The sequence below is a fragment of the Ruminococcus sp. MCC718 genome (assembly GCF_018783905.1).
GTDB lineage: Bacteria > Bacillota > Clostridia > Lachnospirales > Lachnospiraceae > Hominisplanchenecus > Hominisplanchenecus faecis.
In genome coordinates, this window is sequence record NZ_WQNP01000171.1 from 56,890 (window position 1) to 114,560 (window position 57,671).

General features: G+C 45.0%; 52 protein-coding genes and 2 other annotated features (2 of these 54 only partly in view). Of the genes, 4 read left to right on the plus strand and 48 right to left on the minus strand.

Features of this window, described 5'->3' with window-relative positions:
- The 13 genes from GPK60_RS14020 to proB all read right to left on the minus strand — a co-directional run.
- Nucleotides 1-156, minus strand: partial view of an FAD-dependent protein gene (locus GPK60_RS14020; protein ID WP_215660795.1) — the beginning only. The gene continues 1,434 nt to the left of window position 1, outside the view; the window shows 156 of its 1,590 coding nt (coding positions 1-156); its start codon is at nucleotides 154-156; the stop codon falls past the left edge of the window.
- Complete coding sequence (locus GPK60_RS14025; protein ID WP_215660797.1) at nucleotides 149-1,381, minus strand: NAD(P)/FAD-dependent oxidoreductase; 1,233 nt, start codon at nucleotides 1,379-1,381, stop codon at nucleotides 149-151. The genes GPK60_RS14020 and GPK60_RS14025 overlap by 8 nt, the downstream gene beginning before the upstream one ends.
- A gap of 28 nt (nucleotides 1,382-1,409) precedes the next feature.
- A complete protein-coding gene (locus GPK60_RS14030; RefSeq protein ID WP_215660806.1) occupies nucleotides 1,410-2,699 on the minus strand; it encodes a methionine gamma-lyase family protein in 1,290 nt (429 codons plus the stop codon).
- Entirely contained in the window at nucleotides 2,687-3,640 is a 954-nt protein-coding gene (gene miaA, locus GPK60_RS14035; protein WP_022119788.1) for a tRNA (adenosine(37)-N6)-dimethylallyltransferase MiaA, read from the minus strand. The genes GPK60_RS14030 and miaA overlap by 13 nt, the downstream gene beginning before the upstream one ends.
- A 19-nt stretch (nucleotides 3,641-3,659) precedes the next feature.
- Nucleotides 3,660-5,708, minus strand: coding sequence for a DNA mismatch repair endonuclease MutL (gene mutL, locus GPK60_RS14040; protein ID WP_215660808.1), 2,049 nt, complete (start codon nucleotides 5,706-5,708; stop codon nucleotides 3,660-3,662).
- A gap of 4 nt (nucleotides 5,709-5,712) precedes the next feature.
- Complete coding sequence (gene mutS, locus GPK60_RS14045; protein ID WP_173897131.1) at nucleotides 5,713-8,385, minus strand: DNA mismatch repair protein MutS; 2,673 nt, start codon at nucleotides 8,383-8,385, stop codon at nucleotides 5,713-5,715.
- Nucleotides 8,386-8,502: 117 nt separating this feature from the next.
- Nucleotides 8,503-9,558 carry a 16S rRNA (cytosine(1402)-N(4))-methyltransferase RsmH gene (rsmH, locus tag GPK60_RS14050; RefSeq protein ID WP_147631472.1) on the minus strand — a complete coding sequence of 352 codons (1,056 nt, stop codon included), beginning with the start codon at nucleotides 9,556-9,558 and terminating at the stop codon, nucleotides 8,503-8,505.
- A 96-nt stretch (nucleotides 9,559-9,654) separates the two neighbouring features.
- A complete protein-coding gene (miaB, locus tag GPK60_RS14055; RefSeq protein WP_215660889.1) occupies nucleotides 9,655-11,025 on the minus strand; it encodes a tRNA (N6-isopentenyl adenosine(37)-C2)-methylthiotransferase MiaB in 1,371 nt (456 codons plus the stop codon).
- A gap of 92 nt (nucleotides 11,026-11,117) precedes the next feature.
- A complete protein-coding gene (locus tag GPK60_RS14060) occupies nucleotides 11,118-11,330 on the minus strand; it encodes a hypothetical protein (protein WP_022118622.1) in 213 nt (70 codons plus the stop codon).
- Nucleotides 11,331-11,634: 304 nt separating this feature from the next.
- Nucleotides 11,635-12,882 carry a glutamate-5-semialdehyde dehydrogenase gene (locus GPK60_RS14065; protein WP_173895360.1) on the minus strand — a complete coding sequence of 416 codons (1,248 nt, stop codon included), beginning with the start codon at nucleotides 12,880-12,882 and terminating at the stop codon, nucleotides 11,635-11,637.
- A gap of 16 nt (nucleotides 12,883-12,898) precedes the next feature.
- Nucleotides 12,899-13,456 (minus strand): 5-formyltetrahydrofolate cyclo-ligase, encoded by a 558-nt coding sequence (locus tag GPK60_RS14070; RefSeq protein WP_173897242.1) that lies wholly within the window; start codon nucleotides 13,454-13,456, stop codon nucleotides 12,899-12,901.
- A complete protein-coding gene (locus tag GPK60_RS14075; protein WP_179963772.1) occupies nucleotides 13,437-13,658 on the minus strand; it encodes a DUF896 domain-containing protein in 222 nt (73 codons plus the stop codon). The genes GPK60_RS14070 and GPK60_RS14075 overlap by 20 nt, the downstream gene beginning before the upstream one ends.
- 81 nt (nucleotides 13,659-13,739) lie before the next feature.
- The gene (gene proB, locus GPK60_RS14080; protein ID WP_022118626.1) at nucleotides 13,740-14,591 is read right to left on the minus strand and encodes a glutamate 5-kinase; all 852 of its coding nucleotides are present in this window, start codon (nucleotides 14,589-14,591) and stop codon (nucleotides 13,740-13,742) included.
- Nucleotides 14,592-14,743: 152 nt separating this feature from the next.
- On the opposite strand from proB, the gene GPK60_RS14085 reads away from it, so the two are divergent.
- Nucleotides 14,744-15,112 (plus strand): hypothetical protein, encoded by a 369-nt coding sequence (locus GPK60_RS14085; protein WP_173865598.1) that lies wholly within the window; start codon nucleotides 14,744-14,746, stop codon nucleotides 15,110-15,112.
- Between the two features lie 53 nt (nucleotides 15,113-15,165).
- On the opposite strand, the gene GPK60_RS14090 is transcribed toward GPK60_RS14085, so the two are convergent.
- The 10 genes from GPK60_RS14090 to GPK60_RS14135 all read right to left on the minus strand — a co-directional run bounded on the left by GPK60_RS14090 (nucleotide 15,166) and on the right by GPK60_RS14135 (nucleotide 24,760).
- Nucleotides 15,166-16,821 (minus strand): polysaccharide biosynthesis protein, encoded by a 1,656-nt coding sequence (locus GPK60_RS14090; protein ID WP_215660810.1) that lies wholly within the window; start codon nucleotides 16,819-16,821, stop codon nucleotides 15,166-15,168.
- Between the two features lie 79 nt (nucleotides 16,822-16,900).
- Entirely contained in the window at nucleotides 16,901-18,028 is a 1,128-nt protein-coding gene (locus GPK60_RS14095) for a DUF3048 domain-containing protein (protein ID WP_022118629.1), read from the minus strand.
- 12 nt (nucleotides 18,029-18,040) lie between these two features.
- Nucleotides 18,041-18,538, minus strand: a complete 498-nt coding sequence (gene ybeY / locus GPK60_RS14100; RefSeq protein WP_022118630.1) for an rRNA maturation RNase YbeY — start codon at nucleotides 18,536-18,538, stop codon at nucleotides 18,041-18,043.
- On the minus strand, nucleotides 18,535-19,566 hold the full coding sequence (locus tag GPK60_RS14105) for a PhoH family protein (RefSeq protein ID WP_022118631.1): 1,032 nt from the start codon (nucleotides 19,564-19,566) through the stop codon (nucleotides 18,535-18,537). Before GPK60_RS14105 ends, ybeY begins: the two co-directional genes overlap by 4 nt.
- Nucleotides 19,563-20,798, minus strand: coding sequence for a sporulation protein YqfD (yqfD, locus tag GPK60_RS14110; protein WP_215660812.1), 1,236 nt, complete (start codon nucleotides 20,796-20,798; stop codon nucleotides 19,563-19,565). The genes GPK60_RS14105 and yqfD overlap by 4 nt, the downstream gene beginning before the upstream one ends.
- 12 nt (nucleotides 20,799-20,810) lie before the next feature.
- Complete coding sequence (locus GPK60_RS14115) at nucleotides 20,811-21,086, minus strand: YabP/YqfC family sporulation protein (RefSeq protein ID WP_022119797.1); 276 nt, start codon at nucleotides 21,084-21,086, stop codon at nucleotides 20,811-20,813.
- Between the two features lie 112 nt (nucleotides 21,087-21,198).
- Nucleotides 21,199-21,765 carry a DUF2284 domain-containing protein gene (locus tag GPK60_RS14120; RefSeq protein WP_147631411.1) on the minus strand — a complete coding sequence of 189 codons (567 nt, stop codon included), beginning with the start codon at nucleotides 21,763-21,765 and terminating at the stop codon, nucleotides 21,199-21,201.
- Nucleotides 21,752-23,122 (minus strand): hemolysin family protein, encoded by a 1,371-nt coding sequence (locus GPK60_RS14125; RefSeq protein ID WP_252191417.1) that lies wholly within the window; start codon nucleotides 23,120-23,122, stop codon nucleotides 21,752-21,754. Before GPK60_RS14125 ends, GPK60_RS14120 begins: the two co-directional genes overlap by 14 nt.
- Nucleotides 23,123-23,132: 10 nt before the next feature.
- Complete coding sequence (locus GPK60_RS14130; protein ID WP_215660814.1) at nucleotides 23,133-24,104, minus strand: tRNA-dihydrouridine synthase family protein; 972 nt, start codon at nucleotides 24,102-24,104, stop codon at nucleotides 23,133-23,135.
- A complete protein-coding gene (locus GPK60_RS14135) occupies nucleotides 24,101-24,760 on the minus strand; it encodes a YkgJ family cysteine cluster protein (protein ID WP_022119612.1) in 660 nt (219 codons plus the stop codon). The genes GPK60_RS14130 and GPK60_RS14135 overlap by 4 nt, the downstream gene beginning before the upstream one ends.
- Before the next feature lie 94 nt (nucleotides 24,761-24,854).
- On the opposite strand from GPK60_RS14135, the gene GPK60_RS14140 reads away from it, so the two are divergent.
- Both GPK60_RS14140 and GPK60_RS14145 read left to right on the plus strand, forming a co-directional pair.
- Complete coding sequence (locus GPK60_RS14140; RefSeq protein WP_215660815.1) at nucleotides 24,855-25,448, plus strand: DUF3783 domain-containing protein; 594 nt, start codon at nucleotides 24,855-24,857, stop codon at nucleotides 25,446-25,448.
- An 83-nt stretch (nucleotides 25,449-25,531) separates the two neighbouring features.
- Nucleotides 25,532-26,350: a polysaccharide deacetylase family protein gene (locus GPK60_RS14145; protein ID WP_215660816.1), complete on the plus strand. Its 819-nt coding sequence runs from the start codon at nucleotides 25,532-25,534 to the stop codon at nucleotides 26,348-26,350.
- A gap of 40 nt (nucleotides 26,351-26,390) precedes the next feature.
- Here GPK60_RS14145 and queA read toward each other — a convergent pair whose 3' ends face one another.
- From queA to GPK60_RS14265, 24 genes are all read right to left on the minus strand, one after another.
- The gene (queA, locus tag GPK60_RS14150; RefSeq protein ID WP_215660819.1) at nucleotides 26,391-27,416 is read right to left on the minus strand and encodes a tRNA preQ1(34) S-adenosylmethionine ribosyltransferase-isomerase QueA; all 1,026 of its coding nucleotides are present in this window, start codon (nucleotides 27,414-27,416) and stop codon (nucleotides 26,391-26,393) included.
- A gap of 11 nt (nucleotides 27,417-27,427) precedes the next feature.
- Nucleotides 27,428-28,042, minus strand: a complete 615-nt coding sequence (locus GPK60_RS14155) for a histidine phosphatase family protein (RefSeq protein WP_215660822.1) — start codon at nucleotides 28,040-28,042, stop codon at nucleotides 27,428-27,430.
- 15 nt (nucleotides 28,043-28,057) lie between these two features.
- Nucleotides 28,058-30,475: a phenylalanine--tRNA ligase subunit beta gene (pheT, locus tag GPK60_RS14160; RefSeq protein WP_173865592.1), complete on the minus strand. Its 2,418-nt coding sequence runs from the start codon at nucleotides 30,473-30,475 to the stop codon at nucleotides 28,058-28,060.
- Between the two features lie 55 nt (nucleotides 30,476-30,530).
- On the minus strand, nucleotides 30,531-31,568 hold the full coding sequence (gene pheS, locus GPK60_RS14165; protein WP_022119606.1) for a phenylalanine--tRNA ligase subunit alpha: 1,038 nt from the start codon (nucleotides 31,566-31,568) through the stop codon (nucleotides 30,531-30,533).
- A 44-nt stretch (nucleotides 31,569-31,612) separates the two neighbouring features.
- Nucleotides 31,613-31,834 (minus strand) — a binding site (T-box leader).
- A 38-nt stretch (nucleotides 31,835-31,872) separates the two neighbouring features.
- Complete coding sequence (locus GPK60_RS14170) at nucleotides 31,873-32,778, minus strand: YihY/virulence factor BrkB family protein (protein ID WP_346727799.1); 906 nt, start codon at nucleotides 32,776-32,778, stop codon at nucleotides 31,873-31,875.
- Nucleotides 32,712-34,145, minus strand: a complete 1,434-nt coding sequence (locus GPK60_RS14175) for a SpoIID/LytB domain-containing protein (protein ID WP_215660826.1) — start codon at nucleotides 34,143-34,145, stop codon at nucleotides 32,712-32,714. The genes GPK60_RS14170 and GPK60_RS14175 overlap by 67 nt, the downstream gene beginning before the upstream one ends.
- 81 nt (nucleotides 34,146-34,226) lie before the next feature.
- Nucleotides 34,227-35,282 carry an aldose epimerase family protein gene (locus GPK60_RS14180; protein ID WP_173895578.1) on the minus strand — a complete coding sequence of 352 codons (1,056 nt, stop codon included), beginning with the start codon at nucleotides 35,280-35,282 and terminating at the stop codon, nucleotides 34,227-34,229.
- A 171-nt stretch (nucleotides 35,283-35,453) separates the two neighbouring features.
- On the minus strand, nucleotides 35,454-36,302 hold the full coding sequence (locus tag GPK60_RS14185) for a MerR family transcriptional regulator (protein ID WP_173897232.1): 849 nt from the start codon (nucleotides 36,300-36,302) through the stop codon (nucleotides 35,454-35,456).
- Nucleotides 36,303-36,487: 185 nt separating this feature from the next.
- Nucleotides 36,488-38,152 carry a 2-isopropylmalate synthase gene (locus GPK60_RS14190; protein ID WP_215660893.1) on the minus strand — a complete coding sequence of 555 codons (1,665 nt, stop codon included), beginning with the start codon at nucleotides 38,150-38,152 and terminating at the stop codon, nucleotides 36,488-36,490.
- 102 nt (nucleotides 38,153-38,254) lie between these two features.
- Nucleotides 38,255-38,503, minus strand: a binding site (T-box leader).
- Between the two features lie 209 nt (nucleotides 38,504-38,712).
- Nucleotides 38,713-39,588 (minus strand): YitT family protein, encoded by an 876-nt coding sequence (locus GPK60_RS14195; RefSeq protein WP_215660829.1) that lies wholly within the window; start codon nucleotides 39,586-39,588, stop codon nucleotides 38,713-38,715.
- A gap of 242 nt (nucleotides 39,589-39,830) precedes the next feature.
- The gene (gene ilvC, locus GPK60_RS14200) at nucleotides 39,831-40,850 is read right to left on the minus strand and encodes a ketol-acid reductoisomerase (protein ID WP_022119599.1); all 1,020 of its coding nucleotides are present in this window, start codon (nucleotides 40,848-40,850) and stop codon (nucleotides 39,831-39,833) included.
- Nucleotides 40,851-40,913: 63 nt separating this feature from the next.
- On the minus strand, nucleotides 40,914-41,411 hold the full coding sequence (gene ilvN, locus GPK60_RS14205) for an acetolactate synthase small subunit (protein ID WP_022119598.1): 498 nt from the start codon (nucleotides 41,409-41,411) through the stop codon (nucleotides 40,914-40,916).
- Nucleotides 41,412-41,544: 133 nt separating this feature from the next.
- Nucleotides 41,545-41,970, minus strand: a complete 426-nt coding sequence (locus tag GPK60_RS14210) for a CBS domain-containing protein (RefSeq protein WP_147631401.1) — start codon at nucleotides 41,968-41,970, stop codon at nucleotides 41,545-41,547.
- A gap of 114 nt (nucleotides 41,971-42,084) precedes the next feature.
- Nucleotides 42,085-42,822 carry a Sir2 family NAD-dependent protein deacetylase gene (locus GPK60_RS14215; RefSeq protein ID WP_252191418.1) on the minus strand — a complete coding sequence of 246 codons (738 nt, stop codon included), beginning with the start codon at nucleotides 42,820-42,822 and terminating at the stop codon, nucleotides 42,085-42,087.
- Between the two features lie 55 nt (nucleotides 42,823-42,877).
- A complete protein-coding gene (locus GPK60_RS14220) occupies nucleotides 42,878-43,735 on the minus strand; it encodes a C39 family peptidase (protein ID WP_215660834.1) in 858 nt (285 codons plus the stop codon).
- Between the two features lie 52 nt (nucleotides 43,736-43,787).
- A complete protein-coding gene (locus GPK60_RS14225) occupies nucleotides 43,788-45,452 on the minus strand; it encodes an ATP-binding protein (protein WP_173897230.1) in 1,665 nt (554 codons plus the stop codon).
- 3 nt (nucleotides 45,453-45,455) lie between these two features.
- Nucleotides 45,456-46,139, minus strand: coding sequence for a response regulator transcription factor (locus GPK60_RS14230; protein WP_022119593.1), 684 nt, complete (start codon nucleotides 46,137-46,139; stop codon nucleotides 45,456-45,458).
- Between the two features lie 22 nt (nucleotides 46,140-46,161).
- On the minus strand, nucleotides 46,162-47,838 hold the full coding sequence (locus tag GPK60_RS14235; RefSeq protein WP_147631397.1) for a Na/Pi cotransporter family protein: 1,677 nt from the start codon (nucleotides 47,836-47,838) through the stop codon (nucleotides 46,162-46,164).
- On the minus strand, nucleotides 47,835-48,227 hold the full coding sequence (locus GPK60_RS14240) for a methylglyoxal synthase (protein WP_022119591.1): 393 nt from the start codon (nucleotides 48,225-48,227) through the stop codon (nucleotides 47,835-47,837). Before GPK60_RS14240 ends, GPK60_RS14235 begins: the two co-directional genes overlap by 4 nt.
- A gap of 192 nt (nucleotides 48,228-48,419) precedes the next feature.
- Nucleotides 48,420-48,665, minus strand: a complete 246-nt coding sequence (locus GPK60_RS14245; RefSeq protein ID WP_022119590.1) for an alpha/beta-type small acid-soluble spore protein — start codon at nucleotides 48,663-48,665, stop codon at nucleotides 48,420-48,422.
- A gap of 142 nt (nucleotides 48,666-48,807) precedes the next feature.
- Complete coding sequence (locus GPK60_RS14250; protein WP_147631396.1) at nucleotides 48,808-49,281, minus strand: DUF6465 family protein; 474 nt, start codon at nucleotides 49,279-49,281, stop codon at nucleotides 48,808-48,810.
- 99 nt (nucleotides 49,282-49,380) lie between these two features.
- Entirely contained in the window at nucleotides 49,381-51,438 is a 2,058-nt protein-coding gene (gene recG / locus GPK60_RS14255; protein ID WP_147631395.1) for an ATP-dependent DNA helicase RecG, read from the minus strand.
- A 2-nt stretch (nucleotides 51,439-51,440) separates the two neighbouring features.
- On the minus strand, nucleotides 51,441-53,120 hold the full coding sequence (locus GPK60_RS14260) for a DAK2 domain-containing protein (protein WP_215660836.1): 1,680 nt from the start codon (nucleotides 53,118-53,120) through the stop codon (nucleotides 51,441-51,443).
- A 13-nt stretch (nucleotides 53,121-53,133) separates the two neighbouring features.
- Complete coding sequence (locus GPK60_RS14265; RefSeq protein ID WP_022119586.1) at nucleotides 53,134-53,490, minus strand: Asp23/Gls24 family envelope stress response protein; 357 nt, start codon at nucleotides 53,488-53,490, stop codon at nucleotides 53,134-53,136.
- 198 nt (nucleotides 53,491-53,688) lie between these two features.
- Between GPK60_RS14265 and rpmB the strand changes: the two genes are divergently transcribed.
- On the plus strand, nucleotides 53,689-53,874 hold the full coding sequence (rpmB, locus tag GPK60_RS14270) for a 50S ribosomal protein L28 (RefSeq protein WP_022119585.1): 186 nt from the start codon (nucleotides 53,689-53,691) through the stop codon (nucleotides 53,872-53,874).
- Nucleotides 53,875-54,125: 251 nt separating this feature from the next.
- Here the strand turns inward: rpmB and GPK60_RS14275 are convergent, their stop codons facing one another.
- On the minus strand, nucleotides 54,126-57,671 hold the 3' portion of the coding sequence (locus tag GPK60_RS14275; protein WP_215660839.1) for a beta-N-acetylglucosaminidase domain-containing protein. Its footprint extends 1,305 nt past the window's final position; 3,546 of the gene's 4,851 nt are visible here — the last part of the coding sequence; the start codon falls outside the window, past its right edge; it ends in the stop codon at nucleotides 54,126-54,128.

Consider the following 57,671-nt stretch of genomic DNA (forward strand, 5'->3'; position numbering starts at 1 on the left):
ATACAGTTCCGGTTTCTTTCTCGCATCCAGAGAACGTTTGCAGATCCGAAGATTCTGAATTTCTTCCTCCCGGATGCGAAGTTCTTTTGCTGCGGCGTGTTTCAATCCCTGTTCTCCTTTTTCCGCATTTCTCTTTATCTGTGAAATTCTAAGCATTCTGTTCTACCTGTCCTTTCTGATCGTTTGCTGCATGATATCCTGCCAGGTAACCGCTGCTCCAGGCCCATTGCAGATTATAGCCGCCGCAGGCACCATCTACATCCAGAATCTCCCCGGCAAAATAAAGTCCCGGCACCTTTTTCGATTCCATGGTCTTTGCATTTACAAAAGCAGTGTCAATACCACCGGCACAGACCTGTGCATACTCAAACGAACGTGTACCGGTTACTGTAAGACGCAGATCAGATACCAGAGAAAGAATCTTAAGAAACGATTCTTCCTGCAAAATTTCACCCGCTTTATATCCAGTCTGTTTCAGCAGCAGAGCGGCCAGTTTCTGTGGAAAGATCCCGGACAGAAGATGCTCTGCCTTTTTATTTGTCTGTTTTTGGTATATTGCAAGAAGATGCTGTCTGTTCACCTGCGGAAGCAGATTGAGAGAAATCTGCACGTTTTTCTTTTCTAAAAGTCCAAGTGCTGCAAAACGGCTGACCTGAAAAACCACAATCCCGGAAATTCCATACGATGTCCACTGCAGTTCTCCTTCCGATTCAGCCGCCTTTTTTCCATCAAGAAAAAGCCTTACTTTCGCCGGGCTTCGAAGTCCGGCAAGTGCATGGAAAGCAGCTTCTTTTGTCTTTAACGGAACCAGTGCCGGAACGATCTCCGTAACCGGATGGCCAAGTTTTTCTGCCAGATGATAGCCGTCCTCACACCCGCCAAGTGTCTGTGCTGCCTTTGATCCGCAGGCAAGAATCACAACATCTGCCTCGTATTGCCATCCTTCTGTTTTCACAAAAAAACCTCCCTTTTTTTGTGGCAGAATATCAATAATGCGTTCCCGTGTTTTTATTTTCACACCACGCTCACGCAATACATCCAAAAAAAGCGTCTGCACCGTCTGTGCCTGATCCGTATAGGGATAAACTCCGCCGTTTTTTTCATGCATCAACATGCCAAGTTCTTCAAAAAACTGCACGGTCCGTTCCTGATCAAATGTTTGCAAGGCAGCTTCTGTAAAATCCTGCCCTGTTCCCCGATAGGAAAGCAACGGTTCTCTGGATGCATAAGTCAGGTTGCATTTTCCGTTTCCGGTTGCCAGAAGCTTTTTCCCCGGTTTTTCCTGTGCCTCCAGAACGGTCACTTCTGTATCCGGCCGTTTTGCATGAAAAGCACTCATAAATCCTGCTGCCCCTCCGCCTGCGACTATAATTCGTTTCATCTGTTTTCTCCCTGTCATCATATTCCTTTTAAAGAGGCAGTCTCACCAGATCGGCATCATAAAGTTTCTGAAGAGACATCAAAATGCCAAGTTTTGCATGCTGCCAGGTAAGTCCGCCCTGGAAATACACGGCATACGGCGGTTTGATCGGTCCGTCTGCACTCAGCTCAATGGAAGATCCCTGAACAAAAGCTCCCGCTGCCATGATCACATCGCTGTCATAGCCTGGCATTGCCCACGGCTCCGGTGTCACGTAGCTGTCTACCGGTGCTGCTGCCTGGATACCGCGGCAGAATGCGATCACACCTTCTGCTGTTCCAAGCTCCACAGCCTGAATGATATCATGACGGCTTTCAGAACCATTCGGGACTACCGGAAATCCACATGCTTCGTAAATGTTTGCTGCAAAAATGGCACCCTTTAAAGCTCCGGCTGTAACGGTCGGTGCCAGAAAAAATCCCTGATAAAAAGAATTTAAAATACCAAGGGAGGCTCCGACCTCTTTGGCAAGTCCCGGAGACGTCAGACGGCAGGCTGCATTCTCCACACATTCTTTCTTTCCGACGATATAACCGCCGACTGGTGCCAGTCCGCCGCCCGGATTCTTTATCAGAGAGCCGGCCATCATATCCACACCGACATCCGTTGGCTCACTCAGCTCCGTAAATTCACCGTAACAGTTGTCAACCATACATATGATATTTTTTCTTATATTTTTTACAAAAGCAACCGCCTCCCCGATTTTTGCAACCGAAAGCGTCGGTCTGGTCTGATAGCCTTTCGAACGCTGAATCGTCACCACTTTCGTTCGTTCATTGATTGCATTTCTGATCCCGTCAAAATCAAAAGAACCATCCTCCTTTAAATCCACCTGTGCGTAAGAGACTCCATATTCGGCAAGAGAGCCTCTCGACGGGCGGATACCGATCACTTCTTCGAGCGTATCATACGGCTTCCCGGCGATCGATAAAAGTTCATCTCCCGGTCTTAAATTAGAGAACAGTGCCAGAGCGATCGCATGGGTTCCGCATGTGATCTGCGGTCTTACCAGTGCATCTTCCGTGTGGAATGTATCCGCATATACCTTTTCCAGCGTATCCCTTCCGTCATCGTTGTAGCCATATCCGGTACTTCCGGAAAAATGTTCTGCACAGACACGGTTTTTCTGCATGGCATGCAGTACTTTCAACTGATTGTACTCTGCATTTTTATCGATCGCATCAAAACGTGCCTTTAATTTTTCCTCCGTTTTCTGTCCAAACTCATAAATCGCATCACAGATGCCAAATTCTTCGTACATATTTTTTAATGATTCCATACATGTCTCTCCTGTAAAACTGCAAGCATATACTGCAGAATTTTTTCTTCGTCATATTCAAAAGCATCTTTGTCAACCCAGATCACATCGCGTTCCCGCTTAAACCAGGTGATCTGACGCTTGGCAAAATGTCTCGTATCTCGCTTTAATTTATAAACTGCTTCCTCAAGGGTACATTCTCCGTCCAGATACTCCAGGATCTCTTTATAGCCAAGTCCCTGCATCGAAACCATACCGCGGTGGCACCCCTTTTCCTTCAGCTTTTCTACTTCCGCCACCAGACCTTCTAAAAGCATCTCATCAATGCGGGCATCAATACGCTGGTAAAGACGATCCCGTTTGTCATTCAATACAAAATAGGCAAAGGCATAAGGAGATTCCTTCTGCCGTTCCTGCTCATTGTGCCTGGAAATTGGCTCCCCGGTCTGTTTATAATATTCCAGTGCCCGGATCACACGCTTAACATTATTTGCATGGATCTTCTCGGCGGAAATTGGATCGACTTCCTTTAATTTCTCATGCAGCTTTTCTGCCCCCTGCTCTTTTGCGTAAGTCTCCAACTCTCTTCGATAAGAATCGTCCTCTCCGCTTTCCGTAAAATCAATATCATAAAGCATGGCCTGTATGTAAAATCCAGTCCCCCCTGTGAGGATCGGTACTTTTCCCCTGCTCCGGATATCTTCCATCGCTTCTTTTGCCATCTGTACAAACCGGACAACATGAAATTCCTCATCCGGATCTAACACATCGATCAGATGATGCGGAATTCCTTTTTGTTCTTCCGGCATGATTTTTGCTGAGCCAATATCCATGCCGCGGTAAACCTGCATGGAATCTGCTGAGATGATCTCCCCGTTCACACGCTCTGCAAGAGACAGAGAAAGTGCCGTTTTCCCGACCGCCGTCGGTCCGGTCAGAATGATCAGTGGTTCCTTTGTCATAATATAACTCCCCCCGTTTCTATACAATTCTCTTAAATTTCTTCTCCAGCTCGTATTTCGACATGGAAATGATCGTCGGCCGCCCATGTGGGCAGTTGTATGGATTATCCAGTGTCAGCAGCTCATCAATCAGAGCATGTGCTTCTTTTGTACTCATACGGTGATTTCCCTTGACTGCTGCCTTGCAGGACATGGAAGCCACCTTTTCCAAAACACTCTGCGGCGTGCCCCTGACCGACTGGTCTACCAGGTCATCTAAAATCTCCAGAAACAGAGAACGCTCCGTAATGCCGAACAGATTGTCCGGAATTGCACTGAGGGCATATTCCATGCCGCCGAACGGTTCTATCTCAAAGCCAAGCTTTTCAAAAACATCCATGTGCATTTTTAAAGCTTCCTCCTCTTTGAGACTCAGCGTCAGAATGACCGGCGGACTGATCCGCTGCGACGTAAACGTATGATCTTTTAATCGTTTCATTGTCTGCTCATATAAAACCTTTTCATGAGCCGCATGCTGGTCGATCAGATACATCTTATCCTGAAACTGCACGATCCAGTAAGTATCGAACACTTGTCCGATGACCGTATGCTGCTTCACGTTCTGCTGCGATAAAAGCCTATCATCAAAAAGCTCCATCTGTTCTGCTTTCTGAATCTCTCTGGTGATTTCCTGTTCGAACGGTTTCTCTGGTTTTTCTGCTGTTTCAGACACTTCTCCTTTTTCGGTTTCTGGTACGCTCTTTGATGCCGGCTCTGTATTTTGTTTCTGGAACATCTGCGGCAGCGGACGTGGAGCTTTTTCTGTTTTTGGCAGCTCTGCCTTTGTCTGATCCTGCGTAGAAACTGGATTCTGCATAGAAACTGCCATCTGCTTGGAAGCATGTACAACAGCCGGATCAGATGTGGCTGTATGCAGATTTCCGTACGAAGGTGCACTCTCCCGTATCACACGTGTCGTAAAAGAGGACTGTGGTTTTGCCTTTGGGATCTGAAATGGCTCCGGAACCTGTGCCGGCTTCTTATATTTTGGCAGTTCTGCCTTTTTCGGCTCCCTCTCCACACCAACATCCGGGATCAGTTCTCTGGATGAGAGTGCCTGCCGTACAGTATCATATACGATCTGGTAAATTTCTTCCTGATTGGAAAAACGCAGTTCCAGTTTGGTCGGATGAACGTTGACATCCAGAAGGTCCCCCGGTATCGTAAAGTGCAGTGCCGTGAACGGATATTTATGCTGCATCATAAATGTTTTATAGGCATCCTCAATCGCCTTTGTGATGATCTTGCTTTTTACATATCTTCCATTAACAAAATAGTTTTCAAAATTGCGGTTGCCTCTGGAGATCACCGGCTTTCCGACAAATCCCTCCAGCCTGCCAAATGCTCCTTCTGCTTTTACCGGAAGCAGATTGGCCGCAATATCCCTTCCATAAATACCATAAATAATATCCTTCAGGTTATGATTGCCTGATGTGTGCAGCCTGGTCTGTCGGTTATTAATAAATTTGAATGCGATTTCCGGATGCGAAAGAGCCATGCGTTCCATCAGTTCGCTGATGTATCCAGCCTCTGTCATCGCAGATTTTAAAAACTTTTTTCTTGCCGGTGTATTATAAAAAATATTATTGACCAGAAAGGTCGTTCCATCCGGTGCTCCAATCTCTTCTGTTAAAATCTCCTGTCCGCCCTCAATGCGGTATCTGGTCCCGAGCAGTGTGCCGGCCGTCTTGGTGATCACTTCCACCTGGCAGACTGCGGCAATGCTCGATAACGCCTCACCGCGAAATCCAAGCGAAGATACAGAAAGCAGATCCTCCACTTTCGTGATCTTGCTGGTCGCATGACGCAGAAAAGCGGTTGAAATCTGATCCTTTGCAATGCCCTCGCCGTTATCGGTGATCCGGATCAGTGAGATCCCGCCGTCTTTGATTTCAGCCGTCACAGCAGTCGCTCCGGCATCGATGGCATTTTCTACCAGCTCTTTGACCACAGAAGAAGGTCGCTCGATTACCTCTCCTGCTGCAATTTTATCAATGGTACTTTCATCTAATACTGCAATATTCTTCATACTATCATCCCTGTACGCCTGTTACACTCCAACGGTTTTTCAGTTTGCTCTGCAGACGGTTCAATGTATTTAATGCTTCCAGCGGTGTCATGGAAGCAATCTCCATCTCACTTAATTCTTTTAAAATATCCTCATCTTTTGCAGTGTCAAACAGTGCCATCTGCCCCATATCAACCTGATCGTAGGTTTTGGGACGGTTGCGGACTTTTGTCGCTGTTTTTGCCTGCGGTGCACTGCCTGCTGCCTCAATTTCTTTTGCACGCTCTGTGATATCCGCATCACTTAATTCTTCTACCAGCTCTTTGGCACGTTCGATCACGGAATCCGGAACACCGGCAAGTTTTGCGACCTGGATACCATAACTCTTATCCGCACCGCCTTTTACAATCTTTCGAAGAAATACAATATCATCGCCCTTTTCTTTTACAGCAATGCAGTAATTATTCACACCCGATAATTTGCCCTGCAATTCGGTCAGTTCATGGTAATGCGTTGCGAAAAGCGTTTTTGCCCCGAGAAGTCTTGTATTTGCGATATGCTCAACCACCGCCCAGGCAATCGAAAGCCCGTCAAAAGTGCTCGTTCCGCGTCCGATCTCATCCAGGATCAGAAGACTGTTCGAAGTTGCATTTCGAAGAATATTGGCAACCTCTGTCATTTCCACCATAAAAGTGCTTTGTCCGCTTGCCAGGTCATCGGAAGCTCCGACCCTTGTAAAAATACGGTCCACAATGCCGATCTTCGCAGAAGATGCCGGAACAAAGCTACCGATCTGAGCCATCAAAACAATCAGGGCACTCTGACGCATGTATGTTGATTTACCTGCCATGTTTGGACCGGTAATGATAGAAATACGATTTTTGCTGTTGTCAAGGTAAGTATCGTTTGCAATGAACATATCGTTTTCGATCATCTGTTCAACTACCGGATGACGGCCGTTCTTGATATCGATCACGCCTTTTTCATTCATTTTCGGGCAGACATAGTTATTACGTTCCGCAACCAGTGCCAAAGAAGCGAAGACATCGATCGCCGCTACTGCTTTTGCGGTCTTCTGAATGCGTTCTACCTCTTTTGCGATCTGTTCCCTTACATCGGAAAACAGATTGTATTCCAAAGAAAAGAGCTTGTCCTCCGCTCCGAGAATGATGTCCTCCAGCTCTTTTAATTCCGGCGTGATATAACGTTCAGCATTTGTGAGTGTCTGTTTTCTTGTATAGTAATCCGGAACCATATCTTTAAAAGAGTTTGTCACTTCCAGATAATAGCCAAACACCTTGTTGTATTTAATCTTCAGGTTTTTGATGCCGGTATTTTCACGTTCTTTGGCTTCCAGCTGTGCCAGCCAGGTCTTGCCTTCTGTCTTTGCGGCACGCAGACGGTCGATTTCTTCGTTATAGCCTTCTTTGATGATACCGCCGTCTTTAATCTGGATCGGCGGCTCCTCCATAATTGCCCGGTCGATCAGATCACACACATCCTGAAGTTCATCCATCTGCTCACATACTTCCACAAGAAGCGGAGATTTCATCGTAGATAAAATGTATTTGATATGCGGCAGCATGGACAGAGATGTGCCGAATGCGATCAGATCTCTTGGATTTGCAGTCTTGTAGCTGATCTTACTGATCAGACGCTCGAGGTCATAGACCGGAGAAAGATATTCTCGCAGCTCTTCCCTGCAGATCGCATTGTCTTTTAATTCTCCGACGGCTTCCAGTCTGTTTGATATTTCTTCCTTGTCGATCAGCGGCTGCTCAATAAAGGAACGCAGAAGTCTTGCCCCCATCGCAGTCTTTGTCTTATCGAGAACCCACAGAAGGGAACCTCTTTTCTGCTTTTCACGTAAAGTTTCGCAAAGCTCCAGATTTCTTCTGGTCGAGCTGTCGATCACCATGTATTTTCCGGCAAAATAAGTATTTAACGAAGTCAGGTTTGCGATCGCTGTTTTCTGTGTTTCCATCAGATACTGAAGCAGTGCACCGGCTGCGATGATCCCGCAGTTCAGCTCACCAAGTCCGAGTCCTGCCAGGCTGGAGACATGAAAGTGGTCCAGCAGTGTCTTCTTACAGCGTTCATCACCAAAATACCAGTTTTCCAGGGCATTAACGGCAATTCCAAGACGGTTTTTCAGATCTTCTACATCCACACCGCTGACAAAAAAGGAATCGTTGCAGATGATCTCGGTCGGTGCAAACTTTGTGATCTCATCTAACAGTTTTCTGCATCCATCCACTTCCGTCACCAGATAATCACCGGTGGAAATATCGGCAATGGAGACGCCAAAACGATCCGCCATGCACACGATCGCCATCAGATAATTGTGCTTTGTCTCATCCATGGCGTTGGTATCCAGATTCGTTCCCGGCGTGACAATGCGGATAACTTCCCGCTTAACCAGTCCCTTCGCCTGCTTTGGATCTTCTACCTGTTCACAGATTGCAACCTTATATCCTTTTGCCACCAGACGGTTCAGATATGTATCTGCAGCATGATAAGGAATGCCGCACATCGGAGCACGCTCTTCAAGTCCGCAGTCTTTTCCTGTCAGTGTGATCTCCAGTGCTTTGGATGCCGTCAGGGCATCGTCAAAAAACATTTCATAGAAATCACCCAGGCGATAAAAAAGAATACAGTCCTTGTACTGTTCCTTTGTCTCCAGATATTTTGCCATCATCGGCGTTACGGAATTTTTTTTATTATTTTTTGCTGTTGTACTCAACGGTCAGACCTCTTTCATCTCATTTCTATTGTTTGTGCCTGTTCTGCACAAAACATGCTTGTACCTCTGTTCTTACTCTGCTTTTACCGCCCAACGCATTTTCGTTGACCTGGCTCTGCCATTCTGTGCACACTCCTGCATGGACGGACGTATCACATCTTTGGCATAGTCCGAATAAATACCTGCTTTGTATCCGGCCTTCAGTGCTTTTTTGACCAGTTTGTCCTCCCCGGAATGGAACGTCAGGATTGCCACACGTCCGCCCGGCTTTAAGGCATCCGGCAGTTTTTCCATAAATTCATACAGAACTTCAAATTCCTGGTTGACATCAATGCGAAGTGCCTGGAACACACGCTGGCAGGTCTTTCGGATCGTATCTTTTTTCTCTTTTTCCGGAAGAAAATCCAGCGTATTTTCGATAACAGTCCGCAGTTTTGTTGTGCTATCGATGCGATTCCCTTTGCGGATCTCATCTGTGATCGCTTTTGCGATCTCTTCGCAGTACGGTTCATCCGAATTTTCATATAACATCCCGGCAAGCTCCTCTCTGCTGATCTGATCCAGTCTTTCTGCCGCACTGATTCCTTTTTGCTGATTCAGTCTAAGATCCAAAGGTCCGTCCGCACGGAAAGAAAATCCCCGTTTCGGATTGTCGATCTGCATGGAAGATACACCAAGATCCGCCAAAATAAAATCAAATCCTCCCGCTTCTTTTGCAATCTCATCGATCGTACAGAAATTCTGAAGCTTTATGGTCAGAATCCTTTCCCCAAATCCCTGTTCTTCCAGACGCTTTTTTGTCTTTGCCGACTCTTCCGGATCCACATCCGTAGCATACATATGGCCTTCTCCATGAAGACATTCCATCATTGCCTTTGTATGGCCGCCGTATCCAAGCGTGGCATCAAATCCGGTTTCTCCCGGCTGGATTTTCAGAAAATCCAGGATTTCCTTCACCATAATGGAAATGTGCATACCTGCCGGTGTATTCCCTTTTCGGATCACATGTTCAACCGTATCCTGATATTTTTCCGGATTCAGCTCTTTGTACTTTTCTTCAAATTTTTTCGGATATTTTCCTTTATATCTTACACGCCGTTTGTGCGGCTTTGGTGTCTCCTGCTGCATAAACCTCTCCTTATGTTCATGAATACAGACGTACCCCGCCTTTTCTGACTGAAAAAGCAAAATACGCCTGTTTTCTTCGATCTGTTTCTTTTGGCTTTATTTTGAAATCATCGTTCCCATATAATAAAATCCGCGGCACTCATCCAGATGCACATCGACGATTTTTCCGATCAAGTCTTCTGTACCCTTAAAATGTACCAGCAGGTTGTTGGTCAGTCTTCCGGTGACAAGGGACGGATCATGGTCATTGACATCTTCCACCAGAACATCCATCGTCTGTCCCTCAAATCTTGCACAGCGTTCTCTCGAAATTTCCTGTACTTCTGCAAGCAGACGGTCAAAACGGTCTTTCACTACATCATCCGGAATCTGATTTTCCATAACAGCTGCAGGGGTTCCGGTACGCTTGGAATAGATAAAGGTAAACGCACTGTCATACTGCACTTCTTTTACCACTTCCATCGTCTCCAGAAAATCTTCTTCTGTTTCACCCGGGAAGCCGACAATAATATCCGTTGTCAGAGAAATATCAGGAAGTGCCGCCCGAAGTTTTCGAACCAGTTCCAGATAACGTTCTTTTGTATAATGGCGGTTCATTTTCTTTAAAATAGCACTGCTGCCGGACTGCAGCGGCAGATGAAAATGCGGACAGATTTTCTTTGATTCTTTCATAACCTCAATCAGTTCATCCGACAGATCCTTTGGATGAGAGGTCATAAAACGGATCCGCTTCAGGCCTTCTACCTTTTCTGCTTCTCTTAAAAGAGCTGCAAAAGTCATCGGCTGCTCCAGATTTTTGCCGTAAGAATTGACATTCTGTCCAAGAAGCATCACTTCCACAACGCCATCTGCAACCAGCCTTTCAATCTCACGAAGGATATCCTTCGGCTCACGGCTTCTCTCACGTCCTCTGACATATGGAACGATACAGTAACTGCAGAAATTGTTGCAGCCAAACATAATATTGACACCGGATTTGAACGGATATTTTCGCTCCACCGGAAGCTCCTCTACAATCTGCGTGGTATCTTTCCAGATATCGATCACCATACGTTCAGAGATCAGTCTGGTGTAGATCAGCTCTGCAAACTTAAAAATATTGTGTGTTCCAAAAATCAGATCCACGAAACGGTAGCTCTTTTTCAGTTTTTCTACAACTTCCGGCTCCTGCATCATACAGCCGCACAGACCGATCAGCATATGCGGATTTTTCTTTTTCATGCTGTTTAAAGCTCCGAGTCGTCCGTAAACTCGCTGATTTGCATTCTCACGGACCGTACAGGTATTGTAGATCACAAAATCTGCATGTTCGTCTTCTGTCATTACATAACCGATCTTCTCCAGAATACCGATCAGCTTTTCACTGTCCCTCGCATTCATCTGACAGCCAAAGGTCACCGTGCACGCAGTCAGCGGACGTCCCAGTTCTTCTGCTTTCTGTTTCAGGATGGCACGGGCTTTTTTCATAAAATAATACTGTCTCTGCGGTTCTTCCTGTGGCTCCTGACCATTCTCGTCAATGTTCTCTAATATCTTTTCGAATTCTTCGTTGTTTGTCACTAATTTTCTTCCCTTCTATAATTGCAATAACTTTTTCTAATATAACATACGATATTGCAAAAAGCAACGGAAAGGTCTGCTATACTCTTCTGATTTGCCGTGCTCCAGTCTGCCAGCTTCTGAAAGAAGTACATCGGCAGAAAAATGATTGCTGCTGCCAGAACCAATCTTCCAATATCAAGATCCATATTACAAATCATATACCTGATCATCTCATCTACTCCAATGCAAACATTTTAATTTCTTAAAAATATCTCCCGTCAATTCAACTGCTTTTTCCGTTAAATTTTCTCAGCGTATAACAAACGAACATCTGTTAAACAGATGCCCGTTTGTTATATTATTCTTTACTTTTATCTGATTACTGCTCAGTATATTTTCTGTCTTTCCAGATAAGATACCATGCGATTTTTGCCAATCCAATGGCAAGGAAAAATATACCTAATTTTCCTAACATATCTTTCTATTCCTCCGCTCTTGCTTCCAGGTATTGGCATTATCTATTCCCGTTATCTTTTAACGCACCTGACCGTTTCCATAGATAATGTACTTCGTGGTCGTCAGTGCCGTAAGCCCCATCGGTCCTCTTGCATGGAGTTTCTGTGTACTGATCCCGATCTCAGCCCCAAAGCCAAATTCAAAGCCATCGGTAAATCTTGTGGAGGCATTGACATAGACAGCTGCTGCATCCACTTCTTCAAGAAATTTCTGAGCATTTGCATAATCTCTTGTGATGATCGCCTCGGAATGTCCGGTGTTATAGCGGTTGATATGTGCGATTGCTTCGTCGATGGAAGAAACGGTCTTAACGGAGAGGATATAATCGAGATATTCTTTTCCCCAGTCACTCTCCACAGCCGGAACGATGCCGGAAACGCTTTCCTGTACCTGTTCATCGCCACGGATCTCAACTGATTTTTCATCCAGTTTTGCCTTTAACAGCGGCATCAGTGCTTTTTCCACTTTTTCATGTACCACCAGTGATTCACAGGCATTGCAGACCCCGATCCGCTGTGTCTTTGCATTGAAGATGATATTGACGGCCATGTCAAGATCTGCACTTTCATCGACATAAATATGGCAGTTCCCTGTTCCGGTCTCGATCACCGGAACGGTACTGTTCTCCACAACAGCACGGATCAGTCCCGCACCGCCTCTTGGGATCAGAACATCCAGAAAATCTTTCCGCTTCATCAATGCCGTTGTGACGGCACGGTCGGTATCCTCGATCAGCTGGATCGCATCCTCATCCACTTTGCACGCTCTTAAAGCTTCACGGATCACTTTTACAATGGCAATGTTGGAATGCATCGCATCGCTTCCGCCTTTCAACACGACCACATTTCCTGTTTTAAAGCAGAGTCCGAAGGCATCTGCCGTCACATTCGGTCTGGATTCGTAAATAATGCCAACCACGCCAAGCGGAACACGTTTCTGACCGATCAGCAGTCCGTTCGGGCGTTTTTTCATAGAAAGCACTTCCCCGATCGGGTCTTCCAGCCCTGCGATCTGTATGAGTCCTTCTGCCATCTGGGCAATGCGGTCTTTGGTCAGCAGAAGACGGTCCAGAAGTCCCTGATGCATCCCGGCTTCTTTTCCGGCCTGCATATCTTTTTCATTTTCTGCGATCAGATAATCTGCTTTCTCATTCAATGCATTTGCAACTGCTTCCAGTGCCTGATTCTTTTTTGTTGTCCCAAGCAACTGCATATGCGGCTTCGCAGCCATCGCATACATTCCAATCTCGTCCAGTGTTCGCTTCATTGACAAATCCTCCTTTTTATTTTCCATAAATCATCGTTGGTGTGATCAGCATCTGCGGGCAGATATCATACACATCTGACGGAACCGTTTCTACGATCTGAAAATCCAGTGCCATGGCAACGGTAGCATGCTGTGTATGTCTGCTTAAATAGCGGTCATAAAATCCCTTTCCATATCCGCAGCGGTGGCGATCTTTATCAAACGCCACACCCGGCACCAGAAGCAGTGCCGTCTCATCTGCCGCTTCTTCCAGATTTCTCGTCTCATCCGGTTCCGGTATATTAAAATATCCCGGAGCCACATCATCATAAGAATGAATGTAAAAATATCGCATATCCTCACCGAAAACTTTTGGTGCTGCCACTTTTTTTCCAAGTCTCCATGCTTCTTCAATGATCGGTCTGGTTGATGCTTCTTTGTTGTAATCCATATACACATAAATACAGGAAGCATCCTGAAACTGCGGCAGTGCAAAAATTTTCCCGGCAATCAGAGAACTCTGCTGCTGCACAAATGCTTCACTTGTTTTTGCCCGCTGTGCAAAAACCTGTTTTCTAATGTCCTTTTTTTCCATATTTTTCACCAAGATTTGTAATGCTTCCATCCAGTTCCTGAATATTGATATTGTTCAGCTGTCCGCGAAGGTTTGCCCGGACTGCTTCAATATATTCTCTTCTCAGCACATCGCGTTCTTTTGTCTCGGCACTTGTCAGTCCTTCTGCTTTTGCTTTTCTGGCAAGTTCATTGATTCTTGCTAATTTTTCATCCGTTATCATACTATATTTCTCCTTGTTTTATGATGTGGGTATCAAAAGTCCCCAACTATGATGCCAGAGTCAACTTGCACATTCCCGGCATTATAACATTTTTTCCAGATAATCCATCAAATAAAACTCATCTTTTTTGTGAGAAAGAAAAAGGGTACCGCAGTCCTGTCCTTCGATCACACGATGGATATTTCGGAAATCTTCTCCATTTGCAATGACCATATCCGTGCCTGCTGCGGAAGCGAGCTTTGCCGCTGTCAATTTCGATGCCATACCGCCGGTGCCGACATCGCTTGTAGATGTGCTCTTTCCCATTTTCAGCAAATGGTCATCCAGTTTTTCTACTACATGGATTAATTCCGCATTTGGATTGCTGTTCGGATCATCCGTAAACAGACCGTCAATATCCGACAGCAGGAGCAGCAGATCTGCATCGATCAATGCCGCTACGATCGCAGAAAGCGTATCATTATCACCAAACTGCATCTCATACGTGGAAACCGTATCGTTTTCATTTACAATCGGAATCGCCCCTAATTTTAACAGTTCCTGAAAGGTATTCAGTGCATTAAAACGACTCAGATTGTCCATAACGGTACGTTTGGTCATCAGGATCTGTGCTGCCAGCTGATTGTATTCCGAAAAAAGCTTCTGATAGATCATCATCAGTCTGGCCTGTCCGATTGCAGCACATGCCTGTTTTTCTTTTGTCTCACTTGGTCGGTGTCCGAGACCTGCAGCTCTTCTTCCGACCGCAATCGCCCCCGATGATACCACAATCACATCTTTGCCCATATTATGGAGATCACTGATCTCACGCACCAGAACTTCCAGTTTCGTAAGGTTCAACGCCCCTGTCTCCGGATGAGTCAGGGACGAAGAACCAATCTTTATCACAATTCGCTTTTTATCTTTTAATATTTCTCTGATACTGCTGTTCATGTTTTCCTCCTGAAGTATCATCCATCTGCTGCTCGTCTGCAGATCATTTTCCATGCTATCTTACACCATTTTGTCAGGTACGTCCAGAGGTCAATTGCCCGGATAAAACAGGAAAAAGCGGAAATACTGAAAAAAAGGAGATGAAAAAGATCATGAAACATCGGCCTATTTATTTTGCGGCAGCATTTCTCTTACTTCTTCTGATTTGCACCGCCTACAATTTAAGCTATCACTATATCACCGGAAATCCGCCTTCCGCCGAAAAATCTGCTGATCATGAAAGTGAAACCATACGCTCTGCTCCGGCAAATGCCGGGAATCCGCATCCGGTATATCAATATTATCTTACAGAAGAACAGGGCTGCGTCTCAATTTATCTGGATGATAAAGAAACGTTGTACGAAAACACCAGCATCCGCTTAAGCAGCCTGCCGGACGCTCTGAAAACAGAAATCCAAAACGGAAAATATATCCGGACCGAAAAAGAACTTTATGATTTTCTGGAAAATTACAGCAGTTAGAAAACAGGTCGTGAACATCAAAGCTCACGGCCTGTTTTTACACATGACTGCTATTACAGTATATTCAGCCGAATCAGAAGATCTGCCAGCAGATCACCTTTTGGAAGTCTGCGGATCTCACGCTCCAGGATACCGCCAAGTTTTACAAGACAGATACCATAGACAACAGCTCCCACGCATACCGCCAGGATCGTTGAGATCGTATTTCCGGCAAACAGATTTAACACTCTGTGTACCAGATATGCGGCAATGCCCATCACACCGGCCGCGATCACCGGAACCAGGAAGGTCTTTTTAATCTCCTGGCGATAGTGCAGTTTTTTGCGGATGGAACGTGCATTGAGCAGACAGATGATCAGTCCGAAAATAATGTTTGCATAGACTACTCCATAAATGTTCCATTTAAACTTTACAACAAACAGAACTAAAAATCCAAGATGGATCGCCACGGCTGTCGCTGCATGCACAAGCGGTGCCTGCATCTCACCAAGTCCCTGTAAAATACCGGTGGTAAGCGTAGACAGTGCCAGAAGGACGGTCAGAAGTGCTCCGCTTTGCATAATGCCTGCCGCAAGGGCCAGACTGTCGTTGTTTCCGTAGAGCATCATCATGATTGGTCTTGCCAGTGCCGCCATACCGACTGCACACGGGATTGTAAATACCATGGTATAGCGGATCGTATCGCGGGTCCGAAGTCCGGCTTCCCGTAAATCATTGTTCGCCATCGCCTCTGTCAGAGCCGGTACAACCGAAGGTGCCAGACAGGATGCGATCGACAGCGGGACGTTCATCAACACGCGGAATTTACCGCTGTAGATGCCCCAGACGGTTGCATACTGTTTCTGGGTAAATCCCATGCCTGCCAGAATGTGGTTGAACACGCCCTGGTCGATGATCGTGCTGATATTATATACCAGCGTACTGAGCACGATTGGAAGAATAGTGTAAGTAATCGCACGGTAAATGGCACGGTCAGATTCTCTTCTTCTTGTTTTGTCCTTTTTCATGCGGCGTTTGAAACCGTTACGATAGCCAAGATAGATCACTATCATAAACAGCAGTGCCACACCGACGCTGGCGACCGTTCCAAATGTACCTCCTGCTGCTGCAAGTGCGGTTCCAAGCTCCGCATCGCCTTTTTTCTCACCAAGCTTCAGGCCGTACTGCAGCATCACATAAGCACCGGCTACCGAAACGATGGCATTGATGATCTGCTCAATGATCTGCGACACCGCTGTCGGGACCATCGTACCGTGTCCCTGGAAGAATCCACGCAGTACACCGGTCAGTGCAAAAAGAAAGATCGCCGGTGCAAGGACACGAAGTGCATAGCTTGCAAGCTCCACCCCCATCACATACTTGGTGATCACACCGCCAAGCAGGAAAGTCAGAATGGAAAGAATACCGCCTGTCACGGCCGCAAAACGCAAGGAACAGATCAGAACCTTGTAGGAATTTTTCACTTCTCCTGCATACTCCCGCTCTGCTACCAGCCTGGATACAGCAAGCGGAAGGCTGAAAGAAGAAATCATCAGGATAATAGTATAAATCTCATTTGCGGTAGAATAATAACCGTTTCCGTCATCCCCCAAAATGTGAGTGAGCGGAATACGGTAGATCATACCGATTGCTTTTGCGACAAAGGAGGCGATTACAAGAATCGTCCCCTGTGCCAGAAAATTTGTTTTGCTTGAACTCTTTTTACTCATATTTTATCATACCTCTTTGTTCCCGCGGGCAGCGAACCAGGCAGACGCACCTGCGACGGGGTATATTTTCTGTATTTTTTTATTCGATCACGATCTGGTCTTCTTTTGTATCATAAACAACACATACCCAGGTCTTTCCCTGATTGATGGTGATCTCATTTCCATCTTCATCAAAATAACGTGCCGGACTCTCAATATCATCCTTGGTCCAGGTACATTTTTCGTAAGTTCCCTTTGTGAAGACATACGCGGTACCGCCTTTTTCTGCCTCGATGGCAAGGTATCCGTGATCATCCAGCGGATAACATTCGCAAAGCTGGAAAATGACATTATCGTATTTCAGCTGATCTCCGGTCAGCTGATCGATCTGTGCGTCGCCATACTGATAACGATAGTATACACCTTCATCTGCATTATAGTCAAACCACGGTTCATTTACTTCATATCCCGGTTCAATATGGGTTGCCGGATCTGTAAAGGTGACGGTCTGATCATCGCCCGCAAACTGATAATGACCATCGTAATCCTTATCATACTCTCGGCTGTAACACAGTTTTTTTGTCGCTTCGATCAGACGGTCGGCACTGGTATAACAGTTGTGCGGAGACGGTCTGTCATCCGTGCGGTAAAACGTCTCTTCTCCGGCATATCCATAAAGCTGTCCAAATCCCTCCTGTGAAGAAAGTCCGCTGATGTTGTCAATGTTGCTGTTCAGAATCTCACACGCATAAACAGCCTGTCCGTAATGTACATACAATGCATCAAATTCTTTTGCAAAATGCACATAATACTCACGGCAGCTTCGAACAGAACCAATCTTCTCCATCCCGTCATAGTCTTCAAAAATACCCATCAGTCTTGTGATCGCACCTTCTACCGGAGCTTCGTATACCACATCGGCACGTTCGATACCGGCCTGCGGAATGGCACCGTAAATGTTATTGAGCATGATCGCATACGGTCTTTTCCGACCGATCTTTTTATCAACGATCTTTCCGGTCAGGTAGCTGCGTACTTTTCCTTTCGGCAGTGCCTCTCCCTGATCAAACGTTCCCGCTTCGGTTGCAACCGTTTCGGTTTCCGTTTCAGTCTGCGTTTCCGTCTGCGTCTGTGTCTGTGTCTCGGTTTCCGGTGCTTTCTGTGCACAGCCTCCAAGTACGGCACTTGCCATCAGTACAGCCGCCAGAACTGCTAATTTCTTTTTCATTCTTTCTTCCCCCTATCTTGTAATTCCCATGGATTCCAGGACATCTGCCTGTTTCTTTTCCATACGTTTTGCTTCCTGCTCTTCCATATGATCGTATCCGACCAGATGCAGAAGACTGTGTACGATCAAAAAAGCATACTCCCTAAGCGGAGAATGGCCGTAGCTTTCTGCCTGCTGCAACACCTTGTCACCGGATATCACGATATCGCCAAGCAATAGTTCTCCCGTTTCCGGATGAAAACAGTCTGCCCCTTCCTCCTCCAGAAATGCAAAATCACCTTCTGTGACATAGTCTGTCATCGGAAAAGACAGCACATCAGTGGCACGGTCAATATCACGCTGTTCTTTGTTGATCTGGTGGATGGTCTCATCATCGGTCAGCAGAAGGCTTACTTCTGCCTCATAAGGACAGCCAAGATAATCCATCGTAAATGTAAATACCTTTTCCGCCACTTCCCTGGCATCAAACGGCAGCTCTTTTTCGTACTCGCTCTCAAAATTCAGTGTCATGATTTTCTCCTTGTTGTACCCGTCGAAGTCTTCGTTTTGCTCTTCACCGTTCTGTCTGTCTTTTTCTGTACAGCTTTCTTTTCGTATTCCTCATAGGCCTGCACAATCTTCTGCACCAGCGGATGACGTACAACGTCTTTGCTGGTCAGTTCACAGAACGAAATCCCATCTACTTTTTTCAGGACTTTCATGGCTACATCCAGTCCGGAAGCGGCACTGGATGGAAGGTCTTTCTGCGTTTTGTCACCAGTGATGATAACTTTTGAGCCAAAACCGATTCTTGTTAAGAACATTTTCATCTGTGCCGGCGTCGTATTCTGTGCCTCATCCAGAATGATAAAGGCATTGTCCAGAGTCCTTCCCCGCATATAGGCAAGCGGTGCTACTTCAATCAATCCTTTTTCCATGTTTTTGGCAAAACTTTCCGGTCCCATGATCTGATACAGTGCATCATAGAGCGGACGCAGATACGGATCGATCTTGCTCTGCAGATCCCCCGGCAGAAATCCAAGCTTTTCTCCTGCCTCGATCGCGGGCCTGGTCAGAATGATCCTGCCGACCTCATCGTTTTTAAATGCCTGGATCGCCATCGCCATGGCCAGATAAGTCTTTCCGGTTCCGGCAGGACCGATCCCGAAAACAATCATCTTTTTGCGGATTGCATCAACATACTGCTTCTGTCCAAGCGTCTTTGGTTTAATCGGCTTTCCGTTGATCGTATGGCAGATCGTATCCTGGTCGATCGCAGAAAGTGCTTCTTCTTTATCCTCATAAGAAAGTGCGATCGCATAGTCAACATTCTGTTCCTGAATAATATTTCCATGCTTTGACAGTTCGATCAGCTGTTCAAAAATCTTCCTGGCTTTGTTCACTGCCGTCTCCCCGCCGATGATCTTTAAAACGCCATCACGGTTCACAACGGTGATATTCAGTGCCCGCTCCATCTTTTTTATATGCTGGTCAAATTGTCCGAAAACATTTGTTTCATGCTCCGCCGGAACAGAAATACTTGCTTCTACAATACTCATTCCGTTGTTATCCTTTCTACACTTTTTCCGGCCTTCTCTATCAAAATAACAGACCCTTTTGCGATGCAATAGTTTGTATCAAACTCTATTTTAACATTATTTTCAAATATTTGAACCCCTTTTTCCTGAATTTTATTCAGAAAATCATACAGATCTTTTTCAGCCATGGCAGATGCTTCTTCTTCTGTCAATGTCACCGTTTCGTATGTATACTCGAAAAACTGCTGCTTTTCAAAAGAAACCGGAAGATAAAAATTCTGAAAAATGCATAGTGGATGCATCTCTGTCACCGTATCAAACGTCTGCATTTTTTTGCCGGCACCCGGCAGATACATCTGCCATTTTCCGACTCGAAGTCCGATCTTTTGTTTCTCTTTTCCGCTGTAATGCTTCTCTTTTCTCTTTAATCGTATCTTTTCCCGATATTCATAAGAAGTTTTAAGAAAAATATCTGCATCCGAAGCACAGTACTGATAACCGGATACTTCCCCGGAATCATCCAGGATCTCCAACTCTCCTTTCACAAGCAAGTCACCCTTTTTCACCGTGTCACCGACTGACACCATTGGTACTCCTTTTCTTGTGATCATGGATGTTATGACACCGTTTTTATCTGCGATCAGATCCGTGGGCAGATTTGCAGAATTTATTCCTTCTGTTTCTTTTTTTTCATTATTTTTCACATTTGCCTCAGGATCTGTGCTCTCTTTTACCTGGATCAGCAGTCTGGTTCCTTCCTGTTTTACGGAAACCCAGGTAAAAGCATCAAACTGTTTTCGCAGCATCGCCGCCAGTTCTTTGCAGTCGATCACGGAAATACGAGTGCCGTTTTCAATATGCACGGTTTCCAGATAGCGACAGATCTGTCCTCTTGTAATCTGCTGATTTCCCTCAATATCGATCCGCCACAAAAAGCAGGACATGAAATACAGAAGCAGGATACCGCACAGCAGTCCGGCAAACAGCATCTTTTTCTTCCGGCAGCGATATAAAAAAAACGGCAGTCCCTGCCGCCGTATGATCCTCACTCTGGTTCTGCTCTTTTTCACAAGCGGACGCAGCATGCGAAATCCCTGAACCGAAATATCCATCTCATAGGCATTTCCATGATACTCCAGATTCCACAGTGCAATTCCATGATTTGCACAGAGATTTAAAAAACGGTCATAACTTTCACCTGTTACGCTTATCCTCAGCATCCCTTTTCGGTATAAAAGAAGCTTCAAAACCAAGCTTTTGCCTCCTTATAAATAGCGGATCTGGTCGATCTGTCCGGTAATTTTCATCTCTTCTGAGGTATAAAACGGAATCTGAAGGTATCTGCCTTCGATCAAAATCCTTCCCTGCTTCCCGAGGATCAAAATACCGCAGTCTGTATATTCTAAAATCCCCCTGAAATTCTCTATGTATACCTCTTCTCTTCCGGTTATCTGAAGAAGAACGGCTCCTCTGGAGAGATCCTCCGGTATCTGGGCAGATTCTAAAATACGCTGCCGGATCGCTTTCTTTTTCGAACTCATACCGCTGTCATCACCTTTTATTATGCAGTTTATGTGATGCGTTTCCAAAAAATACCTGCCCTTTGCTTTCTTAGTTTCTCCTGCTGATCTGTTTTACGATCCTTTTTGGAAATCAGCAGCTCTTTTGATCATGATGAAAAAAAATAATGCCGTACCAGGTAACGGTATGACGGTCATAAAAATATTCGATGCCGCATTTTTCTGCCGCATCCGTCACTAAAATCCCCTGACTCTCAATACATGGGATCATATGTTCCGGATGGCGGCAACTTTCAGGGTATGCACACTGGCTGCAGATTGCACAGGATTCGGAAGAAAGAGCAAAGTATGCTTCGGATAACTGCTCCAGTTCCTGACAGATCGCGTGGACAACCTCTTCATGCTCCGGCCTGGTTGCAAGCGTCTCTTCCATATCGTCAATATCTTCCACTTCCGAGAGCGTCGTAAACACCAGTGCATACTGATAAGAAATGCAGTGTTTTTTACAGTCCGCAACCTCTCCCACAGCTGGCGGGCAGGACCAGGACTTTCCATACCTTGGACACTCCTTTTCGCAGATATACCGCACTTTATCCGAGAACAGAATATCCTCACTTTTCAGAAATCCATACTGACAAATTGGATAATCTGCAAGAAATGCTTCGATCTTTTCAAACAGATCCGCTTCACTTATCTTCATTTTTTTCACTTCTTTCTTGTTCTGCCGCATTTTCTGAACCTGTCATTTTACAGACGACCGCCGACTCCAGACGATGTTCTTTAATGGAAAGAATCTTGATATGCAGTCCGCATGCATCGACCTCAAACTGTGTTCCATCAGATGGGATCGTTCCGTATATGCCAAAGACAAAACCGCCAAAGGTATCATAATCCTCCACCGGAAGTTCCACTTCCAGTGCCTCCGCAGCATCTTCCAGATCTACACCTCCGTCAATCTTCCAGGTATCCTTTGAAATCCGGGAGATTTTCGGTTCTTCGGCAAGCTCTGCCAAATCATCTTCCAGATCCCCGACCAGCTGCTCTAACAGATCGTTCATCGTGACAATACCGACCATGCCGCCATACTCATCCAGAACCACCGCAAAATGGTTATGTGAGACTTTCATCCGCCGGAACAGAACATCTGCTTTTACCGATTTCGGGATAAACTGAGCCGGTTTCACGGCATGCTTCATAATGAAATCCTTTGTCCGCCCGCGGAACCGGAAGAAATCCTTGATATTCAATACGCCGACCACATGATCAACCGTCTCTTCGCAGACCGGATAAACGGTGTGGCGGCTGTCGTGAATGGTCTCCTCCCACTGTTGCAGCGTCTCATCCGTCCACAGAAGCCTGATGTCTGTCCGATGCGTGGCAAACTCATCCACTGCCATGTCATCAAATTCAAACAGATTTTGGATGATCTCATTTTCCTCCAGATCGATCACACCTTTTTTGCTTCCGGCATCTGCCATTTTCCGTATCTCTTCCTCGCTGACTTCCACCGCCTCCGCATTTGGATCGATCCCGAAAAGACGTAACAGAAGATTTGTAGTCGCATTTAAAAGAGCCGTAAACGGCGAAAAAACGATCCAGAACACTTCCAGAAGCCCGCTCATCCGAAATGCCAGCTTCTGCCCCCGTTTTGCCGCAAGACGCTTTGGCAGCAGGATACCAAAGACCAGCACCACATAGGAAAGCAAAAACGTGATCAGCACCAGAAAGATATTATGCCAGACTTTTGCCGAAACCAGGTGTGCAAATTGCTCCATCACAAGACCGGTCATCCACAGTGCAAGCAGATCTGCCGTAAAGGCACTGATCAGAAATCCGCACAGTGTGATCATCGCCTGGATCATGGTCAGAAATTTCGCCGGCTGTCTTAAAAATTTCAAAAGTCTTTCTGCTTTTTTGTTTTTTTCTTCCGCCATTTTCTCCAGTTCCGATGCATCCAGTGAGATCACTGCGATCTCCGCACAGGAACAGAACGCATCAATGGCGATCAGAACCAAGATCAAAATTATTTTTCCTATCAAAGGACTGTCTGCAATCATAAATGCTCCCTCACTCTGTCTTTTTTGAGAATCCCGCCCCCGCGATCAGCTCCTGTTCATCAAACAGCTGTGCCACCGTTTCCTCGTACGTCGAGACACTCTTCGTCTTTTTGATCTTCTTTGCATATTTCGAAGAAGCGGTAAACATATCTGCCGCATAGTACCAGAATTCTTTCATTTTAAACATGGCATTTTTATCATCCTGAAATGCTTCCCGGTATGCTTCAAAAATGCAGTCATGGAATACACGAAACCTCATCTTGTCCATGGCATTTTTGCCTTTTATTTCACCGATCAGTTCCGGATTGGCAAGCACTCCGCGTCCAAACATTACTGCCGGAACTTTTGGATACTGCTCCCTGAATCTTTCAAAATCTGCTTTTCGGAACAGATCTCCATTGTAACAGAGACTGTTTTTGCTGTTTTGGCAGGCATATGCAAACGTTTCCATATCCGGCGTTCCATTATAATACATGCACTGTAGACGTGGATGTATGATCAGTTCTTCAAACGGGAACTGATTGTATACCGAAAGCAGATCCTGAAATTCCTCTGCATGTTCCAGACCGATCCTCGTTTTCACTGAAATTTTGATCTTTATTTCCCGAAAAACTTCATCAAAAAAAAATTGCAGTGTCTCAGGATCTGAAAGAAACCCGGCTCCTCTGCCTTTGGTGACAACCGTTCTGGACGGACAACCCAGATTTAAATTGACTTCCTGATAACCATATTCTTCCAGAGCCTTTGTCATGGCAATAAAATCTGCTGCTTTGTTTGTCATGATCTGTGGGACAAGATGGATGTTCTGATTATGCTCGGGAAGGATATCGGCCTTTTCTTTTGCACTGAACTGTTTTCCGCTGTTTGGTTTCGGAACCAGAAACGGGGAAAAATATTTATCGGCCGGTGTAAAAAGCCTGGTATGTGCATTGCGGAAAATATATCCCGTGATCCCCTCAAGCGGTGCAAGATAATATCTCATAATACTGCTTCCGTCTCCTCTAATCTTTCGTAAAACTGTTCATAGAAATCCCTTGTCCTGTCATAGTTTCGCACATAAAACGTATTCAAAATTCCCATGGATACCGCTTTTCTGCTTTCATCCGACGAATCGTTTTCCAGAATCTCCTCCTGCTTTTTCAGATAAGCATGCCAGTCAGAAATAAATTTATCATGGCGTGCAGGATCTGGAATATCGATCCATTTTTTCACCTTCACCTTGAGCCGGTCTTTCTTTTCACACTCGTAGACTTGCAGAAAATAGCGAAATCCTTTTTCCTCATAGATTCTGCCAAGCGGAAAGAGACGACAGATATCCGGTCTTGCCCCATGGATCGTGCATCGCCCGGAATCATTCAAAAAAGCACAGGCTTCCTTTTCACCACGCATGGCCAGGTTCGGCAGGATCACACCGTCCGCCAGATTCAGTTCCACACCTTTTGTCATCAGTTCTCCAAAAGAAGCGTTCAGCTCCTTTTCAAGCCGGTAAATATCAAGCGGTGTCAGCACGATCGAAGTGCCCATCCCATGACAGCAGGCAGAACATCCCTCACATCCCCTGCAGTCTGCTTTTACCATATCATTTGGCCCATACAGCTTTCCGTCTGAAATTTCTTTTATATCGATATTACGTTTCACCTTTCTCCCTCCTCATATTGACATCTGCTCCTGTTAAGAGTACTATAAATTTCAAGAATATTCAACAAAAATCAACCAAACAAGGAGTAGATCTATGAACCCTGTACAGGAAACCGTTTTATTATATTACCCGAAGAAGCCCAAATACCTGCCGAAGATCAAATCCATCTTCGTTCAGCTCGGTATCCAGTTTCGTATTCTGGATGCCGCATCTACTGCTCAGAAGATCGGCTATCTCACCGGCCGTACAGGCTTCGAAAAAAGCACTTCCGATGTCCCTTTTTCAAAAATTCCACAATCTGTGATGGTGATGGATCATTTTTCTGGTGTGCGGATGGATGTGCTGTTTTCTTATTTGAAAAAAGCCGGCATTCCTTCCATCGACCTGAAGGCGATCGTGACCGATACCAACGCAGACTGGACATTTTTCGCACTCTATCAGGAGATTGCAAAAGAACATGCACGGATGCATGCAAGAAGAGCAATCGTCACACGTATCGAAGAGTCGGATTTTGGATGTGAAGGACGACCGGATGGGGTGATTGCAATGGATCATGTTTACCTGCGTTATGAGCAGGAATCCGAAGAATTCTGCCTGATGGCAGAAGATGATCAGCTCTATGCAGATCATATCGATGAAAACAGTACGGTTCTCGTAACCGCAGATGGGAAAATTCTGCCGCTGTAAATACAGCCGTTAAAATGAATCCCCTGGTATATCTCTGGTTGTTTTTTCATATAAATAACCAATTTCATACCAGGGGGTTTTTTATGTCTGTTTTTCCGTTCAAAAAAGCAGCTGTCACACTCTTGCTTCTGACAGCCGCCTACTTTTCCGGATTCGGGATCCATTATCTGTTTTCACAGCCGACCACGGTACTTCCTGCCTCATCTTCTTCAGAAGGCAACTGGGGACTCAGTTTTCAGGAAGAAGGTGTGCGGCCTGTCGGCAACGCCACGCCTTCTGAGCTTGCAAAATATCAGGCAGCCTACGCAGATGAAACAGACGAAAAAGTCATTTACCTCACCTTTGATGCCGGATATGAAAACGGCAATCTGCCTGCTATTCTGGATGCCCTGAAAAACCATCAGGCGGTTGGCACTTTCTTTGTCGTCGGAAATTTTCTGGAAACCAGTCCGGAACTTACCAAACGCATGGTAGCGGAAGGTCACATCGTCGGCAACCACACTTATCATCATCCGGATATGTCTAAAATCTCCACAAAGGAAGCTTTTGAAAAAGAGTTGAATGACGTGAAAACACTTTTTCAGTCGATCACCGGAAGCGAAATGGCTCACTACTACCGCCCACCTCAGGGAAAATACAGCACCTCCAACCTTGAAATGGCAAAAGAACTTGGCTACAAAACCTTCTTCTGGAGTCTCGCCTACGTGGACTGGATCCAGGATGAGCAGCCAACAAAAGAGCAGGCTTTTTCCAAACTTTTAAGCCGCATCCATCCGGGAGCCGTAGTTTTGCTTCACAGCACCTCTTCTACGAATGCAGCCATTCTCGATGAACTTCTGACAAAATGGGAAGAAATGGGGTATCATTTCGCTCCGTTATCTGAACTTGCTGACAAACTGTAGATCAGAGGTGCACAGAAGAATGCCGAGGCATTCTTAAGCACTACATAATAAACATCGCATCCCCAAAGGAGAAGAAACGATAACGCTCTTTTACCGCTTCCTCGTAAGCAGCCATGATCTTATCTTTTCCGGCCAGTGCAGAAACCAGCATCATCAGTGTGGACTCCGGCAGGTGGAAGTTTGTGATCAGACGGTCGATCATTTTAAACGGATAACCAGGATAAATAAAGATGTCCGTCCATCCGCTTCCTGCTTTTAAAATACCGTTTTCATCGGTTGCCGACTCCAGCGTACGGCAGCTTGTCGTTCCGACTGCCACAATCTTCCCGCCTGCTTTTTTCACACGGTTGATCAGCTCCGCCTGCTCCGGCTCCACAATGTAAAACTCTGAGTGCATGTGATGATCTGTCACATCTTCTACCTTGACCGGACGAAAGGTTCCAAGTCCGACATGTAAAGTCACATGTGCAATGTGAACGCCTTTCTTTTTGATTTCTTCCAACAGTTCTGGTGTAAAATGCAGTCCGGCTGTCGGTGCTGCGGCAGATCCATCGTGCTTTGCATACACCGTCTGATAACGGTTTTTGTCCTTGAGCTGGTGATGGATGTACGGCGGCAGCGGCATCTGTCCCAGTTTATCCAGGATTTCCTCAAAAATCCCCTCATACTCAAAACGGATCAGACGGTTTCCTTCGTCAACCACATCGATCACCTCACCGATCAGCAGCCCTTCGCCAAAACTGATTCTTGCACCGACACGACATTTCTTCCCCGGTTTTACCAGCGTTTCCCAGACATTATTCTCTCTTCTTTTTAGAAGCAGTACTTCAATCTTTGCATCCGTTCCGATCTTGCTTCCATAGAGTCTTGCCGGGATTACTTTCGTATTGTTGACTACCAGACAGTCTCCCGGGTTCAGATATTCAATGATATCACGGAAAACGCGATGCTGCGTCTTTCCGCTTTCTCTGTCAAGTACCAGCAGTCTGGAAGAGGAACGGTCTTCCAGTGGATCCTGTGCGATCAGTTCCTGCGGCAGATCAAAATAAAAATCCGATGTTTTCATATATATACTCCTTAATAATAAATATGATTTTCTTCAACTAAAACCGGCTTCTCGCCTCTGTTACAGGTTACAATCGACACGGCACAGTTTTTTGATACGCCGCCATGCCAGTAATCTTCCCGGTTGCTTTCTCTTATGCTGTTGAGCAGTCCGCGAAGTGCACAGCCATGCGTCGACACGAGGATCGTCTTATCTTGAAGTTCTTTTCGACTGCAGATATCTTCCATAAAATTCCGAGTACGCTTTTCCACATCATCCAGACTTTCCCCGCCCGGTGCTGCCACATAATCCTGCGGGGCATGGAAGAAGTTTTCAATCCACTGCTGCGGCACCTGCCGGTTTTCTTCTGCATAACAGCAGCCCTCATAGATTCCAAAGCTGATCTCGATCAGACGCTCATCCTCTATGATCGGGACCTCTCTTCCGGCAAGGATACACTGTGCCGTGTGTTTTGCACGGATCAGTGGACTGGTAAAAGCCATGTCAAACGTTACATCACGAAGTGCCTTTCCGGTCAACTCTGCCAGATAGATCCCATTTTCATTTAAATCAACGTCAGAACGCCCCTGGAGGCACTTACGTGCATTCCAGGGGGTCTGACCATGACGTATGATATACATTTTCATGTGTTATTCTCCAGATTACTGACGAAGTTCGATACCCATGCTTTCCAGCCCATTGAGGATCTTCTTCATCACCGTAGTGATCTCTGCTTCTTCCATGGTCTTGTCTTTTGCACGGAATACCACAGAATAAGCCATAGATTTATAGCCTTCTTTGATCTGAGTTCCTTCATAAATATCAAACAGTTTGAAGCTTTCCAGATGTTTGCCTCCACGCTGAACGATCATCTCTTCGATTTCACCGGCAAGTACATGTTTCGGAACCACCATACTGAGGTCACGTGTCACAGCCGGGAATTTCGGAATACCTTCGTATTTGCGGTCGAAGGAAGCTTTTTCCACGATCTTCGGCATGTCCAGAACGGCAACATATGCCTTTTCACCGATTCCGTAATTATCCAGAACCTGTGGATGAACTTCGCCCAGGAATCCAATCACTTCTCCGTCGTAGAGGATGTTTGCCTGTCTGCCCGGATGTAAAGATGGCTGTCCTGCGTTCGGATCGTACTGCGGAATCTTATGCATGCCTGCTTTTTCCAGGAACTCTTCTACAACACCTTTCATGACAAAGAAATCTCCACTGCCGTACATACCAAGCGTGAACTGCATACGCTCATCCGGAAGCTCGGTAAGCGGCAGTGCTTTCGGCAGATAAATGTTTGCCAGTTCATAGAGACGAACGTCTTTGTTTCTGTGGCTGTAGTTATAGCCAAGAGAAGAGAGCATACCATTTAAGGAAGTCGTTCTCATGATGCTGAAATCATCGCCGAGCGGGTTGGAGATCCTGATGGCCTGACGCAGTACAGAATCTTCAGGGATCAGCAGTTTGTCGAATACCTTCGGGCTTTCGAAGGAATAATTCATGCCCTGGGAGAATCCGCAGAATTCTGCGATATCTTTTGCAACATTTTCTACTCTGTGATGGAACTGAAGTTTACCTGTAGTAGCTTCTCCTTTTGGCAGCGTCGTCGGGATATTATCATATCCATAGAAACGTGCCACTTCTTCTGCGATATCTGCGGTGCGGAAAATGTCATGACGGAAGGTCGGTGCAATGATTTCATTGCTCTCTTCGTCATAGGCAAGTTCTACATTTGCAAGATAATCCAACATCTGTTCGCTGGACAGATTGGTTCCAAGCAGTGCATTGATGCGTTCCGGCTCAAATTTCACGCGAACCGGCTCTTTGCGTTTGGAGTATACATCTGCCATGCCACCGACTACTTCACCGGCACCCAGTTCTTCGATCAGCTGGCATGCACGATTGATCGCTGCCTGTGCATTGTTCGGATCCAGACCTTTTTCGAACTTGCCGGAAGCATCAGTTCTAAGACCGATTTTCTTTGCAGAAAGGCGGATGTTGGTGCCATCAAAACATGCAGCCTCAAACATCATCGTCTTTACATTGTCAGTGATCATGGAATTCTCACCGCCCATGATGCCGGCAATGCCAACAGCTTTCTCACCGTCACAGATCATCAGAACAGAATCATCCATCGTACGTTCCTGACCGTCCAGTGTGGTAAATTTTTCGCCGTTTTCGGCTCTGCGGACCACGATCTTATGACCTGCAAGGGTGTCATAATCATAGGCATGCATCGGCTGGCCGTATTCTTCCATTACATAGTTTGTGATATCGACAATGTTGTTGATCGGACGGATTCCGTTTGATGCCAGTCTTCTCTGCATCCATTTCGGTGACGGAGCGATCTTGATATTTTTTACGACACGTGCACAGTATCTCGGGCAGAGATCCTTGTCTGCCACTTCAACGGTCACATAATCGTTTGCATTTTCATCATTTCCGGTCTCTTTTACAACAGGAGGCACAAATTTTTTTCCGAAAGTTGCTGCCACTTCTCTTGCAATACCGATCACGCTGTAGCAGTCTACACGGTTGGATGTGATCTCGTATTCAAATACAACGTCATCCAGTCCCAGTGCTTTGATGGCACTTTCACCTACCACTGCATCTTCCGGGAAGATATAAATGCCATATTCCGGTGCTTCCGGATACATATCTCTGGTAGAACCAAGTTCTTCAATGGAGCACATCATACCATCTGACTCAATGCCGCGAAGTTTTCCTTTTTTGATCTTGATACCACCCGGTGTTTTTTTGCCGTCATGTCCGCCTGCAACGCGTCCGCCATCTAAAACAACCGGAACCTTGTCTCCTTCTTTTACATTCGGAGCACCGGTTACAATCTGGATCGTCTTCTCGCCGATATCGACCTGACAGATGATCAGTTTGTCTGCATCCGGATGTTTTTCAATTTTATCGATCTGACCGATGACGATCTTGTCCAGATCTGCATCCAGTCGCTCAAATCCTTCTACTTTTGTTCCGGATAATGTCATGGCATCTGTGTACTGCTGTGCCGTAACATCCAGCTCTGGAACATATGCTTTAATCCAAGATAATGATGTATTCATGGTTATATTTCCTTTCCTGTACTTTCCATTGATTTTCTGTTTCGCATCCGCATTTTTAGAACTGCTTCAGGAAGCGGATATCGTTCTTATATAATTCACGCATATCATCGATTTCATATTTCAGAAGTGCAATACGCTCCAGACCTACACCAAAAGCAAATCCGGTATATTCTTCCGGATCAATGCCGCACATCTCAAATACATGCGGATGAACCATACCGCAGCCAAGGATTTCGATCCAGCCGGAACCTTTACAGAAACGGCAGGAATGACCTTCAATCTCACCGCTGCCGCCGCATTTGAAGCAGCTTACGTCAACTTCCGCACTCGGCTCTGTGAATGGGAAATGATGCGGACGGAATTTCGTCTTTGTCTCCGGTCCGAACAACTGTTTTGCGAACTCTTCCAGAGTACCTTTCAGGTCTGCAAATGTAATATTTTTATCTACAACCAGACCTTCGATCTGATGGAAGGACGGGGAATGGGTTGCATCCACTTCGTCAGAACGGAATACTCGTCCCGGTGCGATCATACGGATCGGCAGTTTGCCCTGTTCCATAATGCGGGCCTGTACCGGAGAAGTCTGGGTACGAAGCACGATATCTTTATTGATATAGAATGTATCCTGCTCATCTTTTGCCGGATGGTTTGCCGGAATGTTCAGTTTTTCGAAGTTGTACAGATCATACTCGATCTCCGGTCCTTCTACGACTTCATATCCCATACCGACAAAGATACGCTCTACCTCTTCCAGAGCGATTGTATTCGGATGACGATGGCCAACGTTGATCTTCTTTGCCGGAAGTGTCACATCAATGACTTCCTGTTTCATCTTTTCTTCGCGTGCTTTTTCTTCCAGTTTTTTCTTTGTCTCTTCTAAAAACTCCTCAATCGCTTCTCTCGTTTCATTAACCATCTGGCCAACGAACGGACGCTCTTTTGGATCTACATTTTTCATTCCTTTTAATACAGCAGTCAGTTCACCCTTCTTTCCAAGAAAAGAAACCCTTACCTCATTCAGTTTATCAAGTCTGTTTGACTCGCGTATCTGTTTCAGTGCTTCCTCCCGGATTGCCTGCAGTTTGTCTTTCATGTCTCATTCTCCTTGTAAATTAAAATAAAAAAGCTCCATCCCAAAATAGGGACGAAGCGATCTTTCCGTGGTACCACCCTGATTTCTGTCATCTGACAGACACTCAATGTTGTTTAACGCACAAGTACGTCGCTCCCTACTGTCTTCAGGAACGCAGCTCCAGTGTGAAATTCATCTCTCTGTCTGTACCGTGGAAGATTTTCAGCCGATGATCCTCCCTCTCTGTCGGGAAACAGGAAACTACTTTGCACTTTCAAAGCCTTTCGCATTTCAATCAAAATCATTATAACATCAATTTTTAAAATTACAACCCTTTTTCGATTGCATCTTTTGAAAACTTTTCTGGCTGCTCCAGATAGCAGTTGATTTCTGCCCCCATAAACAGCAGCCACATACAGAAATACAGCCACAGCATGACCATCACGACCGTTGTCAGACTTCCATAGATTGCCGACATCCCTTTGGAATATTCGATATAGACCGAAAAGCCATAGGAAAACACCGACCAGGCAAAAGAAGTGGCCACTGCTCCCGGAAGCTGAGAAAAGAAATCCTGTCTCTTATACGGAAGCCACGCATACATCGCACAGAAGATCATGCACAGCAAAAGGATCGTTCCAATCGTCCGGGCACTGATGATCAGCCAGGATACGGCTCGCAGCCACGGCAGATAATGCAGAAGATAATCATGCAGCAGATTGCCGAACACAAACAGCCCCATCGCCAGAATCAGCGATATCAGCAGCAAAATAATATAAAGAGCTGCCCGGAATCTTGCCAGAAAATAATTTTTCCGGATCTTTGTGTCATAAATCTTATTCAGTCCTTTGGATACAGACATCATGGCCTTGCTGCACGCCCAGACTGCTGTGATCACCGTTCCAGAGAGCAATGCGGTGGATTTTGTATACACAGATCCGACTAACGTTTCCAGGTACGCATGGAAACCTTCCGGAAAGATCACCTTCAACAAGGTCATAACGTCTTCTTTTGTCATCGGCGTGTACTGAAGCAAAATAAGCAGCAACATCACAAAGGGAATAAATCCCATAATGATAAAAAAAGCAGACTGTGCCGAATAGGCATCCACTCTGTCCTCTGAACTTTTATCCATAAATCTCAGCAGCCAGCAAACCAGCTGTATCACGTATCGCATATGATCTCCACTCCGTCTCCATAGTAATACTTCAAAATTTCCTGACAGCTCCATCCCTCTTCCGCCAGGTGTTTTGCACCATTCTGACTCATGCCGTCCCCGTGCCCATATCCCCCTCCATTCAGCAGAAAACCGGACAGCACGCCACCCTGATACTGTGGGGTAATATAAAAGAACGCACTCGGAAGAAGTCCAAGACTTGGTGCCGTGCTTCCATCCTGTAAGATCACAGCCTGATCACCGGGCCGCAGAAACTGGCGGATCGCATACTCTCCTTCGATTGCTACCGTCCCAAGTGTCCCTGTGACCTGCAGCACTTCTGCCCTTCCATTTTCAAGTCGCTTCAAAACGTTTAAGCTTAAAATCTGCCCGATCTGTCCCGGATAAAACGTTTCGGCAGCGGCATTTAGTTCCTCTGTCGAAAAAAGTGTATTCCAGCGATACCAGGATTCTTCACGCTCCGCATCGGATGCTCTGCTGCCGGACATCGCTGCACAGAAAACGGCTTCGTTGGAAGCTTCCTCCTCCATGCGAAGTCCGCAGGACGTTGAATAATACAGCGTATTTTCAATCTGCCCGTCTTCTTTTATCACCATCCCAGCAGTCTGCTGCACTGCCTGCACGGCAGCATCCGTCTTTCCAATATTATTATACACCTGATAAGAAACGCTGTCATCCAGATCTGCACCAAATTCCTCGCAGCGACTGTTCTCCATCTGAAGCATGGCATAACATCTGGCACAGACTGCCTGGGCTTTTAACGCCTCGATCGGATAGGAAGAGGGCATTTCACTTGGAACCACATAGCACAGATAAGTTTCCAGCGGAAGCGTATTGATCAGAATCAGACCTTCCTCTCTTTTCTCCACATGAAGACTCCCTTCGTAAGAGGGACACTCTGCGGCACGTTTCAGATACGGAAGCTGAAATACACCGTCTTCTTCCATTGTAAAGACCAGATCGCCCTGCAAAAATTCATTGCTTTGCATCGTGAACTCAACCTGCTCACCGGCCTGGCAGTGCCGTTCTGTGCCTTGTCCGCTCACCCGAAACGGCACATCTGCCGTAATCGTGATCCGGTCATGGTATTCACTCGCATAATTGTCACTGCACAGCAGGACACGGATGTCCGGATTTGCATCTGATGCCATTCTTTCATCCTTTTCTGCAGTTTCTGTCTCCGCTCCTGCTTTGTTTTCCGCCATTGTTTTGCTTTCTTTTCCGCTCTGCCCTGTGCTGCGGTTTCCGCCTTTTTCCTGGTTTTCTCTCAGCACCTGTTCCTGAAGCTGACTCTGTTCTGCCAGAAAACTCCGACTGCTGCTTGTCAAAACAATCCCATAACGATCATACAAGGACAGGAGCATTGCAGCCAATGATGCACATCCAAGTAAGAAAAACTGTCTTTTTGCAATCCTTTTCACCTGCGGACACTCCTTTTACTTTTCAGAACCATTACCTGTTTTTTAAATATATTCCTGTCCTTGTATAAAATACCTGATTTTTTATTTTACTGCTGAAAAATAGTAAATGGTTGTCGTTTCGTATTTTGCACCGGCACGCAGTACGGTAGACGGAAACGTCTCGTGATGTGTTGCATCCGGGAATCCTTGTGTCTCAAGGCAGAGACCGGAGCGTTTCTGATAAACGACACCTTCTTTTCCCTTTGGAATACTCTCAACAAAATTACCTGCATAGAACTGAACGCCAACTGCATCGGAAAAGACTTCCATACGTCTTCCGCTTTCCGGTTCGGTTACTTCCGCAATCTTACGGAGTGTTCCGTTGCTGTTGTTCAGTACATAGTTGTGGTCATATCCGCCGGCAATCTTCAGCTGCTCATAATCTGCCTCAATATCTGCTCCGATGCTCTTTGCAGCACGAAAATCCATCGGTGTTCCCTCAACCGGAAGGATCTCTCCAGTTGGGATCATGCCCTGTCCTACCGGTGTGAATGCATCTGCATCCAGCCATAAAATGTGATCTTCGATCTTTCCTGCTGCATGTCCTGCCAGATTGTAATATCCGTGATTAGTCATATTGGCAATCGTATCTTTATCAGAAGTTCCTTCGTAGTGAATCTTTACTTCGTTTTCCATGGTCAGTGTATAAGTAACGGTGATATCAAACGTACCCGGCAGTCCCTGTTCACCGTCTGCACCGACATGATGGAAACTTACACTGTTGCCATCCTCGTCTACGGACGCATCCCAGATGATATTGCTGTAACCTTCACTTCCGCTGTGAAGATTGTTTTCGCCTTCGTTTTTCTCCATCTGATACACATGTCCGTCAATCACGACCTGTGCATCTTTTGTCCGGTTTCCGTTTCTTCCGATGATTGCACCAAAATAGCAGGTTCCCTGCTCATAATCCTGCACATCATCATATCCAAGCAGTACATCTTTGCTTCTGCCCTTTGCATCCGGAGCAAGGATTGACACCATGGTTGCACCATAATCGGTCACTTCCAGTGCCATACCTTTTCCATTTACCAGTGTATAGATATGTGCAATCTTACCTTTTGAAGTTTTTCCAAATTCGCTTACTTTAATACCCATTGCTCCAAAATCCTCCTGTGAAAATTTATCGTTTTCAGTATAACATTACCCGTTTTAAATTGCAATGCACGATAGATGTCTCTATTATAATAGGGAGTTATATTTTTTGTCAATTTTATAATTATGATGTGGGTGTCAAAAGTCCCCAACTATGATGCCTACGGATTGTTCTCAGGAATTTCTCGTATAATCAAAATATCTGGAATATGCCACAATTCCACAGATAGCATAAAAAATCATTGCCAAAACGAATCCCTCAACGCTGCGTACAAATAATACCAGTATCAAGATCAGAAGAAACGTCGGCAGTTCCATCCGATGCAGCCATTTAAACATGTGATAACGCTTCGGTGACATTTCATGTTCTGCTGTTTTTGCATTTGTTGTCTCACATTCTATCATCGCACCAAAACGTGAAAAGTTCCGGTAAGCAGTATAGGGAATTCCATCCAACGTAAATTCCGGATACATTCCTTTTTTTGTTATCACAATCTTCATTCCTTTTTCAGAGGCATACTGTAATAATGCTTCCTCAAATTCTTCCGGATTCATGCACATGGTATCCGGCCTGAAAGAGAAGCGTGCCTCTGTTTCAGCTTTCGATACTTTTTTGAAATCATTCAGAAAATCTGCAAAAATGGCACCTTTCTTTTCCTTTTCGTCCATTTTCTTCAAATAGTACTGTGGATCAAACTCTCCGAGATTTTCCTCTTTAATCTCTTCGCAGAAATCAATTGCATCCGTCAGCTCCGCTCTCTGCTTTTCCAATCTTTCCTTCTGCTTTTGGATCACCTTACCAAGCATTTCAGGACGATCAAAGGTATCTTTAATCTCCTCAATCGGAACATCCAGTTTCCGTAAAATCTTAATCTGAAGAATCCGCTTTATATCTTCCGGCGTATATTCACGATATCCATTCTTCTCATTTCGTTTTGGCTGCAGCAGGCCCATCTTTTCGTAGTACCGGATATTTGCACGACTGATACCGGTCTGTTCTTCTGCTTCTTTGATATTGCTCATAAAACCTCTCCTCTCTTTGTACTTTGCATCAGGCAAGTACTTTATAGTGGGATTGTAAGGTATAAAGCTGCTTGAATGTCAAGCATTTTATAGAAAATTCCAGTCAAATCACAAACAAGACCTGCAATCCATATAGATTACAGGCCTTGCCATATCTTTGTCACAGAAATGCTCTGTGACAAATCTCATTTCGCATTTACCATGTTGTTGATTGCAGTCAGCAGTGCATTGATGGAAGCACGGATGATATCCTGATCCACGCCGGCACCCCAGTAATGTTCTCCGTCTTTGCTGCGGATACCAACATAGGCGATCGCTTTGGAGCTGGAACTCTGTTCCAGTGCATGCTCCTGATAAGTTGTCAGATCATATTCCAGACGGAACTGATTCTTCAGTGCGTTGCTTACTGCATTCAGACGGCCATTTCCGGCTGCGATCGCAACCACGCTCTTGCCTTCACATTCTACGGTCACCTCTGCAATAATGCCATTATGCTGTTTGAAGTGTACTTCGCTGATATTGAACGGCGTTGTGATATCTTCAAATTTTTCTTTAAACAGATTGAAAATTTCCTGAGGCTGCAGTTCTTTGTGCTGATGGTCTGAGCTGTCTTTTGCAGCATATCCCATTGCCTCACGCATTTTTGCCGGAAGGTTCAGTCCAAAGTTCTGCTCCAGAATATAGCCTACGCCGCCTTTTCCGGACTGGCTGTTGATACGGATCACGTCTGCCTCATATCTTCTTCCGATATCGGTCGGATCGATCGGCAGATACGGAACGGTCCAGGTCGGGCAGTCATGCTCCTCACGGTAATGCATACCTTTTGCGATTGCATCCTGATGGGAACCAGAGAATGCTGCAAATACAAGGCTTCCGCCGTACGGACTTCTCATATCAATATGCATGCCTGTATATTCTTCATATGCTGCAGAAATTGCCGGCATATCACTGAAGTCAAGCTGCGGATCCACACCCTGAGAATACATATTCAGTGCCAGCGTCACAATATCCACATTTCCGGTACGCTCGCCATTTCCGAACAGAGTGCCTTCAATACGATCAGCACCTGCCAGAAGTCCCATTTCTGCATCACTGATACCACATCCACGGTCATTATGCGGATGCAGAGAGATCAGCACATTCTCACGATATTTCATGTTTTTGCTCATATATTCAATCTGGCTTGCGTAAACGTGCGGCATTGCATTCTGTACGGTACTTGGCAGGTTGATGATGCATTTGTTATCTGCGGTCGGCTGCCATACATCCAGAACTGCGTTGCATACTTCCAGTGCATATTCCGGTTCTGTTCCGGTAAAGCTCTCCGGACTGTACTCAAATGCAAAATTTCCTTCTGTCTCATCAGCCAGCTTTTTCAGAAGTTTTGCACCGTCTACGGCAATCTTCAGGATCTCTTCTTTGGATTTTTTAAATACCTGTTCTCTCTGTGCCACAGAGGTAGAATTGTATACATGTACAATCGCTCTCGGAGCACCTTTCACTGCTTCAAAAGTCTTGCGGATAATATGCTCTCTTGCCTGTGTCAGTACCTGAATGGTCACATCATCCGGAATCAGGTTCTGATCGATCAGTGTTCTCAGGAAATTATACTCTGTCTCGGAAGCGGCCGGGAAACCGACTTCGATTTCTTTAAAACCAATCTTTACAAGCAGTTTAAAGAATTCTACCTTCTGTTCCAGACTCATCGGTACGATCAGTGCCTGGTTTCCATCACGCAGATCGACGCTGCACCAGATTGGTGCCTTATCTACATAAGTCTTTTTCACCCAGTCATTGCATTCTACTGGCGGCATAAAATACTGTCTCTGATATTTATTTACATTTTTCATCATTTTAACAGATCTCCTTTTCTTTTTGTCTTTGATTTATCCGGCAGGCATCGTTTGAAGAACATAAAAAAACCTTACGTCTCACTATAACATATCTGCTATCATAGAGACGAAAGGTCAAGTCTTCCGCGGTACCACTCTATTTTATGAATTCATTCATACTCTCACCGGATACGGATTTGCATCTTATATCCTGTCCCTGTAACGGTGGACTTCCGTCTGCTCCTACTCTCCTTTGATTTCAGGCAGCTGCTCCAAGGTCAGTTCCATTCTTTCCTTCCACTGTCTCGCATCACCCGACAGCTTTCTGTATTCTGGTCAAAATGTACTATTCCTCATCAACGCTTTTCCTATCAATGAATAAATATTACCATTTTCGACCAGACTTGTCAAGGTTTTTTCCCTTTCCTTTCAAGAATGCCTCTGGCATTCTTGCTGCGAGGTGCACGTTATGCATCGCATGACATGCACCTCTGTAATCCGTCGGAGGCTATATCAGATGGGAGATTGAATCCCGCCACTGATACAAGCTTGTTGCTCGCCGCCTGCAGAGGCGGGAGTCATCTCCCATCTGATATATATTTTCGATCCAGTGTAAAGCCTCTTCCACGCACTTCATTGATCTGCGTTACGGAAAGAAATGCTTTTTTATCGACTTCCTGCACCATATCGGTCACAGTATGCAGCTTTCTGGATGAGATCACACAACAGACTGCCATCTCATCTTTTTGCAGGTAGCCGGTTTCAATATGATACATTGTGGCACCAAGATCCAGTTTCTGAAGAAGCATATCGCGAATTTCCTGATAATGCCTGGATATGATCATAACCTGTACTTTTTTCTGTCCTGCCAAAGAGACATATCCGAGTACAATGGAACTTAAGATTACGATCAGGATTCCATACAGAACCTGTTCTTTTGTCGATATAACAACCTGTAACAGAAGCACTGTGAAATCGAAAAAATACATAGAAACCGCCACCGGAATCCCCAATTTTTTATTCAGGATCAGCGGCGGGATATCCAGCCCTCCGGTCGATGCTCCGAACCGGATGACGATACCGACACCAAGACCGACCATAATGCCGGCATAGATAGCTGAAAGCAAAATGTCATTTGTCATCGTTGCGATCCACTGCTGTTGTGTAAAAAAAGAAAGGAACATTGGATACACAATAGTACTCACGATGGTCGTCAGTGCAAATTTTTTGCCGAGTACAAACGCCCCGACCGCAAACAAAATAATGTTATAAACAGCTACTGACACCGAGAGATCCACCCCGAATACTCTGCTCGTAACAAGTCCAAGACCAGTCGCTCCTCCGGTGATCATGCCGTGCGGCAATACAAAAGCTGCAATTCCAAATGCCAGGATCGCATTTCCAAGCAAAATACCGCACAATTCCAAAATCTGATACCCCAATTTCTTATTCATGCGCCTTCTCCTTTTCCTTAGTTTTTCCGGATAATCTGTTCTTATTCTACCCTTTCCGGCAATGCAGTGCAAGCCGCCGCATCATAGCAGTAACGCAATATCAGGATGACGCCGAAAAAAATGTGGGACACACAAAACATGGACATCACCTGAAAACGGGAAAAAGCAGACTCCAGAACGGAATCTGCTTTTATCTTGCCAAATATAAATTGAAACCTTAAATCATTTCTCACGATAAACGATTAGTTGTTGATCAGTTTGTCTTCGCCATTCCAGCTGTACAGTTTTCTGATCTCTGCACCGACTTTTTCTGAAGGATGCTCGGAAGCCAGTTTTCTCATCGCTTTGAAGTGTACCTGACGTCCTGCCTGTGACATATCCAGAAGGAATTCTTTTGCGAAAGTACCATCCTGGATGTCTTTCAGAACCTGTTTCATAGCTTTCTTTGTGTCTTCTGTTACGATCTTAGGACCTGTGATATAATCGCCATACTCAGCTGTGTTGGAGATAGAATATCTCATTCCTGCAAAACCACTCTGGTAGATCAGGTCTACGATCAGTTTCATCTCATGGATACATTCGAAGTATGCATTTCTCGGATCATATCCAGCTTCACACAGTGTCTCGAATCCTGCCTGCATCAGTGCACATACACCACCGCAGAGAACTGCCTGCTCACCAAAGAGGTCTGTCTCTGTTTCTGTACGGTAAGTTGTCTCCAGCAGACCTGCTCTTGCTCCACCGATTCCAAGACCATAAGCCAGTGCTTTGTCCCATGCTTTTCCGGTGTAATCCTGCTCTACAGCAATCAGACATGGTGTTCCTTTTCCTGCCTGGTACTCGCTTCTTACAGTATGTCCAGGAGCTTTTGGAGCGATCATAGTTACATCAACATATGCCGGTGGTTTGATGCATCCGAAATGAATGTTGAAACCATGGGCGAACATCAGCATATCGCCTTCATTCAGGTTTGGCTCGATGTCTTTTTTGTACATATCTGCCTGCAGCTCATCGTTGATCAGAATCATAATGATGTCTGCCTGTTTTGCAGCTTCTGCTGCTGTATATACTTTTAATCCCTGAGCTTCTGCTTTTGCCCAGGATTTGCTGCCTTCATACAGACCAACAATAACATCACATCCGGAATCTTTCAGATTCAGTGCATGTGCATGTCCCTGACTGCCGTAACCAATAATTGCAATCTTGTGTCCTTCCAGTGCGGAAAGGTTACAATCTTCCTGATAAAAAATTCTTGGTTCCATTTTATGTTCCTCCATTATGTATATATTTGTTAAAGGTATAATTAATGCCTCTAGCTTTCTTCTTTACAGGTAACGGACATCCTCCGCTCCTCTTGATAAACCTGTCATGCCTGTCCTTGCCAGCTCTAATATCTCGTAATCACCAAGAAGTTTGAAAAATGCTTCAATCTTGGACTCTGTACCGGTAAGTTCAATGATCAGAGAATCAACTCCCACGTCAATAATTTTGGCACGGAAAATATTTGCAATGGACATTACATCCTGCCTGTTTTCACGGCCAACTCTTACTTTTACAAGCACCAGTTCTCTTGTCACGCTTTCTCCTTCTGCCAGCTGTTTGATATCAACAACATCAACCAGCTTTGCCAGCTGCTTTGTGATCTGATCCAAAATCTGCTGATCGCCGTTTACGACAACAGTCATACGTGAGTATCTCGGATCCGCTGTCTCGCCAACGGTCAGACTGTCGATATTGTAACCACGGCGGCTGAACAGCCCTGCTACTCGACTCAGTACACCGGAGGTATTGTCAACCAATAAGGATAATACTCTTTTCTTCATTGGGATTTCCTGCCTTCTTTCAAAACTGCCTCTGTTCTCTTGAGGCTTATTGTATTTTACCAACAAATATTTACTTTGTCAATGTAAAGTGTCACTAAAATATAACGATAAATCCTTTTACTCCCATAATATTTTAGTTTTTTTCGTTTCCTGCTACATTTTTATAGCAGTTATAACAGTACTCTATGATATCCTTTCTGCGGATGATACCGATAAAGATCTTTTTATCGTCGATCACCGGGACAAAGTTCTGATTCATGGAAGTTAAGATCAGATCTTCGATCTCACAGTCGATATTGACCGGTTCATTGTACCATCTGCGTTCCACCTGCGAAAGGGGAATCTCTTCTGTCATATGAAGATCCACAATCTTATGGTCTTTGATATACCAGAGCAGATCTCCTTCCGTCAGCGTTCCCACATAACAGCCATTGCGGTCGATCACAGGTACTGCACTGTAACGGTAGTGTTCCATTTTTTCAAGTGCCTGACGAAGAGAGTAATCATCATACAGATACGCCACTTCACTTTTTGGTGTCAAAGAAAACAATACATTCATAGTTTACTTTTATCTCCGCTTTTCTGACATTGCCGTCTCCCGGCAAATGTCGTTTCTTTTGTTTTTCTGTGCCGCACATCCGGTTTGGACGGACTGCTTTTGGCATTTGCCGGCTCAAAAATCATATCCCAGATTGGAAAGTACCTTTCCCGGCTGATCGCAGATCACTATATCTGCTTTGCAGTCCGTGTAGTGCTCCTTTTCATGGATCACAACGATCTGCTCACCTTCAAAAAATTTGACATAATTTGAGTACACATCCGAAGATAATTTTGTTCCGAGCAAAAGAAGCACTTCTGCTTTTTCGACTTCTGTCGCTGCCAGTGAAGTCAGATGGCTGTCCAGCTGTTCTCCGTAAAGAGTCACACCGGGACGTACCACATTATTACAGTTCCGGCATCGCGGTGTCTTTTTGGAATCCCGGATATATTCCATCGGATATTCCTGTCCGCATTTCGGACAGCGGTTCTGATAGATGCTCCCCCGCAAACTGAGCACATTGCTGCATCCTGCACGTTTCTCCAGATCAAAAATATTATCGCTTAAAATACACTGGATCTTTCCTGCATCTTCCAGTTTTTTCAGTGCATAACAGGATTCAGAAGGCTTCCAGTCCTTTTCAAGAACTTCTGCCCTGTAAAATTCAAAAAAGGAATCCGGTCTTGTCATGTAATAGGCACTTGCGAAAATATCTTCCGGTGATCTTCCGTACTTCTGCTCAATCTCATAAGCGTAATCCTGGTTTTGGAAAGTCCTGCATCCCGTCTCTGCGAGAATGCCGGAACCACACAATGCCACGGTATAATGGCTGTCATCTAATACTTTTTTCAAATACTCATACTTTTCTCCCATAAGCCACATCCTCCTTGGAATAAGCATACCAAAAAAAGTAAGAGTATGCAATCCCTTAGTGAATGATCATTGCATTTTTTCCGAGTTCCTCGTAATATTTTGCAAATGTTTCTGCATCGCGTTCTACCAGTCCGTCCAGCGGATCCTGAATCAGAACCGTACCGTTTTCTTTATCAAAACCACACATCACCATACAGTGTTCGTTGCGGAACCAGCGATAGGTTTTTCCCTCAAACTCGCATACTTCATCCGTCGGAACCGGTTTTTCCAGATACATGGTATTCCAGATTATGATCGGTATCCCTGCCGCCACATAATTATAAAGATCTTCAAAGTCAGTATCTGAAATATCAAAGCCTCTTTTTTCACTTTCCTGTGCTTCCAGGAAATTATTTGCAGTCTTGACAAGTCCCGGTGCAAAAATACCTGCCCCGTCTTCCGTATGTGGATTTCCAATATAACCCATCGCAAAATTCCGGTCTGCAAAAACAAGATAATCATCTGCTATGGTTGTTTTCTCCAAATCAAATCCGAGATATTTGAGAACCATTGTCAGTGCCACAGATTCACACCCGGTCGGAAGTTCCGGATTCTGAAGAATATTTTCCATCTCAATTTCTTCTGAAGTCTTGTCTGTTTTTTCCAGAACAGGAAGTTCTCCTTCCGGAGTGGCATCCTCTGTTTTATCTTCTTCCGTTTCAGATTCTGTCTCCGTTTCCGGACGTTCTGTTTCCAAGCTGCCCTGCTCGACCACTTCCACGGCTTCCGTTTCCGGCTCTGTCTCTTTTTTCTTTTTTGTTTCTGTTTCAGACGTTTCACTCTGTCGGTCATCTGCATTTGTTTCAATATAAGCAAGCGGCTTTTTATGCAGCTCTTCACATCCTGTCATCAACACGGAGATTGTAAGCAACATGATGATACTGATTCTTTTCTTCATATTTACCTTTGAATATCCTTTCATTCATTTACAGATGTACAACGATTTCTGTTCCTTCTTCCATTTTGCTGTGGATTTCAATGTAACCGCCATAATATTCCACCACATGTTTGACAATGGACAGTCCAAGACCTGTTCCGCCCGTCTGTTTTGAATGACTTTTATCCACGCGGAAAAACCGTTCAAAAATCCGGCTCTGATATTTCATCGGCACACCGATCCCGGTATCCTTCACACTGATACACGGATGTCCTTTCTTTTCGCTGACCGTAACCCACAGTTTTCCGTTTGGCTTGTTGTATTTGATTCCATTTTCGATCAGATTATAAAACAGATCATTCATCAGCTGCCTGGACGCGAGATACAAAACAGCATCTCCGGAAAGTTCAACCGTAACGTTCCGGCTCTGTGCCATCGGTTCCAGGCGGTCACAGACCTCTTTTGCAAAAGACAGCAGATCTATATTCTCTTTTCCATAATATACTTCCTTGTCATCCAGCTGACTGACTTTGATAATATCATTTACAAGCGTCAGCAGTCTCTCGGATTCCCTGTGTATTTTGGCGGCAAACTCCGGCACATCTTCCGGTGCAACCAGATGATTCTCCATCAGCTCGGCAAAACCAGAGATGGAAGTCAGCGGTGTCTTCAGTTCATGTGAAACATTTGCCGAAAATTCTTTTCGCATTCGCTCTGTCCGCTCCCGTTCAGTAATATCCAGGACCAGAATGATAATTCCCTGAATTTTTTGATTTTCCAGGATTGGATTTCCAAAATACTGAACTTTTTTATGATCCAGTTCCTGCATGGCAGTATGAACATTTCCTTTCAGTGCAGATTCTACTACCTCCTGCATCGGAATGCTGTCACAGAATCCGGAAATAGTCTGCCCGATAAATTTGCTTCCGGATACTTCAAACAGATCCTGGCAGCTCTGGTTCATATACTGAATCTTGCGGTCTGCATCCAGCATAATGAGCCCTTCATTCATATTTTCCGTAATTGCAGTTAATTTATACTCCTGTTCTTTCATATTTTGCATCTGCGTCTGGATTTTTCGATTCTGAAAACCAAGCCGTTTCTGCAAAACGCCAAGCTCCGGAAATACAACCTTCTCCATCGGATTTTCCAGATCAATGCCGTTGATCGCTTCTACGATATTTCTGGTAAGGAAATGGGCGATCAGAAATGTGATAAATATGACAAACAGTGCGATTCCGGTAAGTGCCGGAAGTACCTGTACAAACCCGCTCCAGATACTCAGTCCCTCACTTGAAAGACGCAGATATCTGCCGTCGGAAAGTTTTCGTGCATAATAATAAGTCTCCGACTGGATCGTACTGGAAATACGGCTGCTGGAACCTTCACCGTTCTTGCTGGCTTTTAAGATTTCCGGCCGTTTTGCATGATTTTCCATGCCCGATACATCTTTGACTTTATTGTCATACAACACCATACCATTTTCAGCGATCAGGGTGATGCGAAAGTCTGTCTTTCCGGCTGCCGCCTGAAAACCGACATCTGCATCTCCTTGCTTTTCCAGAAGTGCAGAAATGAATTCTGCCTCTTCCCGCATCCCTTCCTCTTTCTGATCATGAATCGTTCGATTATAAGAAAATACAAAAACAAACGATACAATCAGTATCGTTGTAAGTGCAACCCAGAAATAGTTTCGATAGATCCGTTGTTTCATCGCTTAATCCTCTATTTTATAACCGATTCCGCGTATTGTCTTTATAAAATCTCCGCATGTCCCAAGTTTCTGTCGCAGGGAACCAATATGTACGTCTACGGTGCGGCTCTCTCCCTCATACTCATAATTCCATATGGTGTTAAGGATCTTATCACGAGAGAGCACCAATCCTCGGTTTTTCATAAGATAAGACAAAAGTTCAAACTCTTTGAACGTAAGACTGACCTCCTGTCCGCGGGCGTAAACCTCATGCTTCTGTTCATCCAGAACCAGCTCTCCGATCTTTAAGACTTCTCCCGCACTTCCTTTGCTCCGATCACTTCTGCGGATCACCGCCTTTACTCTGGAGATCAGTTCCATAACTCCAAACGGTTTTGTGATATAATCATCCGCACCGGAATCCAGACCCAGTACTTTATCGTATTCCGAAGATTTTGCTGTCATCATAATGACCGGGATATTCTCCGTATCCGGTCTGCTTTTCAGTTTTTTCAGAATGCTGACTCCATCCTCATCCGGAAGCATGATATCCAGCAGGATCAGATCCGGCTGCTGTTCTTTCATTCTTTTATAAAAAGAAGCAGCATTTTCAAATCCCATCACCTGAAATTCTGCGGTTTTCAGTGCGTACAGCACCAACTCCCTTATACTTGTATCGTCTTCCACGTAATAGATCCATTTTCCCATGACTGCTCCTTTATATTCCTTTTTATTGTTCTGACATCACATAGCCTGCCAGATTGTAGGCATGGTCAGAGATACGCTCCAGATTGCTGATAATATCCAGAAATGCCACTCCGCTTGTCGGATTGCACAACTGTCTGGAAAGGCGTTCAATATGCTTCTCCCTCAGCTCTTCTTCCAGATTATCGACCATATCCTCATATTTTACAACTTTATTTGCATCATCCATGCTGACCTTTTCTCTGGCCGATATGGAAAATACAAAAGATTTTTCAACCAGATCCATGATCTCTGCCAGATCACATCTGCCTTCTTCGGAAAAAGTGATCGGTTCGCCATCCTCTTTGACATCCATCAGCTCCACAATGTTTTCCACATGATCGCCGACACGCTCGATGTCACTGACCGAATAAAACAGATCGTTGACAACCATGTGCTGGTCTTCATTCAAAGAAAGATTGCTGATCTTAACCAGGTACTCTGTGATCAGTTTTTCCATCTTATTGATGACTTTTTCCGTACGGTAAACCTGCTCGATTTTTTCTTTGTCATAATTCATAACGGCTTCAAAGGCACGTTCCATATTTTCGTTTGCAATGTGCCCCATGTGTACAACTTCCAGAATCGCATTCTCAACGGCAAAAGACGGTGTCTCCAGGATACGGTCATCCAGATGACGCAGTGTGATCGCATCGTCACTCTGCTCTGCCTGTTCCTGTTCATCGCCGCCTTTGACCAGAAGACCGGATAATGCAACCAGTTTCCCCCTCAGCGGTGTCATAAGAACCGTACAGACAAGGTTAAAGATCGTATGGAATACCGAGATACCGACACTGTCGATCCCCATTGTCCCGAAAGCCGGGCGGAACTGAAACAGGACAAACAATCCGCTGCCCCAGACTAGTGCACCGAGTACATTGAACGTGAGATGGATCACAGCTGATCTTTTTGCATTGCGTGACTCGCCAAGGCTGGACAAAAGTGCCGTACAGCAGGAACCGATGTTCGACCCAAGGCTGATATACATGGCAGAACTTGCAGTCACAACACCACCTGCCGCTGCAAGTGTCTGAAGCACACCAACTGCAGCCGATGAACTCTGCATGATCGCCGTAACGATCACACCGATCAGGATACCAAGGATCGGATTGCTGCCAAAGAGCTCAAATGCCCTGGTAAAGATTGGAAGATGCAGGTAATCTCCCGCAGCATCTCCCATAAAATCCAGACCGATAAACAAAAGGCCAAGTCCTACCAGGATCTCACCGACCGTCTGCTTTTTCGCCTTTTTGCTGAACATGATCAGAAAGGCTCCGATCCCGACCAGAAGAGGTGCATACAGAGAAGGGGAAAATGCCTTGAAAGCATCTCCCAGCTGTCCAAGTGATACGATCCACGCCGTAATACAGGTACCAATGTTTGCTCCCATAATGACGCCAACGGCCTGTGTCAGTGTCATGATGCCCGCGTTGACAAATCCGACCACCATAACCGTTGTGGCACCGCTGCTCTGGATAATCGCCGTGACAAGTGCCCCGACCACAACTGCCATAAAGTGATTACTCGTCAGAATCCCGAGCAGCTCTTTCATTTTATTGCCGGCTGTTTTCTGAATGCCTCCGGACATACTGTGCATACCGTAGAGGAACATACCAAGGCCTCCGGCAAACATGAAAAGATTCCCAACGTCTGTGATCGTCATATATTTTCCCTCCACTCCAGATCACCTTTTTGCAGACCGATGACCAGAGATTCTGCTGTTGCGATATTGGTAGCAATCGGTATGTTATAAATATCACATGCTTTTGAAATCATTTCAATATTCGGCTCTCTCGAATTGGTAAATAATGGACTGTAGAAAAAAATCACCATATCCAATCCGTTTCGTTCGATCATTTCTACAAACTGTTTATCTCCGCCCACGCTTCCTGCCAGGAATTTGTGGACATGAAGGTTCGTTGCCTCCTCTATACGCCTTCCTGTGATCCCGGTCGCATACAACTCATGTTTTTCCAGGATACGTTTGTAGGCAACGCAAAAATCCTCGATCAGATTTTTCTTTGCATTGTGTGCAATTAATCCTATGTTCATTCTCTATCTACCTCAGATCATTATAGAGTTCTGCTGACTGTATTTTCGCAGACTATGGTCATTATAGCACAGACTCCTGCAAAAAAGAAAGCATTTTGTCACCATATTCTTAATTTTAAAAAAAGCAGGCAAGAGAAGTTTTCTCTCACCCGCTTTTGTCATTTTTCAATCCAAAACTTCAGAAGTTCCCGATCAGTACTGTGCACTGCCGTTTCCGTTCATGCCGCTTCCGGCTCCTCCGGACATCTGTCGCTCCTGTGCTTCGATCATTTTTTTGACCATATAGCCACCTACAGATCCGTTCTGTTTTGATGTCAGGTTACCATTGTAACCATCCGTCAGAGGAACGCCAAGTTCGCTTGCCACTTCCATTTTGAACCTGTCAAGAGCACCTTTTGCTTCCGGTACTGCCGCCACATTAGATGAACGATTTGCCATAATTACATGCCTCCTTTGAAATGTTTTGTTTTCCTTTTCTTTTTCAGATGTGCAATTTTCTATTGCGATCCTAGTATGTGGATTTCATCCGGTTTTAAACTGGAAAGTGTTTCAAAGTATAGCATCTTATGACAATTTGATCTTAAAGCTCGATTTTGTAGCTGTCGTTTCCTTCGTCATTGATCGTATAGTATGCACAGCTATTTTCCGGCTGCAGGAATACTTTGATCGTCTTGATATCTTTGATTTTATTTTTCTGAACTTTTGTCCAGTTTTCTTTTACTTTTTTCTTGATTTCTTCCTGTGTGATCTGCTTGCCGGCAAATTCCAGAACGAACTCTTCTTTTACTGCTGCTTTTCTTCCCGGAGTCTTCTTCGGTTCTGCTTTTTCAGCTGTTTCAGCTTTGGCAGCCTTTGCAGCTTTTGTTGTTTCTTTTACTTCTGCAACTTTTTCTTTTACAGCTTCTTTTACTTCTGCTGCTTTTTCTGCAACTTTTTCTACTGCTGTAACTTTTTCTGCTGTTTCTTCAGCAACAGTTGTCTTTACTTCTTTCTTTGCTGCTTCTTTGTTTACAGCAGCTGCTGCATTTTTCTTTGCCTGTCTACGGTTTGCCATAATAGTTTCCTCCTCATAAAAAAACATTCTAAACTCTCTTGTTTTTAATGCTTCTTAAGCAATCGGCTTAATCATATACCATTTTTTACAAATTATCAACTATAAATTCAAATTGCACAGATCCTTGTACATATATTTTTCGAGATTTTGTCTTAAAATGGCGTAATCTTTCCCTTCCGGATAGGATGGATCCTGCAGGGTGTCGTTTGCTGCATCGTTTGCTTCCTGTAAGATCGCGGCATCCTGAAAAACATCTCCGATGCGAAATGCAAGCTCTCCGCTCTGACGAATTCCAAAGAGATCTCCCGGTCCCCTCAGACGCAGATCTTCGTTCGCAATATAAAAACCGTCGTTGGATTTGTTCAAAATTTCCAGACGCTTTTTTGTCTTTTCTCCGTCTTTCCCATAACACAGGATACAGTAAGACTGTGCATCTCCTCTTCCGACACGCCCGCGAAGCTGATGCAGCTGTGCAAGACCGAAACGCTCCGCATTTTCGATCATCATAACGCTGGCGTTCGGTACATTCACACCAACTTCGATCACCGTCGTGGAAACAAGAACCTGGATTTCATTTTTCACAAAAGCTTCCATGATCTCGTTCTTCTTGGCCGGTTTCATCTTGCCATGGAGATACGAAACCGTAATATCCTGTGGCAGTGTACTTCTCAGTTTTTCTGTATAAGAAATCACATCTTCTGCTTCGATCTGCTCGCTCTCCTCCACCATCGGACAGATGATATACGCCTGATGCCCCATCTTTACCTGTTTTTCTATAAAACGATATGCTTTCGGACGGTAAGAGGTGTCAACCACACAGTTTTTGACCGGCAGACGGTTTGCCGGAAGTTCATTCACAACCGAAATATCAAGATCTCCATACAGGATCACGGCCAGTGTCCTTGGGATCGGAGTTGCACTCATAACCATCACATGCGGCATATCTCCTTTTTCCGACAGAGACTCTCTTTGCCGCACACCGAAACGGTGCTGCTCATCGGTAATCACAAGTGCCAGATTTTTATATTGAATCTTTTCCTGAAAGACCGCATGCGTCCCAATGATGATCTGTGATTCTCCGGAGACAATTCTGCCGCAGGCTTCCCGTTTTTGTTTCGCTGTCATGGAACCGGTAAGCAGTTCTGCATAAAAAGGCAGTTTCTGTTCGCAGATCTGCTTCTGGATAGCCTCCATATGCTGCACTGCAAGCACCTCGGTCGGAACCATCAGGCATCCCTGCCAGCCATTTCCCGCTGCAAGAAATAGGGCAAGAAAGGCAAGGATCGTCTTTCCAGATCCTACATCTCCCTGTATCAGGCGTGACATCAGATAATCACCTGTCATATCACGCTCGATCTCCTGCCAGACCTTTTTTTGTGCCCCGGTAAGTGAAAAAGATAAGTTTGCAATAATCTGATCTGTTAGAGGAATTTTCTGTATCTGAAATCTCTGCGGATTTCGTTCATTTACCTGCTTCAGCTGCCGCAGTGCAAGGATAAACAGATAAAATTCATCAAATACCAGTCTTCTTCTCGCCAGAAGCATCTGTTCCCGATTCTCCGGAAAATGAATCTGTTCAAGTGCAAAATGATATTCTGCGAGATGATACTTGCTGCGGATAGCAGGCGGCAGTGTCTCTTTGAAAAAGGGCAGACTTTCAAGTGCCTGCCGCACTGCTTTCTCGATGGTCTTTGCAGAGAGTCCTTCCGTCAGAGGATACACCGGTTTTAAATGCTGCCGCATCCTGTGATATTCCTCGAAAGAAAAAACAGCTGGCTGCTCCAATACCAACTGTCTGTTTTTCTTTGCTGCTTTGCCCCACAGCACATAAGGCACACCGGCTCTTACGGTGCTGCGAAGATAAGGCATATTATACCAGGTGATGCGTATTTTCTGTGCATCACTTTCGAATACGCCGGATACAATCTGCATGTTTTTTACACGCTTCACTGCCAGCGGTCCCTGAAACTGACCATACAGAGCAGCCGTCATGCCGTCTGTTACGGCATCCGGCTTCTGTATTTCCCCGTACGTTTCATACGTTCTCGGATAGTAGGAAAGCAGTTCTCCGACATTCGTTACGCCCACTTTTGCAAACAGTTTTTCTGTCTTTTCACCAATTCCTTTTAGCTCTGTAAGCGGTGATAATGTATTCATAATTACTCCACAGAAACAACATAATAATAGATCGGCTGACCTCCGGCATAGACTTCCACATCACAGGAAGGATATTTTTCCGTCAGTGCCTGTTCCAGTTTTTCTGCATCTTCGGCTTTTGTATCCTCTCCGTAATATACCGTGATCAGTTCTGCATCATCGGCATCCATCAGGGCAATCGTTTCCAGTGTAACATCCTGAATCTCTTTTCCGACCGCAAGGATTTCATGATCGCCGATTCCCATGATATCGCCCTCATGGATCTCCTTGTCATCAATGTGCGTGTCACGCACTGCATAAGTGATCTGTCCGGTTTTTACATTTTTGATCTCTTCAGACATTGCCTCCGTATTTTCTTCCACAGAAGCCTCGGCACTGTAAGTGACAACGGCTGTGATTCCCTGCGGAACGGTTTTGGTCGGAATCACGATCACTTCTTTGTCTTTGGTCAGAAGTTTTGCCTGATTTGCTGCCAGAATAATGTTTTTATTATTCGGAAGAATGTAAATCGTCTCCGCATTTACTTCTTCGATCGCACGCAGCATATCTTCGGTACTCGGATTCATGGTCTGACCGCCTTCGATCAGATAATCAACGCCCAGTTCGCGGAAGATTTCACCGATACCCTCACCAATGGAAACGGAAATAAATCCGACCGGCTTCGGCGGCACCATTTTTTTACGCTCTTCTTCTTCGAACTTCTGCTGTTCTGCAACTTTTGCCGCATCTTTGATCAGTTTCCCCTGATGCTCCTCACGCATATTGTCGATTTTGATACGGGTCAGTGAGCCGTAAGTGAGTGCTCTGGAGATTGCTTTGCCAGGGTCGTTTGTATGTACATGGACCTTGACAACATCTTCATCTGACACAACAACGATGGAATCACCGATGGACTCCAGAAATCCTTTGAACTCCTGCTCCGTCTGCGGTGTATACTTTTTCTCGAGCATGATGATAAATTCGGTACAGTAACCGAATCGAATCTCTGCCTGAGCCGGTGCTTCCTTTTCCTGTGCCGGAGCTTTTTTAGTGCTTTCAGCCGGTTCAACCGTATAATCGATCTCTTTTCCAAGAAATGCATCGTAAGCCCCCTTTAACACCTGCACAAGTCCCTGTCCGCCGGAGTCTACAACGCCTGCTTCTTTCAGAACCGGCAGCATCTCCGGTGTCTTTGCAAGAACAGCATCTGCCTCTTCGATCACCTGTTTTAAGAAATCATCCAGCGAAATATCATTCTCTGCAAGCTCCAGTGCTTTGTCTGCTGCACCCTTTGCCACTGTGAGGATCGTGCCTTCCTTTGGCTTCATAACTGCTTTGTATGCAGTCTCCACTGCTTTCTGAAAAGCAGCTGCCAGAATCGCAACATCAATCTCCTCATACTTTTTGATGCCTTTTGTAAATCCACGGAACAGCTGAGAGAGGATAACACCTGAGTTACCGCGTGCTCCGCGAAGAGATCCGGAAGAAATCGCTTTTGCAAGTACTTCCATCGTCGGATCTTCCAGTGCCGCTACTTCTTTGGCCGCAGCCATGATGGTCATGGTCATGTTGGTTCCGGTATCACCGTCCGGTACCGGAAAAACATTCAGTTCATTGATCCATTCTTTCTTTGACTCCAGGTTTTTTGCTCCTGCCAGAAACATTTTGGCAAAAAGTGCGGCATTTATTGTATTTATTTCCACAACGAGTTCCTCCTTAATCTATCGGTCTGACACCTTCTACATAAATATTGATCTCATGAATCTCCATACCGGTAAATTCTTCGACTTTATATTTGACATTGTTGATCAGATTGTCTGCAACCGCAGAAATGCTGACGCCATAAGCCACGATCACATGAAAATCAAGTGAAATTTTATTATCCTCAACGGTAACCTGTATTCCATTTTTCAGGCTGTCTTTCTTCAGAAGTCTTACCAGACCGTCTTTCATGCTCACCGTTGCCATACCGACAATTCCAAAACACTCTACTGCAACACTTCCGGCATAGGTAGCGATCACATCCGTGTCGATCAAAATCGAACCCAGTTCTGTTTCCATTCTTCCTTTCATATCATGATACCTCCTATGTTAATAGCTGTATTATTTATTCATTATAACCTGTTTCATATAAAAAGAAAACATGAAAAATCATTTTTTACAGTTTTTTTAAATTTTCGCATTTTTTACTTGCATTATCATGCAGCTTCTGGTAGAATACTTATTGTTGTGAGCCTATTGTAGGCAATATAATGTCAAGGAGGTGCAGTCATGGCTAGATGTGCTATTTGTGATAAGGGAGCTCATTTCGGTAACAACGTGAGTCATTCTCATAGAAGATCCAATAAAATGTGGAAATCTAACATTAAATCTGTTCGCGTTAAAGTAAACGGTGGAACAAAGAAAATGTATGTATGTACTTCATGCTTACGTTCTGATAAAGTTGAAAGAGCATAAGGATCATAAAATAAAAACATGGATATGAAAGAGCAGGGATAGAACGACCGATGTCCCGGCTCTTTTTTCTTTTGCTCAAATTTTCATTCCGGTCAGAGCGTTTCAGACCATCATATCTGATCTTATACAGCAAAAGAGCAGGGAAACCTTTTTGGGTTCTCTCCCGCTCTTTTTTCTTGCTGTCGGATGTTTCTTTGGAACGGTTCTGTTACAGAGTAGCTTTTACTGTTCCGGAAACATGTTCCGTTTTTTTATTTTTTTACAGTTGCTTTCTTTGGCAGACCTGCTTTTTTCAGCATTCTCTTATACTTGGAAAGCTTCTTGGCCGGTACGGTCACTTTTGCTTTTGCATCGATCTTGCTGAATGCTTTGCTTCCGATGGAAGTAATGCCGGTTGCTTTCTTCATATTGACAGTCTTCAGTTTGCTGCAGCCTGCAAATGCATTTTTCTCAATCTTCTTCACATTGCTTCCGATCGTAACTTTCTTCAGCTTCTTACAGCTCTTGAATGCATTTTTGCTGATCCGTGTTACTTTGTAGGTAACGCCGTTGATCTTAACGGTTTTGGCAACGTTTACAGAAGTCACTTTCTTATCTGCTGTAACAACTGCTGCTGTCTTCTTCTTTGCGTTCAGGATCTGATAAGTGACCTTATTCAGAACTCTCTTGTTCACAGTCGGTTTTTCCGGCTCACCTGGTTTCTCTGTAGGTCTCTCGGTCGGTTTTTCCGTTGGTTTTTCCGTTGGTTTTTCTGTTGGTTTTTCTGTTGGTTTTTCTGTTGGTTTTTCGGTCGGTTTTTCCGTTTCCGCTTTCTTCAGTTTTGCTTTTGCATCCTGTAAAGCGGTCAGCAGGTTCTGCAGCTCCTCTGTTGTTGCATCTGCTTTGGCATTTGCAGCGTTTTCATATGCTGTTTTAAATACTGCCCAGCTTTCTTTCGTGTAAGTACCGGATGCATTACCATCTTCGTAGATACCCTTTGTTTCTGCATTTTCCACTGCGTTTTTCAGAGCGGTATTTGCCTGTTCGATCTCCTCTTTTTTCAGATCTTCGCTGGTCTGTTTCGGGCACTCTAGTGTGATGATCTCACAGATAGACGGTGCTGTTTCACCCCAGGTGATCTTTACATCGTATACCTGATCATATCCATACGTGTAGAAGGTGTTCAGGCTCTTATCCAGTTTACCGATCGTCTCCCAGGTGTCTGCACCGGTACGGATGGAAACTTCTGCATTGCTGATGGATTTCTGTACAATGTTCAGTTTGCGGACATTGGTTGTATCAGACAGATGATATACCAGAGAACCTTCGGTCTTATCCGTCATATCCGGCTCAAATGCGGTTGTCAGGTCACCATCATTTAAGTTCCAAGGCTCGTATCCTCTTTTTAATTTTGCATCGGTTTTAAAGGTCGGATCGTTTACGGTCTGGATGTATTCTCCGCCGTTGATCTGGATTTCATTGAGTTCTACCCAACGAGCACTGTATCCTGCGTTAAAGTACAGACGGATGTATTTTGCTTTTACATTGTTAATGTTTGCATTTTCAACATAAGAATATGCTACATCTACAGTGTCATGTGTCCAGCCATTTTCTGCCGGTTTAGTGTCGCGGTCTGTTCCGTCGTTTTCGATACCGTCACCGATCTTGATAAGGTCTGTCCAGGTTTTATTATCAACAGATGCCTGGATCACTGCATCACGCGGATAATCGATTGCAGTATCCAGAACATATACTTTCAGAGATTTCAGTGTGATTTCCTGTCCGAGTGTATATGTTATATAATCGTCTTTTGCCGGTGTTGCACAATATTTTGCCTTCGATGTCAAATCGCCGTCCATCCAGTTTGCGGTCGTACCAAGTTTTCTTGCATCCTCACTGTTTGACGCTCCGCCAATGTTTGTTTCAAGCAGATCCATAGCCCCGATCTCATCGTTTGTCACTTCAAATTTGCTCAGGCTGAAGGTAACATCCGTACTTCCGTTGTTAATCAGGCGGATGTAACGTGCACTCTTTGCAGATGTGCTATCTGTCCACTCTTTCTGATTCAGGGAAGTCTGCAGAGTCAGTTTGTCAGTTCCGTTGCCTTCTGTATCGATGGATGCAATTGCATGGATACGGTCAAGTTTCAGTCCGATGTACTGTCCTGCTTTCAGGGTTACATTGTCTCTTGCATAAACTTTGGAAACTTCATCCCCATAAGTTACTTTCCAGTTCTCATCGTTTGTATTGGTATAATCCATAACATCGCCGGTTGCTTCTGCTTCTTTTCCACAAACAGAGAACTCGTTAAATTTAATCCATTTTTGACGGTCTTCATTGTTTACCAGTTTAATATAGCGTACAGATGCACCTTTTAAATCTTCCTCATAAGTATCGGTGCCATTGGCTGTTCCGGTCTGTGCAGATTTTGAACTCCAGCTGTTTCCATCTTCTGAATATTCAAGATGGTATTTGATCCATTTATCTTCACTGCCCGCACCCATGACAATACGCACTTTGTATACTTCTTTTGCTTCACCAAGATCCATCTGGATATAATCTCCGGCAACGCTGGTATCTTCGGAAGCCGGTTTAAACCAGGTAAAGGTAGCATCATCCCCATCTGTCACATTGGACAGCGGATAACTTCCGGACTGATACAGAGTCCATCCGCTCGTATAGCTGATAGTTCCGGTATATTTGTTATCTGCTGCTTCGCTGTTGCCAGCTTTTTCAAATGCATCACAGGAAATCTCACGGATGATCAGCCAGCGGTTTTTATCGTTGTTGCTGTTCTTCCAGCGGAATCCTTTGATCTCTTTTGCTTCTGCAAGCTCCAGAGTTACATCTGTGGTAGAACCGGCTGCCGGCTGTGTTTCAAATGCCGTCCAGCTGCTGCCGTCTGTCGTATATTCCATAACACCGTTTGGAATATAATCATTTTCGTGTCCGCTGCATGCCAGTGCGACCGTCATTTTTTTAACCGGTGTCATCTGGTTAAAGAGCAGTCCTACATAGTCACCAGTCTGCTGGTCGGTCTGGATCTGGAAGTTGGTATTTAACTTTCCATCAATTGCATTGGCTGCATTTCCGGTATTTCCGGAGTTTTCTGTTCCGCCGACACGGTAGATCAGGGTTCTCTCCAGTTTGATATGTTCCGGGTCAATGATCTGTTTTACGGTATCAGAAACATTTTTCATGACTTTTTCGGTAAACGGAACAATGTAGAGAAGACCTGCGGTCGCATATTTTGTTTCATTTACATAACGGAATCCATAAGTCCGGGAACGTTCATATAAAGTCTGAGCTGCAGAATAGTGGTCCCATACTTTATCATTTTCTTTTGTCTGTACGGCTTTCAGAGCATCCATCAGCTCGATATTCGCTTCACACTCATCACGCAGACACGCAAGGAATGGTGTCATCTGCTCGCTCAGACGTTTATTGGTGCCATCTGTCAGATATTTTACAGCTGCATCGTAAATGGTCTTGAATTCGTTACGCATATCATTCAACTCTGCTGTCGTAACTGTTCCTGCTTCTACTTTTTTCTGGATCTCTGCCAGCTTGTTTTTCAGGTCAACAGACTCTTCGAATTTTGCCTGTCTTCCGGCTGTCTGAACCGGTCCCTGATAGATCATGTGTTTTGCCACTTCACGCAGGGCTTTAGAAGAATCGGATTCCAGTGCGGTAACATGGTCAATGTACTTAAAGGAATCTTCCCATGCCTGGTCGCCTTCTTCTTTTGCATCCCATGGTTTCCAACAATAATCTGCTGCAGTAAAGATCGCTACTTTGGAAGGTTCTGAATGCTGCAT

Bases quoted from the DNA above. Each gene is read 5' to 3' on its own strand.
- GPK60_RS14025 (WP_215660797.1), bottom strand. From the start codon at position 1,381: ATGAAACGAATTATAGTCGCAGGCGGAGGGGCAGCAGGATTTATGAGT.
- GPK60_RS14030 (WP_215660806.1), bottom strand. From the start codon at position 2,699: ATGGAATCATTAAAAAATATGTACGAAGAATTTGGCATCTGTGATGCG.
- miaA (WP_022119788.1), bottom strand. From the start codon at position 3,640: ATGACAAAGGAACCACTGATCATTCTGACCGGACCGACGGCGGTCGGG.
- mutL (WP_215660808.1), bottom strand. From the start codon at position 5,708: ATGAAGAATATTGCAGTATTAGATGAAAGTACCATTGATAAAATTGCA.
- mutS (WP_173897131.1), bottom strand. From the start codon at position 8,385: ATGATGGCAAAATATCTGGAGACAAAGGAACAGTACAAGGACTGTATT.
- rsmH (WP_147631472.1), bottom strand. From the start codon at position 9,558: ATGCAGCAGGAGACACCAAAGCCGCACAAACGGCGTGTAAGATATAAA.
- miaB (WP_215660889.1), bottom strand. From the start codon at position 11,025: ATGAAAAAAGCCCGTGCCATCCTGAAACAGAAAGCAGAAGAACTGGGA.
- GPK60_RS14060 (WP_022118622.1), bottom strand. From the start codon at position 11,330: ATGATCAGGTATATGATTTGTAATATGGATCTTGATATTGGAAGATTG.
- GPK60_RS14065 (WP_173895360.1), bottom strand. From the start codon at position 12,882: ATGAAGCGAACACTGGACGAGATTGGAATGTATGCGATGGCTGCGAAG.
- GPK60_RS14070 (WP_173897242.1), bottom strand. From the start codon at position 13,456: ATGGAAAAAAAGGACATTAGAAAACAGGTTTTTGCACAGCGGGCAAAA.
- GPK60_RS14075 (WP_179963772.1), bottom strand. From the start codon at position 13,658: ATGATAACGGATGAAAAATTAGCAAGAATCAATGAACTTGCCAGAAAA.
- proB (WP_022118626.1), bottom strand. From the start codon at position 14,591: ATGAACAGCAGTATCAGAGAAATATTAAAAGATAAAAAGCGAATTGTG.
- GPK60_RS14085 (WP_173865598.1), top strand. From the start codon at position 14,744: ATGAAACATCGGCCTATTTATTTTGCGGCAGCATTTCTCTTACTTCTT.
- GPK60_RS14090 (WP_215660810.1), bottom strand. From the start codon at position 16,821: ATGAGTAAAAAGAGTTCAAGCAAAACAAATTTTCTGGCACAGGGGACG.
- GPK60_RS14095 (WP_022118629.1), bottom strand. From the start codon at position 18,028: ATGAAAAAGAAATTAGCAGTTCTGGCGGCTGTACTGATGGCAAGTGCC.
- ybeY (WP_022118630.1), bottom strand. From the start codon at position 18,538: ATGACACTGAATTTTGAGAGCGAGTACGAAAAAGAGCTGCCGTTTGAT.
- GPK60_RS14105 (WP_022118631.1), bottom strand. From the start codon at position 19,566: ATGAGTATTGTAGAAGCAAGTATTTCTGTTCCGGCGGAGCATGAAACA.
- GPK60_RS14115 (WP_022119797.1), bottom strand. From the start codon at position 21,086: ATGAGTTCGAAAAAGAAAGCGATCCGGCAGCGTATTTTAGAATCTGCC.
- GPK60_RS14120 (WP_147631411.1), bottom strand. From the start codon at position 21,765: ATGAAGATAAGTGAAGCGGATCTGTTTGAAAAGATCGAAGCATTTCTT.
- GPK60_RS14125 (WP_252191417.1), bottom strand. From the start codon at position 23,122: ATGATTGCAGACAGTCCTTTGATAGGAAAAATAATTTTGATCTTGGTT.
- GPK60_RS14130 (WP_215660814.1), bottom strand. From the start codon at position 24,104: ATGAGATATTATCTTGCACCGCTTGAGGGGATCACGGGATATATTTTC.
- GPK60_RS14140 (WP_215660815.1), top strand. From the start codon at position 24,855: ATGAACCCTGTACAGGAAACCGTTTTATTATATTACCCGAAGAAGCCC.
- GPK60_RS14145 (WP_215660816.1), top strand. From the start codon at position 25,532: ATGTCTGTTTTTCCGTTCAAAAAAGCAGCTGTCACACTCTTGCTTCTG.
- queA (WP_215660819.1), bottom strand. From the start codon at position 27,416: ATGAAAACATCGGATTTTTATTTTGATCTGCCGCAGGAACTGATCGCA.
- GPK60_RS14155 (WP_215660822.1), bottom strand. From the start codon at position 28,042: ATGAAAATGTATATCATACGTCATGGTCAGACCCCCTGGAATGCACGT.
- pheT (WP_173865592.1), bottom strand. From the start codon at position 30,475: ATGAATACATCATTATCTTGGATTAAAGCATATGTTCCAGAGCTGGAT.
- pheS (WP_022119606.1), bottom strand. From the start codon at position 31,568: ATGAAAGACAAACTGCAGGCAATCCGGGAGGAAGCACTGAAACAGATA.
- GPK60_RS14170 (WP_346727799.1), bottom strand. From the start codon at position 32,778: ATGGAGCTGTCAGGAAATTTTGAAGTATTACTATGGAGACGGAGTGGA.
- GPK60_RS14180 (WP_173895578.1), bottom strand. From the start codon at position 35,282: ATGGGTATTAAAGTAAGCGAATTTGGAAAAACTTCAAAAGGTAAGATT.
- GPK60_RS14185 (WP_173897232.1), bottom strand. From the start codon at position 36,302: ATGAGCAATATCAAAGAAGCAGAAGAACAGACCGGTATCAGTCGTGCA.
- GPK60_RS14190 (WP_215660893.1), bottom strand. From the start codon at position 38,152: ATGAAAAATGTAAATAAATATCAGAGACAGTATTTTATGCCGCCAGTA.
- GPK60_RS14195 (WP_215660829.1), bottom strand. From the start codon at position 39,588: ATGAATAAGAAATTGGGGTATCAGATTTTGGAATTGTGCGGTATTTTG.
- ilvC (WP_022119599.1), bottom strand. From the start codon at position 40,850: ATGGAACCAAGAATTTTTTATCAGGAAGATTGTAACCTTTCCGCACTG.
- ilvN (WP_022119598.1), bottom strand. From the start codon at position 41,411: ATGAAGAAAAGAGTATTATCCTTATTGGTTGACAATACCTCCGGTGTA.
- GPK60_RS14210 (WP_147631401.1), bottom strand. From the start codon at position 41,970: ATGAATGTATTGTTTTCTTTGACACCAAAAAGTGAAGTGGCGTATCTG.
- GPK60_RS14215 (WP_252191418.1), bottom strand. From the start codon at position 42,822: ATGGGAGAAAAGTATGAGTATTTGAAAAAAGTATTAGATGACAGCCAT.
- GPK60_RS14220 (WP_215660834.1), bottom strand. From the start codon at position 43,735: ATGTTGCTTACAATCTCCGTGTTGATGACAGGATGTGAAGAGCTGCAT.
- GPK60_RS14225 (WP_173897230.1), bottom strand. From the start codon at position 45,452: ATGAAACAACGGATCTATCGAAACTATTTCTGGGTTGCACTTACAACG.
- GPK60_RS14230 (WP_022119593.1), bottom strand. From the start codon at position 46,139: ATGGGAAAATGGATCTATTACGTGGAAGACGATACAAGTATAAGGGAG.
- GPK60_RS14235 (WP_147631397.1), bottom strand. From the start codon at position 47,838: ATGACGATCACAGACGTTGGGAATCTTTTCATGTTTGCCGGAGGCCTT.
- GPK60_RS14240 (WP_022119591.1), bottom strand. From the start codon at position 48,227: ATGAACATAGGATTAATTGCACACAATGCAAAGAAAAATCTGATCGAG.
- GPK60_RS14245 (WP_022119590.1), bottom strand. From the start codon at position 48,665: ATGGCAAATCGTTCATCTAATGTGGCGGCAGTACCGGAAGCAAAAGGT.
- GPK60_RS14250 (WP_147631396.1), bottom strand. From the start codon at position 49,281: ATGGCAAACCGTAGACAGGCAAAGAAAAATGCAGCAGCTGCTGTAAAC.
- recG (WP_147631395.1), bottom strand. From the start codon at position 51,438: ATGAATACATTATCACCGCTTACAGAGCTAAAAGGAATTGGTGAAAAG.
- GPK60_RS14265 (WP_022119586.1), bottom strand. From the start codon at position 53,490: ATGAAAGGAAGAATGGAAACAGAACTGGGTTCGATTTTGATCGACACG.
- rpmB (WP_022119585.1), top strand. From the start codon at position 53,689: ATGGCTAGATGTGCTATTTGTGATAAGGGAGCTCATTTCGGTAACAAC.